Source organism: Gordonia jacobaea, from assembly GCF_965344965.1.
Taxonomy (GTDB): Bacteria; Actinomycetota; Actinomycetes; order Mycobacteriales; family Mycobacteriaceae; genus Gordonia; species Gordonia jacobaea.
This window is the reverse complement of sequence record NZ_CBDRLS010000003.1, coordinates 228717-286387: the sequence shown is the minus strand read 5'-3', so window position 1 is coordinate 286387 and position 57671 is coordinate 228717. Positions and strand designations below refer to the sequence as shown.

At 66.8% G+C, this 57671-nt stretch carries 51 protein-coding genes (2 of these 51 cut by a window edge); 10 read left to right on the top strand and 41 right to left on the bottom strand.

The annotated features are described in order from the left end of the window. The 5 genes from pyrR to ACRVY7_RS12125 form a co-directional block, all read right to left on the bottom strand. Positions 1-92 carry the start of a bifunctional pyr operon transcriptional regulator/uracil phosphoribosyltransferase PyrR gene (gene pyrR / locus ACRVY7_RS12145; RefSeq protein ID WP_431817231.1) on the bottom strand. Its footprint begins 481 nt before the window's first position, so the window shows 92 of its 573 coding nt (coding positions 1-92); the start codon lies at positions 90-92; its stop codon lies off the left edge, out of view. 88 nt (positions 93-180) lie between these two features. After that, positions 181-645, bottom strand: a complete 465-nt coding sequence (gene nusB / locus ACRVY7_RS12140) for a transcription antitermination factor NusB (protein WP_049697273.1) — start codon at positions 643-645, stop codon at positions 181-183. A 30-nt stretch (positions 646-675) separates the two neighbouring features. Then, complete coding sequence (gene efp / locus ACRVY7_RS12135) at positions 676-1239, bottom strand: elongation factor P (protein WP_049697272.1); 564 nt, start codon at positions 1237-1239, stop codon at positions 676-678. Between the two features lie 66 nt (positions 1240-1305). Continuing rightward, positions 1306-2421, bottom strand: a complete 1116-nt coding sequence (locus ACRVY7_RS12130) for a M24 family metallopeptidase (RefSeq protein ID WP_431817230.1) — start codon at positions 2419-2421, stop codon at positions 1306-1308. A gap of 30 nt (positions 2422-2451) precedes the next feature. Then, positions 2452-4224 carry a bifunctional sugar phosphate isomerase/epimerase/4-hydroxyphenylpyruvate dioxygenase family protein gene (locus tag ACRVY7_RS12125; protein WP_431817229.1) on the bottom strand — a complete coding sequence of 591 codons (1773 nt, stop codon included), beginning with the start codon at positions 4222-4224 and terminating at the stop codon, positions 2452-2454. A 77-nt stretch (positions 4225-4301) separates the two neighbouring features. Between ACRVY7_RS12125 and ACRVY7_RS12120 the strand changes: the two genes are divergently transcribed. The 4 genes from ACRVY7_RS12120 to ACRVY7_RS12105 all read left to right on the top strand — a co-directional run bounded on the left by ACRVY7_RS12120 (position 4302) and on the right by ACRVY7_RS12105 (position 8002). Then, positions 4302-4946 (top strand): TetR/AcrR family transcriptional regulator, encoded by a 645-nt coding sequence (locus tag ACRVY7_RS12120; protein ID WP_049697269.1) that lies wholly within the window; start codon positions 4302-4304, stop codon positions 4944-4946. A 141-nt stretch (positions 4947-5087) separates the two neighbouring features. Next, positions 5088-5960, top strand: a complete 873-nt coding sequence (locus ACRVY7_RS12115; RefSeq protein ID WP_431817228.1) for a shikimate dehydrogenase — start codon at positions 5088-5090, stop codon at positions 5958-5960. Positions 5961-6003: 43 nt separating this feature from the next. After that, positions 6004-7356 (top strand): MFS transporter, encoded by a 1353-nt coding sequence (locus ACRVY7_RS12110; protein WP_064870788.1) that lies wholly within the window; start codon positions 6004-6006, stop codon positions 7354-7356. Positions 7357-7453: 97 nt separating this feature from the next. Continuing rightward, positions 7454-8002 carry a B-4DMT family transporter gene (locus ACRVY7_RS12105; protein ID WP_331436666.1) on the top strand — a complete coding sequence of 183 codons (549 nt, stop codon included), beginning with the start codon at positions 7454-7456 and terminating at the stop codon, positions 8000-8002. Between the two features lie 15 nt (positions 8003-8017). On the opposite strand, the gene aroB is transcribed toward ACRVY7_RS12105, so the two are convergent. The 8 genes from aroB to alaS form a co-directional block, all read right to left on the bottom strand. Beyond that, positions 8018-9124, bottom strand: a complete 1107-nt coding sequence (aroB, locus tag ACRVY7_RS12100; RefSeq protein ID WP_431817227.1) for a 3-dehydroquinate synthase — start codon at positions 9122-9124, stop codon at positions 8018-8020. Next, positions 9121-9615 carry a shikimate kinase gene (locus ACRVY7_RS12095; RefSeq protein ID WP_197494645.1) on the bottom strand — a complete coding sequence of 165 codons (495 nt, stop codon included), beginning with the start codon at positions 9613-9615 and terminating at the stop codon, positions 9121-9123. The genes aroB and ACRVY7_RS12095 overlap by 4 nt, the downstream gene beginning before the upstream one ends. A 62-nt stretch (positions 9616-9677) precedes the next feature. Beyond that, on the bottom strand, positions 9678-10886 hold the full coding sequence (gene aroC / locus ACRVY7_RS12090; RefSeq protein ID WP_049697263.1) for a chorismate synthase: 1209 nt from the start codon (positions 10884-10886) through the stop codon (positions 9678-9680). 31 nt (positions 10887-10917) lie between these two features. Further along, positions 10918-11304: a prepilin peptidase gene (locus ACRVY7_RS12085; protein ID WP_431817226.1), complete on the bottom strand. Its 387-nt coding sequence runs from the start codon at positions 11302-11304 to the stop codon at positions 10918-10920. Positions 11305-11411: 107 nt separating this feature from the next. Further along, positions 11412-12269, bottom strand: coding sequence for a shikimate dehydrogenase (locus tag ACRVY7_RS12080; protein WP_431817225.1), 858 nt, complete (start codon positions 12267-12269; stop codon positions 11412-11414). A 4-nt stretch (positions 12270-12273) separates the two neighbouring features. After that, the gene (gene mltG / locus ACRVY7_RS12075) at positions 12274-14070 is read right to left on the bottom strand and encodes an endolytic transglycosylase MltG (RefSeq protein ID WP_431817224.1); all 1797 of its coding nucleotides are present in this window, start codon (positions 14068-14070) and stop codon (positions 12274-12276) included. Between the two features lie 67 nt (positions 14071-14137). Then, positions 14138-14566 carry a Holliday junction resolvase RuvX gene (gene ruvX, locus ACRVY7_RS12070; RefSeq protein WP_049697259.1) on the bottom strand — a complete coding sequence of 143 codons (429 nt, stop codon included), beginning with the start codon at positions 14564-14566 and terminating at the stop codon, positions 14138-14140. Further along, on the bottom strand, positions 14563-17235 hold the full coding sequence (alaS, locus tag ACRVY7_RS12065; RefSeq protein ID WP_431817223.1) for an alanine--tRNA ligase: 2673 nt from the start codon (positions 17233-17235) through the stop codon (positions 14563-14565). The genes ruvX and alaS overlap by 4 nt, the downstream gene beginning before the upstream one ends. Before the next feature lie 236 nt (positions 17236-17471). Here alaS and ACRVY7_RS12060 point away from each other — a divergent pair, with 236 nt between their 5' ends. Beyond that, on the top strand, positions 17472-18353 hold the full coding sequence (locus tag ACRVY7_RS12060; RefSeq protein WP_064870795.1) for a helix-turn-helix transcriptional regulator: 882 nt from the start codon (positions 17472-17474) through the stop codon (positions 18351-18353). A gap of 75 nt (positions 18354-18428) precedes the next feature. Beyond that, positions 18429-19637 (top strand): MFS transporter, encoded by a 1209-nt coding sequence (locus tag ACRVY7_RS12055; RefSeq protein ID WP_431817222.1) that lies wholly within the window; start codon positions 18429-18431, stop codon positions 19635-19637. Positions 19638-19643: 6 nt separating this feature from the next. Here ACRVY7_RS12055 and ACRVY7_RS12050 read toward each other — a convergent pair whose 3' ends face one another. The 6 genes from ACRVY7_RS12050 to aspS form a co-directional block, all read right to left on the bottom strand. Continuing rightward, positions 19644-21056 (bottom strand): replication-associated recombination protein A, encoded by a 1413-nt coding sequence (locus ACRVY7_RS12050; protein ID WP_431817511.1) that lies wholly within the window; start codon positions 21054-21056, stop codon positions 19644-19646. 5 nt (positions 21057-21061) lie between these two features. Further along, positions 21062-22201 carry a protein kinase family protein gene (locus tag ACRVY7_RS12045; RefSeq protein WP_049697256.1) on the bottom strand — a complete coding sequence of 380 codons (1140 nt, stop codon included), beginning with the start codon at positions 22199-22201 and terminating at the stop codon, positions 21062-21064. Between the two features lie 195 nt (positions 22202-22396). Then, positions 22397-23311, bottom strand: a complete 915-nt coding sequence (locus tag ACRVY7_RS12040) for a transglutaminase family protein (RefSeq protein ID WP_064870796.1) — start codon at positions 23309-23311, stop codon at positions 22397-22399. After that, a complete protein-coding gene (locus ACRVY7_RS12035) occupies positions 23308-26049 on the bottom strand; it encodes a circularly permuted type 2 ATP-grasp protein (RefSeq protein ID WP_431817221.1) in 2742 nt (913 codons plus the stop codon). Before ACRVY7_RS12035 ends, ACRVY7_RS12040 begins: the two co-directional genes overlap by 4 nt. Then, a complete protein-coding gene (locus ACRVY7_RS12030) occupies positions 26046-29513 on the bottom strand; it encodes a transglutaminase family protein (RefSeq protein WP_431817220.1) in 3468 nt (1155 codons plus the stop codon). Before ACRVY7_RS12030 ends, ACRVY7_RS12035 begins: the two co-directional genes overlap by 4 nt. Positions 29514-29651: 138 nt before the next feature. Then, positions 29652-31484, bottom strand: coding sequence for an aspartate--tRNA ligase (gene aspS, locus ACRVY7_RS12025; protein WP_431817219.1), 1833 nt, complete (start codon positions 31482-31484; stop codon positions 29652-29654). A 184-nt stretch (positions 31485-31668) separates the two neighbouring features. On the opposite strand from aspS, the gene ypfJ reads away from it, so the two are divergent. Both ypfJ and ACRVY7_RS12015 read left to right on the top strand, forming a co-directional pair. Further along, entirely contained in the window at positions 31669-32547 is an 879-nt protein-coding gene (ypfJ, locus tag ACRVY7_RS12020) for a KPN_02809 family neutral zinc metallopeptidase (RefSeq protein WP_064870861.1), read from the top strand. After that, complete coding sequence (locus ACRVY7_RS12015; protein WP_431817218.1) at positions 32537-34207, top strand: DUF885 domain-containing protein; 1671 nt, start codon at positions 32537-32539, stop codon at positions 34205-34207. The genes ypfJ and ACRVY7_RS12015 overlap by 11 nt, the downstream gene beginning before the upstream one ends. Here ACRVY7_RS12015 and hisS read toward each other — a convergent pair. Further along, entirely contained in the window at positions 34188-35453 is a 1266-nt protein-coding gene (gene hisS / locus ACRVY7_RS12010; RefSeq protein ID WP_431817217.1) for a histidine--tRNA ligase, read from the bottom strand. The genes ACRVY7_RS12015 and hisS overlap by 20 nt on opposite strands. After that, on the bottom strand, positions 35450-36169 hold the full coding sequence (locus ACRVY7_RS12005) for an MBL fold metallo-hydrolase (protein WP_431817216.1): 720 nt from the start codon (positions 36167-36169) through the stop codon (positions 35450-35452). Before ACRVY7_RS12005 ends, hisS begins: the two co-directional genes overlap by 4 nt. Before the next feature lie 231 nt (positions 36170-36400). Between ACRVY7_RS12005 and ACRVY7_RS12000 the strand changes: the two genes are divergently transcribed. Then, positions 36401-37345 (top strand): peptidylprolyl isomerase, encoded by a 945-nt coding sequence (locus ACRVY7_RS12000; RefSeq protein ID WP_049697248.1) that lies wholly within the window; start codon positions 36401-36403, stop codon positions 37343-37345. Between the two features lie 122 nt (positions 37346-37467). On the opposite strand, the gene ACRVY7_RS11995 is transcribed toward ACRVY7_RS12000, so the two are convergent. The 9 genes from ACRVY7_RS11995 to ruvC all read right to left on the bottom strand — a co-directional run bounded on the left by ACRVY7_RS11995 (position 37468) and on the right by ruvC (position 48257). After that, on the bottom strand, positions 37468-39897 hold the full coding sequence (locus tag ACRVY7_RS11995) for a RelA/SpoT family protein (protein ID WP_431817215.1): 2430 nt from the start codon (positions 39895-39897) through the stop codon (positions 37468-37470). A gap of 174 nt (positions 39898-40071) precedes the next feature. Then, positions 40072-40677: an adenine phosphoribosyltransferase gene (locus ACRVY7_RS11990; protein WP_082938160.1), complete on the bottom strand. Its 606-nt coding sequence runs from the start codon at positions 40675-40677 to the stop codon at positions 40072-40074. Continuing rightward, the gene (locus tag ACRVY7_RS11985; protein ID WP_431817214.1) at positions 40670-42349 is read right to left on the bottom strand and encodes an ABC transporter substrate-binding protein; all 1680 of its coding nucleotides are present in this window, start codon (positions 42347-42349) and stop codon (positions 40670-40672) included. The genes ACRVY7_RS11990 and ACRVY7_RS11985 overlap by 8 nt, the downstream gene beginning before the upstream one ends. 7 nt (positions 42350-42356) lie before the next feature. Then, positions 42357-43559 (bottom strand): protein translocase subunit SecF, encoded by a 1203-nt coding sequence (secF, locus tag ACRVY7_RS11980; protein WP_431817213.1) that lies wholly within the window; start codon positions 43557-43559, stop codon positions 42357-42359. Continuing rightward, positions 43556-45259: a protein translocase subunit SecD gene (gene secD, locus ACRVY7_RS11975; protein ID WP_049697246.1), complete on the bottom strand. Its 1704-nt coding sequence runs from the start codon at positions 45257-45259 to the stop codon at positions 43556-43558. Before secD ends, secF begins: the two co-directional genes overlap by 4 nt. A gap of 157 nt (positions 45260-45416) precedes the next feature. After that, on the bottom strand, positions 45417-45872 hold the full coding sequence (yajC, locus tag ACRVY7_RS11970) for a preprotein translocase subunit YajC (RefSeq protein WP_049697245.1): 456 nt from the start codon (positions 45870-45872) through the stop codon (positions 45417-45419). Between the two features lie 110 nt (positions 45873-45982). Next, entirely contained in the window at positions 45983-47065 is a 1083-nt protein-coding gene (ruvB, locus tag ACRVY7_RS11965) for a Holliday junction branch migration DNA helicase RuvB (RefSeq protein ID WP_049697244.1), read from the bottom strand. Beyond that, entirely contained in the window at positions 47065-47658 is a 594-nt protein-coding gene (gene ruvA / locus ACRVY7_RS11960; protein WP_049697243.1) for a Holliday junction branch migration protein RuvA, read from the bottom strand. The genes ruvB and ruvA overlap by 1 nt, the downstream gene beginning before the upstream one ends. Beyond that, positions 47655-48257: a crossover junction endodeoxyribonuclease RuvC gene (gene ruvC, locus ACRVY7_RS11955; protein ID WP_431817212.1), complete on the bottom strand. Its 603-nt coding sequence runs from the start codon at positions 48255-48257 to the stop codon at positions 47655-47657. Before ruvC ends, ruvA begins: the two co-directional genes overlap by 4 nt. 93 nt (positions 48258-48350) lie before the next feature. Here ruvC and ACRVY7_RS11950 point away from each other — a divergent pair, with 93 nt between their 5' ends. Beyond that, positions 48351-48962, top strand: a complete 612-nt coding sequence (locus tag ACRVY7_RS11950) for a nucleoside/nucleotide kinase family protein (protein WP_431817211.1) — start codon at positions 48351-48353, stop codon at positions 48960-48962. A gap of 3 nt (positions 48963-48965) precedes the next feature. Here ACRVY7_RS11950 and ACRVY7_RS11945 read toward each other — a convergent pair whose 3' ends face one another. The 11 genes from ACRVY7_RS11945 to pgsA all read right to left on the bottom strand — a co-directional run. Next, positions 48966-49718: a YebC/PmpR family DNA-binding transcriptional regulator gene (locus ACRVY7_RS11945; protein ID WP_064866316.1), complete on the bottom strand. Its 753-nt coding sequence runs from the start codon at positions 49716-49718 to the stop codon at positions 48966-48968. 58 nt (positions 49719-49776) lie between these two features. Then, positions 49777-50400 (bottom strand): pyridoxal 5'-phosphate synthase glutaminase subunit PdxT, encoded by a 624-nt coding sequence (gene pdxT, locus ACRVY7_RS11940; RefSeq protein WP_431817210.1) that lies wholly within the window; start codon positions 50398-50400, stop codon positions 49777-49779. Then, on the bottom strand, positions 50397-51251 hold the full coding sequence (locus ACRVY7_RS11935; protein WP_431817209.1) for an acyl-CoA thioesterase: 855 nt from the start codon (positions 51249-51251) through the stop codon (positions 50397-50399). Before ACRVY7_RS11935 ends, pdxT begins: the two co-directional genes overlap by 4 nt. Positions 51252-51298: 47 nt before the next feature. After that, entirely contained in the window at positions 51299-51817 is a 519-nt protein-coding gene (locus ACRVY7_RS11930) for a helix-turn-helix transcriptional regulator (protein ID WP_431817208.1), read from the bottom strand. 192 nt (positions 51818-52009) lie between these two features. Then, complete coding sequence (locus ACRVY7_RS11925; RefSeq protein WP_049697238.1) at positions 52010-52747, bottom strand: hypothetical protein; 738 nt, start codon at positions 52745-52747, stop codon at positions 52010-52012. Between the two features lie 22 nt (positions 52748-52769). Beyond that, positions 52770-53612 (bottom strand): PP2C family protein-serine/threonine phosphatase, encoded by an 843-nt coding sequence (locus tag ACRVY7_RS11920; protein WP_049697237.1) that lies wholly within the window; start codon positions 53610-53612, stop codon positions 52770-52772. 85 nt (positions 53613-53697) lie between these two features. Then, on the bottom strand, positions 53698-54615 hold the full coding sequence (pdxS, locus tag ACRVY7_RS11915) for a pyridoxal 5'-phosphate synthase lyase subunit PdxS (RefSeq protein ID WP_049697499.1): 918 nt from the start codon (positions 54613-54615) through the stop codon (positions 53698-53700). Positions 54616-54767: 152 nt separating this feature from the next. Further along, on the bottom strand, positions 54768-55286 hold the full coding sequence (locus ACRVY7_RS11910) for a LemA family protein (protein ID WP_270483015.1): 519 nt from the start codon (positions 55284-55286) through the stop codon (positions 54768-54770). 89 nt (positions 55287-55375) lie between these two features. Continuing rightward, entirely contained in the window at positions 55376-56500 is a 1125-nt protein-coding gene (locus ACRVY7_RS11905; protein WP_431817207.1) for a glycosyltransferase family 4 protein, read from the bottom strand. Beyond that, positions 56497-57414, bottom strand: a complete 918-nt coding sequence (locus ACRVY7_RS11900; protein ID WP_431817206.1) for a phosphatidylinositol mannoside acyltransferase — start codon at positions 57412-57414, stop codon at positions 56497-56499. The genes ACRVY7_RS11905 and ACRVY7_RS11900 overlap by 4 nt, the downstream gene beginning before the upstream one ends. After that, on the bottom strand, positions 57411-57671 hold the final stretch of the coding sequence (gene pgsA, locus ACRVY7_RS11895; protein ID WP_431817205.1) for a phosphatidylinositol phosphate synthase. It continues 468 nt past the right edge of the window; only the last 261 of its 729 coding nucleotides appear in the window; its start codon lies off the right edge, out of view; its stop codon occupies positions 57411-57413. The genes ACRVY7_RS11900 and pgsA overlap by 4 nt, the downstream gene beginning before the upstream one ends.

Here is a 57671-nt window from a genome sequence, read left to right as displayed (position 1 = left end):
GAGTCCAGAGCCGTCTTCTCGATGACCTGGTGCGCGACGCGCGCGATGGTGCGGGACACATCCGCGGCGTCGAGCAGAACACGTTCGCCCATGTATGGACCTCCTTCTCCGCCTCACGGGACGGATCGTTAAAGGATGTCTGTCGCCGAATACTCTACACGCCGGTAGGCATCGGGCTGTTCAGCCCTGCCCGTCGGACCCGGCCGCCTGCGCCGCCCGTACCTGCGGGGCGAGCTCGGCGATCTTTGCCAACACACCGTTGACGAACGCGGGTGAGTCGTCGGTGGACAGTTCCTTGGCCAATTCGACGGCCTCGTCGACGATCACGATCGGATCGACGTCGGTCGAGTTGAACAGCTCCCACGTCGCGAGACGGAGAATCGCACGGTCGACGGCGGGAAGCCGCTCCAGGGTCCAGCCCTTCAGATGCGACGCCACGACGGAGTCGATCTGCGTCTGGTCGTCGGCCAGTCCCTCGATCACCGTCGCGGTGTAGTCGTGGATCTCGCCGACGCTCTCGTCGTCGCGTACGAACTCGCGCCGTTCCGCCACGAGCTGTGCGGGGCTGACCTGCTTGGCCTCAGCCTCGAACAGCAGGTCCACTGCGCGCCGGCGAGCCTTGTGCCGGGTTCCGGGTTGCTTCACTGATCTACCTTCGTTGACCGAGATTGGTGATCAGCTGTTGACGCGGCCGAGGTAGTTGCCGTCGCGCGAGTCGATCTTCAGCTTGTCGCCGGTGTTGATGAACAGCGGCACCTGGATCTCGGTGCCGGTCTCGACCGTGGCCGGCTTGGTGCCGCCGGTCGACCGGTCGCCCTGCAGGCCCGGGTCGGTGTGCGTGACGGTGAGTTCGACGGTGACCGGGAGCTCGACGAAGAGCGGCTGACCCTCGTTCAGGGAGACCTGGACTGTCATGTTCTCGAGCAGGAAGCGAGCGCCGTCGCCGACGGTCTCCGGCGCGATCGGGTACTGCTCGTAGTCCTGGGCGTCCATGAAGACGTAGTCGGTGCCGTCGTTGTACAGGAACTGCATGTCGCGACGGTCGACGGTCGCGGTCTCGACCTTGACGCCCGCGTTGAACGTCTTGTCGACGGTCTTACCGCTGAGCACGTTCTTGATCTTCGTACGCACGAACGCAGGCCCCTTGCCGGGCTTGACGTGCTGGAACTCCAGGATCTGCCAAAGCTGGTTGTCCATGCGGAGTACGAGACCGTTCTTGAAATCGGCGGTGGTCGCCATGAATCAGTTCCTCAATCTTCTACGTCGGTATGTGTGCATCTCCTGCGCATCGGGGTGCGCGGGCCGTCAGATGACGGTAAAGGTCTTGTCGGTGGTGGTCAGCAGGTCGGGCTCGCCATCTGTGACGATGAGCGTGTCCTCGATCCGGACGCCACCTCTTCCGGGGAGGTAGACACCGGGCTCCACAGTCACCGCTGCGCCGGAAGGTAGTGTACCCGTCGCCAGTTTTCCGATGCCGGGCGCTTCGTGGATCTCGAGTCCGACGCCGTGGCCGAGTCCGTGGACGTACTGGTCCCCGTAGCCCGCGTCGTCGATGACCGACCTCGCAGCGGCGTCGATCGACCTCAGGTCGGCGCCCGCTTTCAGCGCCTCACGGCCCGCGGTCTGTGCCGTCAGGACCAGGTCGTAGATCTCTCGCTGCCAGTCCGCGGCGCGCGCGAGCACATAGGTGCGGGTCATGTCCGAGTGATAGCCGCCTGCGACCGCCCCGAAGTCGATCTTCACGAAATCACCGTCGGCGAGCACCGCCGACGTCGGGCGATGGTGTGGGATCGCGGAGTTGGCACCCGCTGCGACGATGGTCTCGAACGAGATCTTGTCGGCGCCGTGGCGGAACATCGCGTTCTCGAGTGCGCGTGCCACCTCGCGTTCGGTGGCCCCGGCGCGGATCACGCCGTCGGAGATGATCTCGGCGAGGGCGACGTCGCCGATGGCACAGGCCCGCCGCAGCAGCTCGACCTCTGCGTCGTCTTTGACCTCACGCAACTCGGCAACGAGTCCGGTCCGTCCGACGAGTTCGCTCCCCTGCGCGAGACCACCTGTGAGATTCGCGTGAGTCGCGACGGTGAGGATGTCCGACTCGAAGCCGACCCGCGACGCCCCCGACGCGAGCGCGGCTCCGACGAGCTCTTCGGTGCAGTTGCGCGCGATGACGGCGACGAGGTCGCCCGATTGCTCCGCGACCTGCGTGATGTAGCGCCCATCCGTGCAGATCCGGTCGCCGTCACTGCCCGAGGCGGAGATCGACAGCGCGGCGTTCGAGCCCGTGAACCCGCTCAGGTAGCGGATGTTGGTGAGATCGGAGACCACGAAGACGTCGACGGGTTCGGGGCCGGTCGAGATCAGTGCACGAAAACGCTCGCGACGACGCGCGAATTCATCGGGCAACGGAGCTGTGAGCATGCCACTCACGCTACTCGGAGGGCTGCGGCGTCACTTCTGCGCGGCGAGCCGCACGGGTGCGTTGTCGATGCCGTATCCGTCGTAGGCGTCGAACCGTTGGACGAATTCGAAGAAGACCCGGCCCACCGTGCGGGTATAGAAGTGCAGCAGGTAGCCGCCGGCCGGATCGGAGCTGCGGTCGTAGAGCACGCCGAGCTCGCGCAGGTGCGCCAGCAGATCCTCGGCGACACCGAAGCGCCCGCGAACGTAGTCGTAGTAGTTGTCCGGGACACGCAGGAACTGCAGGCCGGCGTCGTGTGCGCGACGCGCGAGTCCGAGCACGTCATCACAGGCGAACGCGACGTGCTGCGCGATCGCCTCGGAGTCGAGGACGTGCGGTGCGACGTTGAGCGGAATCCGGACGGCACCGTCCGCAGAGCGCAACACCTGGCTGCGGATCAGCCCGCGCGGTCCTGGCACTTCGACGGGGTCGTCGGCGTCGAGACCGAACACGCTCATCAGGAAGAGCCGTGCGTCGTCGGCGGTCTCCCACTGCTGGGTGAGGTTGACGTGGTCGATCGCGCGAATCGTCGTGCTTGTCGTCGGCAGTCCGTCGTCGAACTCGTCGACCCAGCAGGGCGAGTCGGCGGTCGCGCCCGTCCAGAAGATCTCGGTGCCGCCGGGCACGATCGTCGTGCCGAACGCGTGCTCCGACGCGTGTGTGCGCCGATTGACCGCAGGCGCACCGAGGATCGAGGCGCGTCTGCTCACCGCGTCCGGGTCGGATACCTGGAGTCCGATGGCCGCGATGTGCGGCGACTCGTCGCGCGCCTGTTGCTCGTTGAGAACCACCCGCGCCTGACCCGCCGTCCACAACGTGACCGGCTTGCTCCGATGTCGGCCGCGACTGACGAAGCCCAGCTGGTGCATCATGGCCTCGACCTCGCGGGTGTCCTCGGATTTGATCTCGACGAAGTCGAATCCTGTCGGGGGCTTGGGATCCGGGATGTCGATCAGGTCGAGCCGATCCTGCAACCACAGCAGCGACCGATGCGCGTGCGCCGCCGTCGGTACGGGGTCGGTCTGTCGGAACGTGTCGTTGAAGACCTCCAACGACAGCGGGCCGGTGTATCCGGCTGCCAGGACATGACCGACGAAGTCCTCGAGATCGAACGCGCCTTCGCCGGGGAACAGGCGATGGTGCCGACTCCACGACAACACGTCCATGGACAGGGCCGGGGCGTCGGCGAGTTGGAGAAAGAAGATCTTCTCCCCCGGGATCGCTCGGATCGCCGACGGATCGTGCCCGCGCGAGAGCACGTGAAAACTGTCGAGGCACAGGCCGACCGCCGGATGGTCGGCGAGTTCGACGATGCGCCATGAACGCCGGTAGTCGTCGACGAACCGTCCCCAGGCGAGGGCTTCGAATGCGATGCGAAGGCCGTGTCCGGCCGCGAGATCGCCGACGCGTCGGAGCTGATCGGCGGACACCGCGTCGTCGTCGATGGTCGCGGTGGCGACATTGCTGCACACGAGGACCGTGTCGATACCCAGTCGCGCAGCGGTGGCGAATGTCGCGTCCGCGCGTCGCAGATTGTCGGCGAATCTCGCCTCGCTGACACCTTCGATGTCGCGTAGCGGCTGATACAGGTACAGCGCCAGCCCGAGCCTGTGTGCGAGAGCTCGAATCTCCTCCGGGGACTGGTCGGCGGCGATCAGATCGGGCTCGAAGATCTCCACGCCGTCGAACCCCGCGTCGGCGCACGCGTGCAGTTTCTCGACGAGTGAGCCAGACACCGAGACGGTCGCAATCGAGGTCTTCATCACATCAATGTACCAATTGGTACATTGTGGTGGCAATGGTTCGTCATGGACAGACGCCTCGCAAGTAAGCTCCCACCGTGGCCGCCAAGCCGAAATCCGAACTCCAGCGCGATCCCGAGCGCACGCGTGCAGAACTGCTCGACGTTGCCACCGAGGTCTTCGCCGAGTCCGGATACTCGGGCGCCCGTGTGGACGAGATCGCCGAACGCACGCGCACCACCAAACGGATGATCTACTACTACTTCGGCGGCAAAGAGGGCCTCTACCTGGCGGTTCTGGACCGGGCGTACCGAGGAATCCGTCAGGCGGAACAGAAGTTGCGCGTCGACCACGCCGATCCGATCGAGGCGATCCGACGACTCGCCGAGGTCACCTTCGACCATCACATCGACAACGACGACTTCATCCGCCTGGTCTCGATCGAGAACATCCATCGCGGTGACTTCATCCGGCGACTCACCGATCTCCCGCAGTTGAGCGCACCCGCGACGTCGCTCCTCGACGAGATACTCGCCGACGGTCGTGCAGCCGGCCTGTTCCGGACCGACGTCAGCGCACTCGATGTCCACTTGGTGATCAGCTCGTACTGCGTGTTCCAGGTGGCCAATCGCTACACGTTCGGCTACCTCTTCGACGTCGATCTGACAGAGACGTCGCACCGCGCTCACCTGCGCAGAATGATCGGCGACGTCGTCGTCGGATGGCTCACGACCACCGCCTGAACCCACTTCCTCGAGCGAGGCCCGTCGGGGTCCTCTGCGTCTTCTTGTGCGATTCCAATCACACGAAACTGTTGACGAGACGCAGCGCACAGTGCTCTACTCGATTGCGAACGTACTAGTTCGTACATTACGGAGCAGCTCATGGAACCTTCCGAGACCAGCTATCTGGTCGGACTCATCGGCACCGGCGTCGGACCGTCGTTGACCCCGGCGATGCACATGGCCGAGGGCCGCGCGTTCGGCCTCGAGTACAGCTACCGGCCGATCGACCTCGCCGCGGCGGGCATCTCCCCCGAACGCATCGGCGAGGTGCTGTCCTGGGCGCGCGCGCTCGGATTCGACGCGGTCAACGTCACCCATCCGTGCAAGCAGTTGGTCATGGCGTATCTCGACCATGTCGATCCCGTCGCGGCCACGCTCGGCGCGGTGAACACCGTCCTGTTCACCGACGACGGCGACGTCGGATACAACACCGACACAACGGGATTCGCGCACGGCTTCACCGAGGGGCTGCCCGACGCCGACCTCGCCGACGTCGTACTTGTCGGCGCGGGCGGCGCGGGAACGGCGGTCGCGGACGCGCTACTGCGGCTCGGTGCCGCCCATCTCACCGTCGTCGACCTCGACGTCGACCGTGCCGGAGCCCTCGCACACGACCTCGCCACCCGCCACCCACTGCCGAGTGTCGACGCCGCGGCGTTCGACAAGCTCCCCGCACTGCTTCCGGAGAGTTCCGGCGTCGTCCACGCGACGCCGACCGGAATGGCCGAGCATCCCGGCATCGCGTTCGACGCCGGGCTGCTGCGGCCCGACCTCTGGGTCGCCGACATCGTGTACCGCCCCCTCGACACCGCGCTGCTGCAGGCCGCGCGTGCGGTGGGCGCACCAACCCTCGACGGAGGCCACATGGCCGTCTACCAGGCCGTCGACGCATTCGCGCTGATCACCGGGCTGAACCCGGATGCCGATCGAATGACCCGTCACTTCCGCCAACTCGTCGCAAACGCGTCCTGACCGCCCTGCCACCAGGCACAATCGCACCAGAGGAGTACCCAACATGACCACCACCGAATCCGACGGCACCGGAGCCGTCGGGAAACGCACACCACGACACGCCGCACTCGCGGGTTTCATGGGCAGTGCGGTCGAGTACTACGACTTCTTCCTCTTCGGCTCCGCCGCAGCGCTGATCTTCCCGCACGTGTTCTTCCCGTCCGACGACAACGCGGCGCTCGTGATGTCGTTCGCCACGTTCGGTGTCGCCTACATCGCGCGCCCGATCGGAGCGCTGATCCTCGGCCATTTCGGTGATCGCATCGGTCGCCAGCGCGTACTGATGTTCACACTCTTGCTGATGGGCGTGTCGACGTTCGTCATCGGGTGTCTGCCGACCTTCGATCAGATCGGCTGGCTCGCGCCAACCCTGCTCGTGATCTGTCGTCTGCTCCAGGGGTTCTCCGCAGCAGGTGAACAGGCAGGCGCCAGCTCGTTGGCACTCGAGCACGCGCCCGACCACCGTCGTGCGTTCTTCACGTCGTGGACGCTGACCGGAACCCAGGGCGGACTCATCCTGGCTTCGCTCGTGCTGATCCCCTTCATGGCACTTCCCGACGACGCGAAGTATTCGTGGGGCTGGCGTGTTCCGTTCTGGCTGTCGGCCGTCGTGGTTCTCGTCGCCTTCTTCATCCGACGTCGACTGCACGAGACACCGCAATTCACCGAGGCCCGCGAATCCGGCGACATCGCACGCATGCCACTGGTACCCCTGATGCGCGACCACTGGCGTGATGTAGCGCGAGTCGTGTTGTGCGCCTTCATCGCAGCGGTCTCGACGGTTTTCGCCAATCTCGCTCTCGCCTACGGCAAGCACGTCGGACTCGACGCCGGGCTCACCCTGTGGCTCGTGGTCGTCGCCAATATCGGCGCGTTGATCACCCAGCCGCTCTTCGGAGCCCTCGCCGACCGCATCGGACGCAAGCCCGTCTTCATCTACGGCGCGCTCTCGTCGGCCATCCTGATGCCCTTCTACATGCTCTCGATGAGTCAGGGCAATCATCTGCTGACCTTCGTGCTCGCCGTGCTCACCTTCTCGTTCGGGTATGCGGCTGCCAACGCCGTGTGGCCGGCCTTCTACGGCGAGATGTTCTCCACCCGGGTCCGTTTCTCCGGCCTCGCCATCGGCACGCAGCTCGGATTCCTCATGGCGGGCTTCGCGCCGTCGATCGTGACCGCGCTGGGAGGCGTCGGAGACGGCGGCTGGGTGGTGATCAGCATCTTCACCGCGGCCATCTGCCTGATCGCGGCTGCGGCCGCGCTCACCGCCCGCGAGACCAAGGATGTCGCGACCGACGACCTCGGAGCCGCGCCGGTGACGGCGACACCCCGCAGCGCCACGGCGCTCGCGGCCTGACATCGCAACGATTTCCCACGCGGGAGTGGGGTGGCGAACCACGCCACTCCACTCCCGCGTGTTCGAGATCACGCTACCCATGAGTATGCTGTCGGCCATGGTGTCCTGGTTGCTGCGCGGTGTCGTCATGACCGCGGTCCACGTCGTCGCTCGTATTCTCCTCGGTATCGCAGTCGTTCAATCACCACTTCACTCGACGGCATGGAAGACCATCGCGGTCGCGGCGGTTGTATTCATTGCGCTGGTCTGGGGCGGTTTCGACGGCATCCGCGACGCCCGGGCACACCCCGACCCCGACGACTACGACGACCTCACGATCCGTTGGCTCAAGGCCGGCGTGTTCGCGGGCCTGTTGTCGTGCCTGATCTGCTGGATTCTCGGCACCATCGGTGTTCAGGGAATCAGCGAGTCGAGCTTCTTCATCGAGATCATCGCCGGCGGCTCGTTCATCGCGCTTCTCATCTTCTTCCCGGCGTTCTTCGGCGCGTCCATCGGCCGCTGGCTCACCCGGCGTGATCAGCGCAAAGAGCAACGACGTCTCGACGACGAATCCAACCGCGAGACTTCCGACCGCGACGACGACACCGCCGTCATCGAGCGCACCGACGACCGCAGAGTCGCGAACTCGGGCGCCGATCCGGCCTGATCGGTATCCGCGAGATCAGAGCAGTGTGGTACCCGCGGTCGGACGCTCCGACGCGATAGCCGAGTAGGCCGCGACCAGCAGGCTCGGATCGGGACCCTCGAGCCTGCCCGGCTTGGCCAGCCCGTCGAGAACGACGAACCGCAGGACACCCGACCGGTTCTTCTTGTCGCCCGACATCCCGTCCAGCAGATCGGGAAATGCGTCGGCGTCGTAGGTGGTCGGCAATCCGACGAGTTCGAGGATGCTCCGATGGCGATCGGCCGTCTCGTCGTCGAGTCGTCCTGCGAGCCGCGCCAATTCGGCGACATAGACCAATCCGACGGCCACGGCGGCGCCGTGACGCCACCGGTAGCGTTCGCGACGCTCGATCGCGTGCCCCATCGTGTGTCCGTAGTTCAAGATCTCGCGCAGTGACGACTCTTTGAGGTCGGCCGAGACGACGTCTGCCTTCACCTGGACCGAACGTCGGATCAGCTCCGGTAGCACCGGACCGGTCGGGTCGGTGGCAGCGGCGGGATCGGCCTCGATGATGTCGAGGATGGTGGGATCAGCGATGAATCCGGTCTTGATGACCTCGGCGAGGCCCGCGATGATCTCGTTGCGCGGCACCGTCTCCAACGTGGCGATGTCGATGAGCACGGCGTCGGGTTCGTGGAACGAGCCGACGAGATTCTTGCCCGCGTCGGTGTTGATGCCGGTTTTGCCACCGACCGCGGCGTCGACCATGGCGAGCAGCGTCGTCGGAATGTGGATCACACCGATTCCGCGCATCCAGGTGGCGGCAACGAAACCGGCGAGATCGGTTGCCGCTCCCCCGCCGAGCGCGATGACCTTGTCGTTGCGCTTGAGGCCGATTCGCCCGAAGACGTCCCAGCAGAATGCGGCCACCGACAGGTCCTTACCTGCCTCGGCATCGGGGATCTCCACGCGATGCGCATCGACACCCTTGTCCGCCAAGAACTCTCGTACCTGCTCCGCCGTCTGCGCGAGCGTCGGCTGATACAACACGGCGATCCGGTCGGCGCCTGCGGCGGCCTGCGCGACCTCGTCGAGCAGTCCGCGCCCGATGACGACGTCGTAGGGCGACGCCCCGTCGACTCTGATCGAGATCGGCTCGGTCATGAGGTTCTCCCTGCTGTCAGTTCGTCGGCCAACGCCAGAATGATCAGATCGGCGACGGCGTCGGGGTCGCCGTGCGCGTCGACCTCGACGCCCGCCACCGCCGAGTACGTGTCCTCGCGTTCTGCGAGCAGAGAGCGGTAGCGCTCTGCCGGATCGTCTGAGGCCAGGAGCGGGCGATCCGACTCGCGGACCCTGGCGAATCCCGACTCCGCGCTGACCCGCAGGTAGAAGACACGATGCGTATCGAGTGCCGCACGCACGTCAGCGGTGGTGACCGCACCCCCGCCGAGGGCGACGATGCCGCCGTGCGTCGCGAGTACATCGGCGACGACGTCGGCTTCGAGTTCCCTGAACTTCTCGGGACCATCGGCGACGAAGATGTCCGGGATGGAGCGGCCGGTTCGTCGCACGATCTCGTGGTCGGTGTCGATGAAGTCGACTCCGAGCCTGTCGGCGAGCAACCGGCCGACGGTCGATTTACCCGCCCCCATGAACCCGACGAGTACGGCCGCGGGCTTGTTCGTCGATGTCACGCCCGCTGCCGCAGGAGTGTTCACGACCGCGCTCCGCGCTGCGCGACGCGCTTGAGGTATCCGGCCAGGTTGTCGGAGGTCTCGGTCGCCGAATCGCCACCGAACTTCTCGAGAGCAGCCTGCGCGACGACGAGCGCGACCATCGACTCGGCGACGACACCCGCCGCGGGCACAGCGACGACGTCGGAACGCTGGTGGATTGCCTGCGCCTGCTCACCGGTCGCCATGTCGATGGTCGAGAGTGCGCGCGGCACCGTCGAAATAGGCTTCATGGCGACGCGAACGCGGATGTCCTCGCCGTTCGTCATGCCGCCCTCGAGGCCGCCTGCGCGGTTGGTCGATCGGAGTACGCCATCGGGCCCGGGCACCATTTCGTCGTGCGCGGCGCTACCACGACGACGTGCGGTCTCGAAGCCGTCGCCGACCTCGACACCCTTGATCGCCTGGATACCCATCAGCGCGCCCGCCAGCCGCGAATCGAGACGGGTCTCGCCGCTGACATGGGAGCCGAGCCCGACAGGGACACCGGTCGCGACGATCTCGACGACGCCGCCGAGCGTGTCGCCCTCTTTCTTCGCGGTCTCGATCTCGGCGATCATCGATTCCTCGGCGGCCTTGTCGAAAGCACGCACCGGGCTCTCGTCGATCGCCGTGAGGTCCGAAATCGTCGGCGGCGGACCGACATACGGGGTGCTGCCACCGATCGAGATCACGTGCGAGATCACCTCGATCCCGAAAACCTGGCGCAGGAAGTTGCGCGCGACGGTACCTGCCGCGACGCGCGCAGCGGTCTCGCGGGCGCTCGCGCGCTCCAGCACCGGACGAGCGTCGTCGAATCCGTACTTGAGCATGCCGGAGTAGTCGGCATGACCCGGCCGGGGTCGGGTCAGCGCGGCGTTGCGCGCGCTGCCCTCGAGCTCTGCGGGGTCGACGGGATCGGCGGCCATCACGGTCTCCCACTTGGGCCACTCGCTGTTGGCGATCTCGATCGCCACCGGCCCTCCGAGCGTCAGCCCGTGCCGCACACCCCCGAGCACACTCACCTTGTCGGCCTCGAACTTCATGCGCGCACCACGCCCGTAGCCGAGCCTGCGGCGTGCGAGTTGTTCGGCGATGTCGGTCGAGGTGATCTCCACCCCGGCGACCATGCCTTCGACAATGGCAACAAGGGCCGGGCCATGAGACTCTCCGGCGGTTATCCAGCGCAACACAAGGATCAATTGTTCCATGTGACGGCGGCGACACCCCAACCACGTCTTCTCATCCCGAGCCGGCCACGAACAGCGTCGCACCCGAGGCGATCATCGGCGGCCCGTGCGGCCAGCGCTGCCGCCCTCGTCGCGTCAGCAGCCCGAGTACCTGAGCGGCGAGCACCATCAGCAACGCCGACGCCGGGTCGGCGAGCATGCCGCCGAGCACGAGCGCCAACTTCACGTCGCCACCACCGCAGAAACCGGCCAGCCACCCCACCAGGTAGGGACCTGCGGCAGCGACCGCTGCGAGCGCGATGGACGGCCGCACGCAGCACGAAACCCCGACTGCGACGAGACCTGGCCACAGCAGCACGGTCGGCAGCCGCGAGGTGCGACGGTCGATGTCGGCGAGCGCGACCAGCCACAGCGCAACCACGCAGCCGACGAGTTCCATGCACGACAGTCTCGGCGACGCGGCGCGATCCGACGCCCCGCGGCCGACATGTGCGGCGAACCTGTGGACAGGGCTGTGACTGGGGACAGAACAGGGCTGGGAAGGGATCAGTCGAGCGCCGCGGCCATCGCCTCACGCGGTGCGACACGTCCCGTGAACTGCTCCACCTGGCTGTAGGCCTGGTTCAGCAACATCACCAGACCCCCGACAACGCGCCCCCCGCTCGCCGACACGGCGTCGGCCAGCGGCGTCGGCCACGGGTTGTAGATCACGTCGACGAGCGCGCGCGTGTGCGTGAGCGAGTCGATGATCGGCTCGACCGCCGCGGCGGGGACCGTCGATACGACGACGCCCGCGTCCGCGCTCGCTTCGAGGAGTTCTCGGGACGGGCGAAACGGGAGGAAGCGCACGTCGAGATCGAGTCGCTGCGCGAGGTCGACCACGTCGGACGCGCGTGTCTCGTCGCGCGCGACCACCGTCAGTGCACCGAACCCGGCCTCTGCGAGGGCGGCGACGCTCGGTAGCGCGGTTCCGCCTGCCCCGACGAGGACCGCGTGCGGGTGCTGCGACGCCGCGACGTCGACCTCCCGCAGGGCACCGATCATGCCGTCGATGTCGGTACAGTCGGCGCGCCAACCGGTGTCGGTGCGCACCAGGGTGTTCGCCGAACCCACGAGGACCGCCCGCTCGGTGCGTTCGTCTGCGACCTCGAGTGCGACACGCTTGCCGGGCATGGTGACCGACAAACCCACCCATTCAGGCGAGAGCTCGCCCACCAGGTCGGGAAGCCGACGCTCGTCGCACTCGATCCGCTCGTAGGTCCAGTCGTCGAGGCCCAGCGACCGGTAGGCCGCGAGATGCAGGTCGGGTGAGCGCGAATGCGAGACAGGCGAGCCGAGGACCGCGGCGCGGCGTCCAACCGCGCCACCGACGGGAGCGCGCCGCGGTGGAGGTGTCAGATCCATCGACTCAACTACACCCGGTGGTCAGCAGCTTGTTGTTGCACGCCTGCTCACGATTGCGTTTGTGCTGATCGAAGGTGTCGGCGAACAGCGTCGTACCCTCGCGGTCGACGGTGACGAAGTAGAGCCAGTTGCCGTCCTCCGGATGCTCGGTCGCCTCGAGCGCACGCTCGCCGACCGCTCCGATCGGCGTCGCCGGGAGCCCCTTCATCTGATAGGTGTTCCACGCGTTGTCCGACTTGTACGCCTCACCGTCGAGGTCGATGTTGGTCACCGTCGCGGTGTAGTTGGCGGTCGAGTCCATCTCGAGACGCTGGTCTTTGTCGAGGCGATTGAGGATCACCCGCGCGACCTTGGCGTAGTCGTCGGGCTTGGCGACCTCACGCTCGACAACAGACGCCGACACCAAGGTCTGGTACGGCGTCAGACCCGAGTCGTTGGAACCCTGATCGCTCAGGCCCCACTGCGCGAAACGCTGCGCACTCTGCGAGATCAACTGCTGCAGGATCTGTGTTGCCGACATGTGCGGGTCGATCGTCTCCCACGTTCCGGGAGCGATCAGCCCCTCGATCCGCCGGTGATCACCATTGAGTTTCTCGACGTCGGCCACCGCCCAATCGGGAACACCGAGTTCCTGCGCGGAGGTGCCTGCTGCCGCCTTCTGCAGGTCGTCGACCGATACCCCGACCTTCTGTCCGTTGACGGTGACGGATGTGGCGTCGGAGATCATCTGGAAGATGCCTGGCGTCGTCTTGCCGTCGGCACCCTTCTTCGTGTCGAGCTGCAGACCCTCCGGAACCACGACCCGACCGACCCGGTGCGTCGTCCCATCGGTCAGCATCTGCACTGCTGTCGACGCGGGGATCTCGGTGCGCAGCTTGTAGTAGCCGCCCGAAATCGCCTGTCCATCAGCGGCATTGATGAACGCGCGCTGACTGCCGACGACGTTGTCGTCTGCGAGGATTCGCCCGAAATCCTTCAGCGTGGAGTTCTGCGGAATGTCGACGATCACGTCGCCGGTACCCGCGGCGTTGGTGTAGTCCTTGCGCGAGTCGAGCATGCCCGCCGCACGCAATCCGTAGTAGCCGACCCCGACCACGGCGACCAGCATGATGGCGATGACCGCTGCGAGCACGGTTCGTCGCTTACGTCGCCTGCGTCGCGATTCGGGAGTGTGGGCGCGAACCCGCCCCCTGCGCGTCGGCGAGATCGGCTGGTCGTGGTCTATCGAGTCGTACGACTCGTCGGTCTCGATCGATTCGAGTGCGACGCCTGCGCTCTGGTAGTCGCGCGCATCGTATGAGTCCTGTGAAACCGACGCCCTCGACGCCACCGGGGCTTCGACCGGAGTCGGCTCGACCGGTGCGGTGTCGAGTTGCTTGTCGACGGGAGGCGTCGGCGCGATCCGTTGCGGGCGGGCGCGACGCGGTGCGGCCATGTGGAAGGTGTCCACCGGCTCGACGTCGGAGACCGGTTCCGGACGGCGCACGGGCCGATCAGTAGGCCGCGGCGTCGTGGCGGGGGCCTGTGGCGCACGCGGCACCGGACGCGGAGCACGACCCTCTGCGACGTTCCGGGTCGGCTGTGGCGCCTGCGCGCCGTCGGGTCGCGGTCGTTCGGATCTCGGGGTGTCGGTTCGGACTACCGGGATCTGTCCCGTGGTGCCGGTGCGCCGACGCCGATGTCGGTTGTGCGGCTTGCCATCGGCCGGTTGGGTGAAGTACCGGAGTCGCTCGAGATCGAGACCTTCGGTAGGGTGATCAGAGGCTTCACGATGACGATTCCGATGCCGTTCGTCGGTCACCGAACGTCCCCTCCCTCACATCGAACGGCTCGCACGGCGAGATGGTCCGTGGACAGCGTTGAACCACTCATCGTCGCGAATCCAGCCACCCCTGAAGAATAGCGACCGCCGCCGCCTGATCAATCACCCCACGCGACGCCTTGACGCTGCGTCCACTGGCGTGCAGCGCCTGCTGCGCAGCTACGGTGGTGAGTCGTTCGTCAGAAAACACGACTGAAATCCCCTCAAGTTCTTCGGCGAGTCGGGCCCCGAAGGCGCGCGCCTTCTCGGCTGCCGGACCGTCCGTGTTGCGCAGCGTCTTGGGTAACCCGACGATCACCTCGACGGCTTCGTACTCTTCGACCAGTGCGCGCAGTCGCGCCACCGCGGCGTCGACATCGGCTCCGGCGACCGTCTCGACGGGTGTCGCGAGGATGCCGTCGGGATCGCTCACAGCGACCCCGATCCGCACACTCCCCACGTCGACGCCGAGACGACGCCCCCGAGTCAGACTCATCGGCCGACGATCTCCCGAATGCGGGTCCGCGCCGCGTCGATCCCCGCGGCGTCGGTCCCCGATCCCTGCGCGAGGTCGGGTTTGCCGCCGCCGCGTCCGCCCACGAGTGGCGCGATCTCCTTGACCAGATCGCCCGCTTTGATGCCTGCGCCTCGTGCGGCATCGGTGGTGGCGATGACGAACGGAACCTTGGTCTCGTCACCCTCACCCGTCGTCGAGAACAACGCGATCACGGCCTGCCGGTCACCGACACGGCCTCGCAGATCGGTCGCGATGCCGCGCAGGTCGTTCGCCCCGACTCCCGGGACCACCCCACCGACCACGAGTGTCGAACCGACGGTGTCGGCGGAATCGAGCAGACCTCCGGCCGCAGAGCGAGCGGCATCGGCGCGAACCTTCTCGAGCTGCTTCTCCGCGTCACGCAGGCGGGTGACAAGTTGCTCGACGCGACCGGGGACCTCAGCGGACGGGACCTTGAGCGACGAGGCCAGTCCCGCGAGCAACGCACGCTCCTTGGACAGGTAGCGGAACGAGTCCATTCCGACGTATGCCTCGACGCGTCGCACGCCCGATCCGACGGAGGATTCGCCGATCAGCGTGACCGGTCCGATCTGCGCCGACGACGCCACATGCGTTCCGCCGCAGAGCTCCATCGAGAAGGGCCCGCCGATCTCGACGACGCGGACGACGTCGCCGTAGTTCTCGCCGAAGAGCGCCATCGCGCCCATCGCCTTCGCCTCACTCAGGCCGGTCTCGAAGGTGTGCACCGGGTAATTGGACTCGACGGCGGCGTTCGAGATCTCCTCGATCTGCTGTCGCTGATCCTCGCTCAGCGCCGAGCCGGAGTGGAAGTCGAATCGGAGGTAGCCGGGCCGGTTGAGCGATCCGGCCTGTGTCGCACTGGGGCCGAGCACCTCGCGCAGCGCGGCATGCACCATGTGCGTACCCGAATGCCCTTGTGTCGCACCGTGTCTCCACGACTGATCGACGGAAGCGATGACCTCGTCGCCGTCGTGGATCTCACCGGCGTCGACAGTGGCCTTGTGTAGCCACACCGACTTGCCGACCTTCTGCACGTCACTGACGGTGAGGCGGGTGCCGTCGCTGGTGGTGATGGTGCCGACGTCGGCCATCTGGCCGCCCGACTCCGCGTACAGCGGGGTGCGGTCGAGGACCACCGTGGTCTGCTCCCCCGGCCCCGCCGACCGCACACGCGTGCCGTCAGTGATGAGGCCGAGCACTCGCGCCTCGGACACCAGCTCGTCGAAGCCGGTGAACTCCGTGGGGCCACGGTCGAGGAACTCGCGGTACACCGCGGCGTCGGTATGCCCGGTCTTGCGGGCGACGGCGTCGTCCTTGGCGCGCTGCTTCTGCTCCGCCATCAGTTCGGTGAATCCCTGCTGGTCGACGTCGAGGCCCGCTTCCGCGGCCATCTCGAGCGTCAGATCGATCGGGAATCCGTAGGTGTCGTGCAGGGTGAAGGCGTCGTTGCCGCTGATCGTCTTCTTGTGTGCGGCCTTGGTGGCCTGCGCGGCGTCGGCGAACAGCTTGGAGCCTGCCTCGAGCGTCTTGGCGAAGGACGTCTCCTCCCCGACGGCGACCGAGACGATGTGGGCGCGCTGCTCGGCGAGTTCGGGATAGGACGGCGACATGACGTCGATCACCGTGTTCACGATGATCTCCATCGTCGGCTTGGCATCGCCGAGTAACCGCATCGAGCGCACCACACGGCGCAACAGGCGCCGCAGCACGTAGCCGCGTCCGTCGTTGCCGGGGAGCACGCCGTCGCCGATGAGCATCACCGCGGTGCGGGCGTGGTCGGCGATGACGCGGAACCTCACGTCGTCGTCGTGATTGCCCGCCCCGTAGCCCCGACCGGTCAGCTCCGACGCAAGGTCGATCAGCGGCTTGAGCAGGTCGGTCTCGTAGACGTTGTCGACGCCCTGCAGCAGGCAGGCCACGCGCTCGACACCCATACCGGTGTCGATGTTCTTCTTCGGCAGCGGGCCGAGGATCTCGTAATTCTCCTTGGCTCCGCCGGGGCCTCGCTCGTTCTGCATGAACACGAGATTCCAGATCTCGATGTAGCGATCCTCGTCGGCTTCAGGTCCGCCTTCGACGCCGTAGTCGGGGCCACGGTCGTAGAAGATCTCCGAGCACGGACCGCACGGGCCGGGCACGCCCATCGACCAGTAGTTGTCCTTCATCCCGCGCCGCTGGATGCGCTCTGCGGGAACACCGATCTCGTCACGCCAGATCGCGAATGCCTCGTCGTCGTCGAGGTAGACGGTCGGCCACAGCTTCTGCGGGTCGATGCCGTATCCGCCGTCGTCCACCGACGAGGTGAGCAGATCCCACGCGAAGCGGATGGCCTCGCGCTTGAAGTAGTCGCCGAACGAGAAGTTGCCCGCCATCTGGAAGAAGGTGTTGTGGCGGGTGGTGATGCCGACCTCTTCGATGTCGAGTGTGCGGACACACTTCTGCACGCTGGTGGCGCGGTCGTACGGCGGGGTCTGCTCACCGAGGAAGTAGGGCTTGAACGGCACCATGCCGGCGTTGACGAACAGCAGGTTGGGATCGTCGAGGATCAGTGAGGCACTGGGCACCTCGGTGTGTCCGGCCTTGATGAAGTGATCCAGGAATCGCTGCCGGATCTCATGCGTCTGCACTGGGTTCTCGTCCTCGGTCGTCGTGGTGCGTCTGGAAGGTCTGCGTCGGACTGACTCGGGGCGTGCGCGAATCCGACGATCTGCGACATACCAGCCTACCGCCGCGCGACAAGGACACCTGAATTGCGTCGTCAGCAGCACGAGAAGGCCGTGCTGGACAGCGGTGTTGTGGCCGTCTGGTCGACTGTCACCGACAGGGACAGGCACGCCGCGGCCGATCGCGCGACCATGGATCGGTGACCAACGGATCCACCGCCGCCGAGCAACTCGCCGACTTCCTGCGCAGCCGCCGCGCCGCGCTCGTACCCGCCGACCTCGGCGTCGTCACCACGGGTCTTCGGCGGGTACCGGGGCTACGTCGCGAAGAACTCGCAGAACTCGCAGGTGTCTCGCTCACCTATTACACCCGCCTCGAACAGGGCGCGGCGTCGAATCCATCGACGCAGGTGATCGACGCGTTGGCACGTGCGCTGCGCCTCGACGAGGTCGAGCGCGCACATCTCTATCACCTCGCGGGCTCGGCGACACCCCGGCCCGTCCGGTCGCGGATGCGTCCCGGTCTTGCGACGTTGCTCGACGCGATGCCCGACGTCGCGGCGATCGCACTGTCGCCCGTGCAGGACATCGTCGGGTGGAACCGCCTTGGCCACGCGGTGCTGGCAAGTCACCTCGACCCTGCGGCCCCGACGTCCGACACACCACCGAACAAGGTGTCGATGCTGTTCACCGACCCGGCCACGCGTGCGCTGCACCGTGACTGGGAGTTCGAGGCACGCCTGGCAGTCGCCTCGCTGAGATACGTCACGGGGCCGCTGGTCACCGGACACGTGAACGCCAACGGCGCAAACGGTGCCAACGACGACATCGCCGATCTCGTCTCGGACCTCGCCTCCAGCAGCGCCGATTTCGCGCGCATCTGGGCGCAGCACCCCGTCGAATCCTGTTCGAGCGGCACCAAACGCTTCCGACATCCCATCGTCGGCGAGCTCGACCTCACCTACGACATGCTGCATCTCCCCCAGGAGGACGGGCATCGATTGATGCTCATGCACGCCACGCCCGGTTCGTCGCACGACGACGCGCTACGTCTGCTCGCGAGCACAACTCTCTCGGGCTGAGCCCCCGCCACCCCGTTCTCCCTTTTCCCACGCCGGTCACCCGACCGTGCGTCACTTCGTCGTGAAGGAAACACCATGAGCGAGACGACAACGCCCGCAACAGATCCCACCGCGAACGAGGACCCCGCGGACGAGAAAACCGCCGCACCACACGCCCGAGCGGCTCTAACCGCACTGGCTGTCGGCGGATTCGGCATCGGCCTGACCGAGTTCATCATCTCCGGACTGCTGTCCGACGTCGCCGAGTCGCTGCGCGTATCGGTGCCCACCGCGGGCGCGTTGATCTGGGGATATGCGCTCGCCGTCGCCGTCGGAGCCTTCACCGTCACCGCATTCCTCAGCAGGCGACCACCGAAACGCGCTCTGGTGGTGCTGCTCTGCCTGTTCATCGTCGGCAACGTGCTCACCGCCCTCGCGCCGACGTTCGACGTGGCGTTGCTCGGCCGCGTGGTCACAGCGATGTGCCACGGCGGCTACTTCGGTATCGGCGCCGTGCTGGCGGCCGACCTCGTGGCGCCGCACCGCAGAGCCAGCGCCATAGCGGTCATGTTCACCGGCCTGACTGCGGCGAACGTGATCGGGGTTCCCTTCGGAACCGTTGTGGGCCAACACTTCGGCTGGCGGGCGGCGTTCTGGATGGTGAGCGTCGTCGGGGTTGTCGCACTGGTCGGGATCGTGGCACTCGTCCCGTCACGACCCGCGCCGACGTCGAGCAGCGGATCGGCCTATCGCGTCCTGCTCCGACCGCAGGTACTGATCTCGATCGTCCTGACAATGGTGCTCTTCGGCGGAGTCTTCGGCGCGTTCATCTACGTCGAGCCCCTCGTCACGCATGTGACGGGCTATCCGGAGTCCGCGGTGGCCTGGCTGCTGATCATCTTCGGACTCGGACTGTGCGTCGGCAACGTCGTGGGCGGCTGGGCAGCCGATCGCAACCTCTCACTCACGCTGCGGACCCTGCCCGTGCTGCTGACCCTCACCCTCGTCGCCTACGCACTGCTTGCACACGTGCCGGTCGCCGTCGCGATCCTGCTCTTCGTCATGGGACTCGTGGGCTTCGCGACGAGCCCGCCACTGCAACTGCGCGTCATGCACTTCGCGGGCGATGCTCCGACCATGGCGTCGGCGGCCAACATCGCGGCGTTCAACGTGGGCAATGCGATCGGCACGTTCCTCGGTGGACTGACGATCGGTGCAGGGCTCGGTTGGGTGTCGCCGGTGTGGGTCGGTGTCGGAATGGCCGCGGCAGCAACTGTTCTGGCATTCGCAACACGTCACCGCTGAGTCGCGTCACGCCTTCTTGGTCCGGCGCGTCGCCCTTCGCACGATCGACCGCAGTTTGGCCACCCGCGGCCCGATCTCGCGCTCGAAACCGTGATCGGTCGGCACGTAGTAGTCGACACCGACGAGTTCGTCGGGTGGATACTGTTGCGGCACAACACCGTCGGGATCGTTGTGCGGGTATTGATATCCGACGCCGCTACCCAGCTTCTTGGCGCCGCTGTAGTGGGCATCGCGCAATCCCGGCGGCACCGCTCCGGCCTTGCCCGCTTCGACGTCGGCGAGTGCAGCGCCGATGGCGCTGACGACCCCCGCGGACTTCGGGGCGGTCGCGAGGTGGATCGTCGCCTGCGTGAGCGCCAGCTTGGCCTCCGGCATCCCCACGAGAGCCACCACCTGCGCCGCGGCGACCGCGGTCTGCAACGCCATCGGGTCGGCCATCCCGATGTCTTCGCTCGCGTGGATCATCAGACGTCGTGCGATGAATCTGGGATCTTCGCCCGCGGCGATCATCCGGGCGAGGTAGTGCACCGCGGCGTCGACGTCAGACCCGCGGATCGACTTGATGAACGCGCTGGTCACGTCGTAGTGCTGGTCGCCGTCGCGGTCGTACCGCACAGCCGCACGGTCGATGGCCGCCTCGACGTCGGACACACCGATCTCGGGGATGTCGCCCACCCCCTCCTCACCGATCTCCTCGGCACCGGGTGTCGGTTCGCGCAGCGCTGCGTCGGCGCTGGCTTCGAGTGCGGTCAGTGCTCTGCGCGCGTCGCCGCCCGCGACGGCCACGAGGTGGGCGTATGCGTCGTCGGTGACGGTGACGGTGCCGCCGAGTCCGCGTTCGTCGGCGACCGCACGGCGCAGCACCGTGCGAATGTCGTCGTCGGTGAGCGAACGCAGCTGCAGCACAAGCGATCTGGACAACAGCGGCGACACCACGGAGAACGAGGGATTCTCGGTGGTCGCGGCGACGAGGAGGACGATGCGGTTCTCGACGGCGTCGAGCAGTGCATCCTGCTGGGTCTTGGAGAACCTGTGGACCTCGTCGATGAACAAGACGGTCTGCTCACCCGCCGCCAGTCGGCGCCGCGCGACCTCGATGACCGCGCGCACCTCCTTCACGCCCGCGGACAACGCGGAGAGCGCTTCGAAGCGACCTCCCGCAGCGCTCGAGATGAGCGACGCCATCGTCGTCTTCCCGGTGCCCGGTGGGCCGTAGAGCATCACCGACGCCGCGCCCGATCCGCTGATCAGACGACGCAGTGGTGACCCCTCGCCGAGGAGATGTTGCTGGCCGACGATGTCGTCGAGACTCTGCGGACGCATCCGCACCGCCAGCGGTGCGGACGGTGACGGCGGTGATGTCAGCGATGTGGCGCCGCTCGTCGAACTCTGAGGCGGCGGGTCGAACAATCCCCCCACTGCGGTCAGTCCAGCCACGCACGCTGCAGCGCGAGGCCCACTTCGGTTGCGAACTCAGAGATCTCGGCGTTGCTCGTCGCCGCGGCGGCGAGATCGGACCAGCGTGCCACGAGGACGCGGGGATCGTTGGTGTGCAGCGCCCAGTCGTGGGCGTAGTGCGTCATCGGAACGGTGTCGGTCGACGAATCGGGCAGCATCCACACCGTCGACAACCACACCCACAGCAGCCGAGCCGTGAGCAATTGCCGTGCCATGTAGCGATCGCGCTCGAGTGCGGGCCAGATCGGCACCACTTCTGAGCGCCAGGCGTCGACCATCGACACCTCGAGGTCGAGGCGGTGGGCGACGCCCGCCGGCCCGAGTTGCGGGGCAAAGGTGACCAACCCGTAGGCGATGTCGAGTGTGGCGTCGCGGAATCCGCCCCACTCGTAATCCATGAACTGCACGCCGTCGTCGTTGAGGAGGATGTTCTCGGGGCCGACGTCGGAGGGACTGAACGCGCGGTGATCACCCTCGTCGAAGAGTGCGCAGGCCGACGTCAGCGCCTCCGCGACGGCGTCGGGAAGCGTCAGCCCGAGATCGGCAACCCGCGCCGACGCTGCGGACACCGCACGGATCGCTTCGTCGCGGAGGATGTCCCTGCCCGCGGTGCCTGCCGCACCGTGGCGCACGAGGGCGTCGAAGTCGCCTTCTCCGCCGACTGTTGCCGCATGCATCCGGCCGAGTGCCTGGCCCCACGCGCTCACCGCGCGGCTCATCTCGACCACATCGGCATCGGCGAGCAGCACCGTCAACGGGTGCCCGCGGCCGAGGTCTGAGAGCACCATCAACCGGTTGTCGGGGTCGGAGGCAATGAGTTGCGGACCGGGCCGTGACTCCGTCGGCAGTGCCGTCGCGTATTTGTACGATGCGATCTCGCGGTGAAACGCCTGCGGGTCCTCGTGACTCGGGAGCGCCTTGATGACGAGGGTGCGGTCCATCGACAGTGGGTTCTGCGCCACGCGTACCCGTACGACTGTGGTTCGGCCGCTCCCTCCGAGATCCTCGGGATCGGCGAGAACCACCGGCGACCCCGCTCTGCGGGACAACATGTTTTCTGCGGCACGCACCACGCTGGTGACGCGGCTTTCTGTGATGACCGTCATGGCACCAACCAACCTACTCGTCGGCGCCGACACGCGTCACCGGGTTATGCGACTGACTTGAAGAGCGAACTGCACGGCACGGCTTCGACCTGCAGTTTTCGTTCGCGAGATCCTTTTGCGTCGCAAAAGACAACAATTCGTTGCGACGACGGCTTTTCGACCGACCCGGCCCCACTCGGCTGCCTCGCGCAGCACTCACGTGATCACCTCTGACAAGGGACTGACATCGACCGAGACCTCGATCTCACTCTTGGACGCGTCGGTGTAGATCACGCCACGCAGCGGCGGGACGTCGTCGTAGTCACGACCCCACGCCACGGTGACGTGACGTTCGTCGACGAGTTTGTTGTTCGTCGGATCGAAGGCCAGCCACCGATCACCGGGCAGCCAGACCGCGGCCCACGCATGGCTGGCATCGGCGCCGAAGATGCGCTCGGTACCCGGCGGCGGGTCGGTCGCGAGGTAGCCGGACTCGTAGCGCGCCGCGAGTCCCACCGACCGTAGGCAGGCGATGGCTACGCGGGCGAAGTCCTGACAGACGCCCATCCGACGTTCGAGCACCGTATCGACCCGCGTGCTGATCGCCGTCGATCCGGAGCGGTAGGTGAAGTCGGAGAAGATGCGCGACGTCAGGTCGATGATCGCGTCGACGAGCGGACGACCCGGCGTGAAGACCGCTGCGGCGTAGTCGCGCACGGCAGGCGTGATCTCCGGTGGGTCGAGATCGAGCACGAACTCGTCGACGAGGACAGCGCCCGTGACGGCCGGTCGAGCGTCCTCCCACGGCGCCCGTGCGGCGACGCTGTGCACGAGCCCCTGGTCGATGGGGTCGACCTCGACGATCGACGTCGTGGTCACCTCCAGCGCCCGGTGCGCGGTGCGGACATGGAAGTACGCGTCGATGTTGCCGTAGACGTCCACACCGACAGACCGGTCAGCGGGCTCGGGCGAGATCACCGTCTCGGTTTCACGGACGCGCTGATACGGGAGGTCGCGCGGGGTCAGATAGCACCGGCCGTACGACGACGACACCTCGTCGTCGTAGGTGTAGCAGGTGCGGTGGAAGACGCGGTACTTGCGCGTTGCGGGCGTCTCGGCGGGTGTCGTCACAGCTGACCTCCCCAGATCGGTTGCGCGGTACGAGGCGGAGCGAACCGCGTGCGGTTGAGCAGGTCGGACAGCGCCCGTGCGCGGTCGCGCAGAGTGCTTGTCAGTTCGACGAGGTCGGCGCGCTTGCCGTATCCGTCGACGCTACTCAGATCGGCCGGGTCGCAGCGACGCAATTCTGCTGTCATCTCCTCGACCGCGCGCTCGGCAGCGGCCGAACGCAACTCCTCGGGCAGCGACGTCAGATCGTCGTGCATCTTGGCGAGCTGGTAGATCATCGCGCGCGGGTTGGTCTCGTCGAACATCAGCAGCTCGGCGACGGCCTCGGCCCGGTAGAGACCGCGGTTGCGTCGGCGGTAGATGACCGACGACTCGGTGGCGCTCAGGTACGACTCCAACAGGGTCTGTTCCATGTCCAGCGGGTGCTCGTACTCGAACAGCGCGCGGGTGAGGTCGGCGAGCGTGATCACCCGCTCGATACGCCTACCGAGATCCATGAGCAGCCAGGCGGCGTCGTGCACCATCGATTCGGCCTGCAGACCGGACAGTGCGAGAGCGCCGTGCAGGATGTGCTCGTGCGTGCGGGCAAGATCGGGTCCGAGGTCGAGTGCGGCGTCGCCGAACACCCCGGTGCCCGCCCCGACGTCGTCGCGGGCGCGCTCGATCTGGCGTGTCATCGCCTCGAGCGCGCGCTCCATCGGGGTCAACACCATCCACGTACTCGTCGACATCTGGTCGCGGACGGCCCTGGCTGTGGCGACGAGGCGTTCGGTCGAGTGCGCAATCGTGCCCTGCGTGTACCGATTGACGGTCAGTTCGGCGATCTTCACGATCGCGGTGTTGACCTGCTCGATCGACGAGAGTGACGAGTCGTCGTCGAGCAAGGTCTCCCCCGTGCCGAGAAGGCCGGTGGTTCCGGTCACCTCGGCGACCGCGTGCAAGAACAGCGGAACCGCAGCGGTGCCCGACATCCACGGCCGGTACTGGAAGTCCTGGTAGCGCTCACGCGCGACCTTGGCCAGCCGCGTGACCGACTCGGTGCGCTCGCCGTATCGGCCGAACCAGAACATGTCGGCGAGGACGCGCGGACTCGCGGCGGCCGCGATGTCGGAGTAGCCGGTCGACGCCGGTCGCGCGATGATGGCGACCTCGTCGTCGGGTTCGCCGCGCAGCTCCGTGCGCCGCGAAACATGTCCTCCCACATCGGGATTGGTCACCCAGATGTCCTTGGCGGCGACCGATGCCAGCGACGCGCCGACAACTCCGTCGGCAAGGACCGAACCGAGACCGCCCGGCATCACCGCGTAGGTGGGACCCTGTGCGACCGAGAACGCGCGCACGGAGACGGGTGCGGCACGCAGAGTGCCGCGTCCCTGCGCGGGCAACGCCGCCTCGGTCAGGCTCGGCGCCACCGAGTACGCCTCGACCTCGCGGCCGACCCACTGCCAGGCGTCGGCATCGATCCGCGAGCGCAATACGTCGCGGGTCGCGGAATTCGTTGCGGGCCCGACGAATTCCTCGCCGGTGCGGAAGTTCGTGAGGACGAGTGAGTCGAGCGACGACACGATCTTCGACCGTGCCGAATCGTCGCCGGCCCAATAGGTCGGCACCGATCCGAGTGCGAGTTCCTCGTCGATGAGCATCGGCGCGACCTTGTGGAGGACGGCATTCAGTGCCGGGTTCTCCAGCACGCCACTGCCGAGGGTGTTGACGACGGTGATGTTTCCACGCGAGATGGCCTCGACGAGTCCCGCGACGCCCAGGCGGGAGTTGGTCCGCAGGTCGAGCGGGTCACAGAAGGAGGCGTCGACGCGGCGCAGCAGCACGTCGACGCGCTTGTACTTGCCGAGCGAACGCATGTAGACCGCGCCGTCGCGCACCGTGAGGTCGGCACCCTCGACCAGCGGGAAGCCCAGCACGGACGCCAGGTACGCCTGGTCAAAGAAGGTCTCCGACATGCTGCCGGGGCTGAACACCGCGACTGTCGGGTCGTCGACTCCCGGCGGCGCGTAGTCGGTCAACGCCAGTCGGAGAGTGCCCGCGAACGTCGCCATCGGGCGTGGCGCGCAGCGCTGGAACAGTTGCGGGAACGTCCGGGAGATCAGTCGCCGGTCGGCGATGGCGAACCCGACACCAGACGGCGCCTGCGTCCGGTCGCCGTACACGGCGAACGAGCCGTCGGATAGGCGTCCGAGGTCGAGTGCGTGTAGGAACAGCGCGTGCGGTCCCGCGACCTCGAGCCGAGCGGCCTTGCGCACGTAGCCGGGATGTCCGAAGACCATCTCCGGAGGTATCAGCCCCGCATTGATGGTCTTCTGGTCGCGGTAGATGTCACGCAGGATGAGATCGAGCAGCATCGACCGCTGGGTGATCGCCTTCTCCAGCTCGGCCCATTCGACGCCGTCGACGATCAGCGGGACGGCGTCGAGCAGCCAGGGCCGCGGGATCGTCGTGGTGCCGTCGACCTGGTTGTAGACGACACCTTCGTCGGATACCGCCGATGCCAGGCGCGCGGCCGACGCCTGCAGTCGGTCGTCGCCGCGCAGCGCATAGCCTGCGACGAGCTCGTCCCAGGCAGGACGAACAGCGCCCGCGGAATCGAGCACTTCGTCGTAATGGTTGCGTGCGGCAGCAGGTGCGGCACCGCCCGAATTGAGCTGCCCGAGATCGAACAGCGTGTAACCGTCGGATCGGTACCTGTCGAACACCGCGGGCACACCGCCGCCCGCTGAAACAGTCACCGAAGAACTGTACGTGCCCGACGCAGATCGAGGATCGCCGGGACCCCACTGTCCGTGGCCATGCGGGCGACGCGCTCCCGGAGCAGTCCGACGTCGACGGAGCCACTGGTGTGCCCTGCCGCCTCGAACCGACCGTTTCGGCGCGACTCCGCCTCGACCGCGTTGACCGGTGGGCGATCGTAGGCACGGCCGCCCGGATGCACGATGTGGTAGGTCGCGCCGCCGACGGATCGGCCCGCGAGCGTGTCGACGAGGTCGAAGGTCAGCGGGGTGTCGATGCTGATGGTCGGGTGCAGCGCGCTCGGCGGCTGCCACGCCCTGAACCGGATGCCTGCCACGCGTTCACCGGGCCTGCCGGTGCCCGTCAGCGGGATCGGATACCCGTTGCAGGTCAACACGAATCGGTCGTCGTCGGCACCCTGCACACGCACCTGCACCCGCTCGATCGACGAGTCGACGTAGCGCGCGGTTCCCGTCCCCGTCGACTCCTCGCCGAGGGTGTTCCACGGTTCGATCGCCCCGCGCAGTTCGACCTCGTATTCGCGGATCGCGACGGTTCCCAGCCGTGGGAAGCGGAACTCCGTGAACGGGTCGAGCCATGCGGTGTCGAACGGATACCCCGCCTCGCGCAGTTCCTCTGCCACCTGCGCGATATCGGCGATGACGTAGTACGGCAGAAGGTGTTTGCCGTGCAGGTCGGCGCCGTGGTGGATGAGCCTGCTGCGGTAGGGCTTTTCCCAGAACCACGACACCAGCGAGCGGACGAGCAACGACTGCACCATCGCCATCCGGTGATGCGGCGGCATCTCGAAGCCGCGCAGTTCCAGCAGTCCGAGTCTGCCGCGCGCGGAGTCGGGGCTGTAGAGCTTGTCGATGCAGAACTCGGCTCGGTGGGTATTGCCGGTGATGTCGGTGAGTAGGTGCCGCAGCGCCCGGTCGGTGACCCAGGGATTCGGTGGGGCGTCGGCACCGCGCGCCGGTTCGCCCTTCACCGCGAGCCTGTCGATCTCGGCGAACGCGATCTCCATCTCGTAGAGCGCGGAGTCGCGACCCTCGTCGGCGCGGGGTGCCTGCGATGTCGTTCCGATGAACTTGCCGCTGAACAGGTACGACAACGACGGATGGCGCTGCCAGTAGGTCAGCATCGACACCAGCAGATCCGGTCGACGCAACAGCGGTGAATCCGCGGGCGTCGATCCGCCGAGGGTGATGTGGTTGCCGCCGCCGGTGCCTCCGTGGCTGCCGTCGAGATCGAACGTCTCCGTGCCAAGCCTGGCGTGGCGTGCGTGCTCGTAGAGCGAGTCGAGCAGCTCGGTCTGCTCGGCGAAGCTGCTCGTCGGCTGAACGTTGACCTCGATGACACCCGGGTCCGGTGTGACGGTCAACGTGACGAGGCGGGCGTCCGCCGGGGCCCCGTAGCCCTCGATCACCACCGGTGTGTCGATCTCGGCGGCCGCGTTCTCGATCATCTCGACGATCGCCAGATACTCCTCGAGCTCTGCCGTCGGCGGTAGGAACACGTACAGGGTGTCGCCACGCTTCTCCGCGACCAGTGCGGTGCGTGGCACGAAGGCGGTCGGGTCGACGTCGGTCACGGTACGGCCCAACGAGTCCGCGACGTCGTCGGGCAACGGGTCGGCGCGGACAGACGGGTCGGCCTCGTACAGGACCGGCGCGGGTCCCCACGAGAGCGAGTTCAGCGGAAGACGCAGTCCCGCGGGAGACGTGCCGGGCGTCAGCACCAGACGCCCACGTCGCGTCGTCCACCGCGCGCTCTGCCACGCCGTCTTGTCCTCGGAGCGGCTCAGGGGCAGGACGAACGCCGTCGGATCGGTGATCGATGCGTCGAGCGATTCGAGCAGTTCACGCCGCGCCTTCGTCGAATCGTCGGCGGGCTCGATGTCGGCGTCGGCGTCGACGACTTCGGCGGCAGCAGCTGCCCATGCCGCCGCTCGCGCGGCAGGCAGCGTCGGGTCGGATCCCGGATCGCCGGGCGGGAGCGCAGACAATTCGCGCATCCGCACCAGCGGGTCCTCGAAGGCGGGCATCACCTGTGAGCCGGGCAGACCCAACGCGGATGCGAACGCGGACAACAACTTTTCGGCAGCGGGATCGCCGCCCGAGCCCGGTTTCGGTCCCGACGCCTCGAGTGCCATCGCCCCGGCGGCCTGTGCGCGCGTCGCCCAGGGGTCGGCCAAGAGGTCTCGCCGACGCCAGATCGGTTGGCCGTCTGCCCGCCACATGACGGCGATCTGCCAGCGCGGCAGCGGCTCTCCCGGGTACCACTTACCCTGGCTGCGCTGCACGAGGCCGGTCGGCGCGTAGTCGTCGGCGAGGCGAGCGGCGAGCTTCGACGCCAACTCCCGCTTGTGCGGGCCGTCGGCGTCGGTCGTCCATTCCGGATCGGTCTGGTTGTCCAGGGAGACGAACGTCGGCTCACCGCCCATCGTGAGTCGGACGTCGTTGTCTGCCATCTTCTTGTCGACCGCCGCACCGAGTTCGACGACCCGCTCCCACTGCGACTCCGTGTACGGCAGGGTGACCCGCGGATCCTCGTGGAAGCGGGTGACAGTGTTGGAGAAGTCGAGCGTCGCGTGGCACGGACCGGTTGCGCCGGTGATCGGGGCAGCACCGCCGGGGGTCGGCGTCGCGGCCAGCGGGATGTGGCCCTCTCCGGCGAACAGGCCCGACGTCGGGTCCATGCCCACCCAGCCCGCTCCCGGCAGGTAGACCTCTGTCCATGCGTGCAGGTCGGTGAAATCGGCGGTGGGCCCGGACGGACCGTCGAGCGACTTGATATCCGAGGTGAGCTGCACCAGGTAGCCGGAGACGAAGCGCGCCGCCAATCCCAGCTCGCGCAGGAGCGCCACCAGGAGCCACGCGGAGTCACGGCATGACCCGATGGCACTGGCGAGTGTGTACTCCGGCGTCTGCACGCCCTGTTCGAGCCGGACGGTGTACCCGACGGCGTCGCGGACGGCCTGATTGAGCGCGACGAGGAAGTCGATGATGCGTGTCGGCGATGTCGGCTTGTGTTCGGCCGCGAACTCGGCGATGGCGGGGTGTACCGGCGCCCCGGCGAACTCCCCCTCGGTGACCCCGACCGGTCGGAGGTAGATCTCGAGGTCTTCGCGCAGTTCGTCGGGGTAGTCGAAGCCGTAGTCCTCGGCCCAGTCCTCGATGAAGAAATCGAAGGGATTGATGGCGGTGAGGTCGGCGACGAGGCTCACCGTGATCGACAGAGTCGTCGAGGGTTCCGGAAACACAAGGCGCGCTTGGTAATTGCTGAACGCGTCCTGCTGCCAGTTCAAGAAGTGTCCCGCGGGTTCCACCGCGAGCGAATACGCCTCGATGGGGGTGCGTGAGTGCGGTGCAGGGCGCAGCCGCACCACGTGCGGATAGATCTTGACAGGCCGATCGAACGCATACGCAGTGCGGTGTTCGAGCGCCACCTTGATTGTCACCGGTCATCCTCCCGGAGGTCGTCGAGCAGATACGTCCCCATGGGTAGAAATCTCAGCACAGATAGCGCCCGTGCGCCCGACGTGCGGTCCCCCACGCACCCGTGTGCGACATGTGTCACGCGGACAATCGCCGGCCGTTCAGCTCGCCGGTTTCGCAGCACCCTGGTCGGACTCGCCGCCCTTGGGCTTCGGCTTGGCGTCGATGCCCGACTCCTTGCGCTGCGCAGCGGTGATCGGTGCGGGCGCGTCGGTGAGCGGATCCACGCCACCACCCGATTTCGGGAAGGCGATGACCTCACGGATCGAACTCTCACCCGCGAGCAGTGCGGTGATGCGATCCCATCCGAATGCGATCCCGCCGTGCGGCGGCGCACCGTAGGCGAAGGCGTCGAGCAGGAAGCCGAACTTCTCCTGCGCCTCGTCGTGGTCGATACCCATGATCGCGAACACGCGTTCCTGGATGTCGCGACGGTGGATACGGATCGACCCGCCGCCGATCTCGTTGCCGTTGCACACGATGTCGTAGGCATAGGCCAGTGCGTTGCCCGGATCGGATTCGAGGCCGTCGAGCGACTCCGGTTTGGGCGAGGTGAACGCGTGGTGCACCGCGGTCCATGCGCCGGAGCCGACGGCGACATCGCCCGACGCCGTCGCGTCGTCTGCCGGCTCGAACAGTGGAGCGTCGACGATCCAGGTGAACGCCCATGCGGCGGTCGACGGGTCGACGGGTTCGCCGGGTGCCGGGATCAGTCCGAGGCGGACGGCGATCTCGCTGCGTGCGGCACCGAGTAGTGCGCGCTGCGCCTTGGCCGGGCCCGCCGCGAAGAAGACGCAGTCGCCGGGCTTGGCGCCGACATGTGCGGCGAGACCTTCCCGCTCGGCGTCGGAGAGGTTCTTGGCGACCGGACCACCGAGGGTGCCGTCCTCGCCGACGAGCACATATGCCAGGCCCTTGGCGCCACGCTGCTTGGCCCACTCCTGCCAGGCGTCGAGGGTACGACGCGGCTGCGACGCCCCGCCCTCCATGACGACCGCGCCGACGTAGGGCGCCTGGAACACGCGGAAGGGCGTGTTGGCGAAGTACTCGGTGCACTCGACGAGCTCGATCCCGAAACGCAGATCCGGCTTGTCCGAACCGAACCGACGCATCGCGTCGGCGTACGTCATCCGCGGGATCGGTGTGGTGACCTCGACGCCGATGAGCCGCCACAGCGCCACGAGGACCTCCTCGGCGAGCGCGATGACGTCGTCCTCGTCGACAAAGCTCATCTCGATGTCGAGCTGGGTGAACTCCGGCTGGCGATCGGCGCGGAAATCCTCATCCCGGTAGGCACGAGCGATCTGGTAGTAGCGCTCCATACCGGCGACCATGAGGAGCTGCTTGAACAGCTGTGGGCTCTGCGGCAGGGCGTAGAACGTTCCCGGCTGCAGACGCGCGGGCACGAGGAAGTCGCGTGCACCCTCGGGCGTCGAGCGGGTCAGCGTCGGCGTCTCGATCTCGACGAAATCGTGAGCGGCGAGCACTCCGCGAGCCGCAGCATTCGCCTTCGAGCGCAAACGGATTGCCGCAGCGGGTCCTTCGCGACGCAGATCGATGTAGCGGTAGCGCAGCCGCGCTTCCTCGCCGGGGCTCTCGTCGAGCTGGAACGGGAGCGGCGCCGACTCGTTGAGCACCTCGAGTTCGGTCGCGTTGATCTCGATCTCGCCCGACGGCAGGTTCGGGTTCTCGCTTCCGGCGGGACGTTCCTCGACGAGACCGGTGACCTTCACGACGTATTCCGCGCGGAGCCGGTGTGCCTTCTCGGCGACAGCCTCTTCACGGAAGACGACCTGCACCAGCCCGGAGCTGTCACGCAGATCGATGAACACGACGCCGCCGTGGTCGCGGCGACGCGCAACCCACCCGGCGACGGTGACGGTCTGCGACGCGTCGGCGCGGCGCAGCGAACCGGCGAAATGCGTGCGAAGCACTGGAGTCCTTCCTGGTGGACGTACGAGCTCGGAAATCTCGCGCTCAATCCTACGGAGGGCGCGCCCGCCGTCGCCGAGTGGTATCCCGCCCGCGCCGAACCCGCCGCCCGCGCACCATTCCGAGACGTGATTGTTGGGCGTGGTTCACCCGTATCGGGACGTCCTCGCCGGTAGCCTGACCTGCATGACGTTCCAAGGCAGCGGGGGGCTGGACAACAGCAACGTGTCCGGCGGCGGGGGTGGCGGTGGTTTCGGCGGCGGCGGCGGTGGCCGTATCGCGCTCGGCGGTGGTGCCGGGCTGATCGTCACGCTGATCGCGCTCTTCCTCGGCATCAATCCCGGCCAGATCCTCGGCACCTCGTCGACAACAGGAGGTTCGTCGAGCACCTCGGCGAGCGAGATCGACGAACACCTCGCCCAGTGCACCATCGAGAAGGCCAACACCGACGACATCTGCCGCATCAAGGCCACGACGATCAGCATCAACAGGGTGTGGTCGGACCTCATGAAGGGCTACACCCCGCCGAAGACCGTCATCTTCAGCAATTCCGTCGACACCGGTTGCGGCGCCGCAACGTCGGCGACCGGACCGTTCTACTGCCCCGTCGACAAGACCGCCTACTTCGACCCGACGTTCTTCAACCAGCTCAAACAAATGGGTGGCAGCGATGGTCCGCTGGCCCAGGAGTACGTCGTCGCACACGAGTACGGCCACCACGTGCAGAACCTGACCGGGGCACTGCAGAAGGGGCAGCAACTCGGTTCCAGCGGACCCAAGTCGGGTTCTGTCCGCGTCGAATTGCAGGCAGACTGCTACGCGGGTGTGTGGGCGTATCACGCAGACAAGGGCAGCGACGCGATGCTGGAACCGCTCACCTCCGATCAGATCAACTCGGTCATCCAGACCGCGAAGGCGATCGGCGACGACACCATCCAGGGCGCGAACTCCAATCCCGAGGGCTGGACGCACGGCTCGGCCGATCAGCGGGTCCGTTGGTTCTCCATCGGATACAAGAACGGCGACCCACGTCAGTGCGACACGTTCTCCACCAATGACCTCTGAGACCATCAGGCGCACACCGACACCCGTCGACGCGATCGCCGACGACCATCTGGCGCGTAGTGCCGCACTCGACCCGATCCTCGCCAGCGAGTACGGCCTTGCAGGCCACGACCGGCTGCTGACCGACTTCTCCCCGGACGCCGTCGACGAACGGGCCGCTCTGGTGCGTTCGACGCTCGCACAGCTCGACGCCGCGTCGCCCACCGACCACGTCGACAGGGTCACCATCGCCACCATGCGAGCCGGGCTCAATCGCGAACTCGCACTCGCCGACGCAGGCGAACTGACCGGCGAGTGCAACGTGATTGCCTCACCGCTGCAGGCGATTCGCGACATCTTCGACCTCATGCCCACCGACACCGCCGAACAGCGCGCCGACATGGTTGCGCGGATCAGCGCGATCCCGGCGGCGATCGACAGCGTCATCGTCGGACTCGAACACCGCCGCGACGTCGGACCCGCGCTCGCACGACGACAGGTCGAACTGGTTGCCGCACAAGCCGACGGGGCGCGCGCTGCGATCGCACAGAACACCACGCCGATCGCCTCCGACGACGCGCTCGCCGTCGACCTGGCCGGCGCCCTCGACGGCGCGGGTGCCGCGTTCGACGCCCTGGCCGCACTCCTGAGGTCGACGGTCCTCGACTCCGCCGACCCCGACGACGCCATCGGGCGCGACAGGTATCTGCTCCGGTTGCCGTATTACCTCGGCACCGATGCCGATCCCGACGAGGCCTACGACTGGGCGCTCGGTCACCTCGACGCCATCACCGCCGAACAGCAGGCCATCGCCGCGGACCTCGTGCCCGGCGCGAGCGTCGCCGAGGCACTCGAATTCCTCGACGCCGCACCGCAATACCAGATCCACGACCGCGCGTCGTTTCTCGCGTGGATGCAGCAGACCTCCGACGCGGCGGTCGACGGCCTGGCCGGCACGCACTTCGACATTCCCGACCGTCTCACCCGACTCGAATGTCGGCTGGCGCCGTCGTCGACCGGCATCATCTACTACACGCAGCCAAGTGCCGACCTCTCCCGCCCCGGACGGATGTGGTGGGCGGTACCGCCGGAACAGACCGTCTTCCACACCTGGCAGGAGAAGACGACCGTCTACCACGAGGGCGTGCCGGGGCATCATCTGCAGCTCGGCGCCGCGATCGTCGATCCCGACCTCAACACCTGGCGCAAGCTCGCGTCGTTCACCTCGGGACACGGCGAGGGCTGGGCGCTCTACGCCGAGCGGTTGATGAGCGAGCTCGGTTGGCTCGACGACCCCGGCGACCGGATGGGCATGCTCGACTCGCAGCGCCTACGCGCGGCGCGCGTCGTCGTCGACATCGGAGTCCACTGCCGCAAGGCCGCACCCGCATCTGTCGGCGGCGGCACGTGGGATGCCGAGAAGGCGTGGCAGTTTCTCACGGCGTCGGTGGCGATGGATCGGGCGGTGCTGCGCTTCGAGCTCGATCGCTACCTCGGGTGGGCAGGACAGGCGCCGAGTTACGCGCTGGGACAACGGGTCTGGGAACAGTGCCGTACACAGGCTCTGACCCGCCATCCCGAGTGGACTCTCAAGGACTTCCACACCAACGCCCTCGCACTCGGCGGGGTCAGCCTCGACGTCCTGCGCGAGGAGATGACCCTCAGGCCAGCAGCTGGCTGACCTCTGCGACGACGCCCTCCAGCGATGTCTTGTGCTGCTCGCCGTTGGTCAGGTTCTTGATCTCGATGGTGCCCTCGGCGAGTTCGCGGTCGCCGAGTACCAGCGCCAGCTTCGCGCCGGACCGATCCGCGGCCTTCATCGCGCCCTTGAGTCCGCGGTCGCCGTAGGCGAGGTCGACGCTGACACCCGCGGCACGCAGTTGTCCTGCGATACTGACCAATTCGGCTTTGGCGTCGGTGCCCAGCGGTACCCCGAACACCTGGCACCGCGCGGCGTCGACGTGGGCGATGCCCTCGGCCTCGAGAGCCAGCATCGTCCGGTCGACGCCGAGTCCGTAGCCGATTCCCGAGAGATCCTGCTTGCTGCCGAGCTGACGCATCAGGCCGTCGTACCGACCGCCGCCACCGATGCCCGACTGCGCGCCGAGACCGTCGTGGACGAATTCGAACGTCGTCTTGGTGTAGTAGTCCAGGCCGCGGACCAGGCGCGGGTTGATCACATACGGGACGCCGAGCTGGCGCAGATGCGACAGCACGCTCTCGAAGTGGCCGCGCGCGTCGTCGGACAGATAGTCGAGCATGAGCGGTGCATCGGCGGTGGCCTCGCGGATATCGGGGCGCTTGTCGTCGAGCACGCGTAGCGGATTGATCTGTGCGCGTTGGCGTGTCGCCTCGTCTAGGTCGAGTCCGCTCAGGAACTCCTGCAGTGCCTCGCGGTATGCTGGGCGGCAGGAGTCGTCGCCGAGCGAGGTGATCTCCAGACGGAACCCCGACAGTCCGAGCCGTCGATATCCCTCGTCGGCGATCGCGATGACCTCGGCGTCGAGCGCGGGGTCGTCGACGCCGATCGCCTCCACCCCGACCTGCTGCAGTTGGCGGTAGCGGCCGGCCTGCGGGCGCTCGTAGCGGAAGAACGGACCCGCGTAGCAGAGCTTGACGGGGAGTTGTCCGCGGTCGAGACCGTGTTCGATGACCGCGCGAACAACTCCGGCGGTGCCCTCGGGACGCAGCGTGACCGAACGGCCGCCGCGATCTTCGAAGGTGTACATCTCCTTGCTGACCACATCGGTCGACTCGCCGACGCCTCTGGCGAACAGGCCGGTGTCCTCGAAGATCGGCAGTTCGATGTGTCCGTATCCGGCCCGCCGAGCGGCGTCGGTGAATGTGTCGCGGACGCGTCGGAAATCGGCCGACGCGGGCGGGTAGTAGTCGGGGATGCCCTTCGGTGCGACGAAGTCGGCGCTCACAGTCTCCTGCTTCCCTTCTGTCGGCTCGACTCCCCCAGCTCCGTCAGGAACGGGTTCGTCGCGCGTTCCTGCCCGATCGAGGTCTGTGGCCCGTGGCCGGGCAACACCTGGGTCTGGTCGGGCAACACGAGGAGCTTCGACTCGATCGATTCGAGCAGTTGCCGGTGGTTGCCGCCGGGCAGATCGGTGCGTCCGATGGACCCCGCAAAGAGTACGTCACCGGAGAAGCACACTTTGATGCTGGTCTCCTGACCTGCATCGTCGACGACCGGTACGTCGATGGTGAGTAGGACCGATCCCTGGGTGTGGCCGGGTGCGAGATCGACGTCGAATCTGATCCCCGCCACCTCGATCGGCTCACCGTCGACGAACTCGATGACCTTCTCCGGCTCACGGAAGGTCAACGGCCCGATCATCGCGCCGAGTGCACTGCCGAGGCCGACCGCCGGGTCGGCGAGCATCGGACGGTCCGCCGGGTGGATGTAGGCGGGAATCCCGTATGCGTCGCAGACATCCGCGGCGTTCCAGGTGTGATCGAGGTGTCCGTGGGTCAGCAACACCGCAACCGGGGTCAGGTCATGCTCGGCGAGAATCTCGGCGACCTTGTCGGCCGCTTCCTGGCCCGGGTCGATGACGACCGCCTCGCCACCCGGCTCGGGTGCCACGATGTAGCAGTTGGTCTGGAACATCCCGGCGGGGAATCCGGTGATCAGCATGTGCTCTCCTCGGCTTCGACATGACGCGGGCGCCGATGACGCGTCGCTCCTGACACTCCATTCTGGCGCACGCGAGAACAGCACTCGACGACACTCCGGTACACCTGCCTGGGGAACTCTCAGGGTGTCCTGGCACACTTGCGTGTCGATACAGCCGTGTTTCGAGCGCACCGTGTTTCGAACGCACCGTGTTCATCCGCACCGACAGACGTCTCAGGAGGGTTCACCAGCGTGACCACCAACGAGGAACGCCGCGAAGCCGCCAAGCGGAAGCTTGAGGACAGACTCGAACGCGAGCGTCAGGATCGCAAGCGTCGGCGCATCCTCATCGCATCGATCTCGACGGTCGTGGTGGTTGCGGTCGTGGCCACCGCGACCACGCTCATCGTGAAGAAGGTCCTCGACGACCGCGAGGCCGCCCGGTGGACGTCGTGTGAGTACCAGGATCAGCCCGACCGCCTCAAGCCGATCCCCACCGACCCGCCACAGGGCGTGCCTGCGGAGCAGCACGAGGAATACCGCAAGTACGCGGCTGAGATGAACAAGATGATCAACGAGGGCATCCCCAAGAAGCGGACTGCCCCCAAACCCGGTGACCGGCAACTGAAGTCCGGCGACGTCTCGGCGGTGTTCGACACGTCCCAGGGCGCGATTCCGATCACGCTGACCCGAGCCTCGGCACCGTGCAACACGGGCGCGATCGTTTCGCTCATCGGCGACAAGTACTACGACGACACCCCGTGCCACCGCATGACCACGAGCGAGGCGCTCAAGGTGCTGCAGTGCGGTGATCCCACCGGAACAGGTGCCGGCGGCCCGGGTTGGAGCAGTCCCGACGAGCCGCCGACCAACCTCAAGCCGGCGGGACAGGCCAACCAGATGACCGGCCAGCAGTCGGTGGTCTACCCCCGCGGCACCATCGCGATCGCCAACAGCAACCAGGGCGGCCAGAGCAGCAACACCGGCTCGAGCCAGTTCTTCCTCGTCATCTCCGACAGTCAGCTCCCGGCCGACTACTCGGTGGTCGGCAAGGTCGACCCCGAGGGCCTCAAGGTGCTCGACAAGGTCGCCGCGGGCGGCGTGACCCCCGGACCGTCGGGCGAGACCAACGACGGCAAGCCCAAGCTGCCGGTGGAGATCACCACGGCCAAGATCACCGGCGGAGACCTGGACTAAACGCACACTCGACGCGAGGAAGCGCCCAGTCGGCGGGACAACCCGTCGACTGGGCGCTCCAGAACGCCGAGTGGGCGCCCCAGAACGCCGAGTGGGCGCTTTAGAACGCCGACTGTGCGCAGCTACGCCGCGGAGGTCACGCGGTAGACGTCGTACACGCCCTCGACGTTGCGCACGACGTTCAGTACGTGACCGAGATGCTTGGGGTCGCCCATCTCGAACGTGAACTTGCTGACCGCGACACGGTCGCGGCTGGTGGTCACCGACGCCGAGAGGATGTTCACCTTCTCGTCGGCGAGCACCTTGGTCACGTCCGACAGCAGCCGATGGCGGTCGAGGGCCTCCACCTGGATGGCGACCAGGAACACCGACTCGGGCGACGGCGCCCAGGTCACGGGGATGATCCGTTCGTCCTGGCGGCGCAGTTCACCCGCGTTCGTGCAGTCGGTGCGGTGCACGCTGACGCCCCCGCCGCGTGTGATGAAGCCGAGGATGTCGTCTCCGGGAACCGGTGTGCAACACTTCGCGAGCTTGATGAGGACGTTGTCGACACCCTCGATGACGACCCCGGCATCGCCACCGGCCCTGGTCCGCGACGGCATCGTCGACAGTGTCGAACGCTCGGCGATCTCCTCCGCGGCGTCGTCGATGCCACCGAGGGACGAGACCAGCCGATTCACGACGTGGCGCGCGGACACATGGTTCTCGCCGACAGCCGTGTACAGCGCGCTGACGTCGGCGTAGCGCAGTTCCTTGGCGATCGCGGCCATCGACTCGGCGCTCATCAGGCGCTGCAACGGCAGCCCGCCTCGTCGAACCTCCTTGGCGATGGCGTCCTTGCCGGTTTCCAGCGCCTCTTCACGACGTTCCTTGGCGAACCACTGACGGATCTTGGCCTTCGCGCGCGGCGAGACGACGAAGTTCTGCCAGTCCTTGCTCGGTCCGGCGTTGGGAGCCTTCGACGTGAACACCTCGACGACTTCGCCGTTCTCGAGTTCGCGTTCGAGCGCGACGAGTCGGCCGTTGACCCGAGCACCGATACATCGATGCCCAACCTCGGTGTGCACCGCGTAGGCGAAGTCGACGGGCGTCGAGCCCGCGGGCAGTGTGATGACGTCGCCCTTGGGCGTGAAGACGAAGATCTCCTTGACGGCGAGGTCGTAACGCAGCGACTCGAGGAACTCGCCGGGGTCGGCGGCTTCTCGTTGCCAATCGAGAAGCTGACGCATCCACGCCATGTCGTCGATCTCGGTCGTATCGGACTTGCGCCCCTTGCGATCCCGGTAGCCGCCCTCCTTGTATCGCCAATGCGCGGCGATACCGAATTCGGCGGTGCGGTGCATGTCGTTGGTGCGGATCTGGATTTCGAGGGGCTTGCCCTCCGGTCCGATGACCGTGGTGTGCAGCGACTGGTACACGCCGAACCTCGGCTGAGCGATGTAGTCCTTGAAACGCCCGGCCATCGGCTGCCACAGCGAATGCACGACGCCGACTGCGGCGTAGCAGTCGCGCACGTCGTCGCACAGGATGCGCATGCCGACGAGATCGTGGATGTCGTCGAAGTCGCGACCCTTGACGATCATCTTCTGATAGATCGACCAGTAGTGCTTGGGCCTGCCCTCGACCGTCGCGGTGATCTTGGCCGACGACAGCGCGTTGTTGATGTCGGCGCGTACCCGGGCGAGATAGGTGTCACGCGAGGGCGCGCGGTCGGCGACGAGCCGCACGATCTCCTCGTAGCGCTTGGGGTGCAGAATCGCGAATGAGAGGTCTTCGAGCTCCCACTTCACCGTCGCCATGCCGAGCCGATGAGCAAGTGGCGCAATCACTTCCAGCGTCTCGCGTGCCTTGCGCGCCTGCTTCTCCGGCGGCAGGAAACGCATCGTGCGCATGTTGTGGAGGCGGTCGGCGACCTTGATCACGAGCACCCGCGGATCGCGGGCCATCGCGATGATCATCTTGCGGATCGTCTCGGCTTCGGCGGCGCTACCGAGCGCGACCTTGTCGAGCTTGGTCACGCCGTCGACGAGGTGTGCGACCTCGGCGCCGAACTCACTCTCGAGCGCGTCGAGGGTGTAACCGGTGTCCTCGACGGTGTCGTGCAACAAGGCGGCGACGAGCGTGGTGGTGTCCATCCCGAGATCGGCGAGAATCGTCGCGACCGCGAGCGGATGGGTGATGTACGGATCGCCCGACTTCCGGTTCTGACCACGATGACGTTCGTCGGCGACGTCGTAGGCACGTTGCAGAAGCGCGATGTCGGCCTTGGGGTAGATCTCCCGATGCAGCGTAACCAGTGGTTCGAGCACCGGACGGACCGAGCTGCGGGTCGCGGTCATCCGCCGTGCAAGGCGGGCGCGAACCCGCCGCGAGGCTGAGGCGTGGGTGGTGTCGGCGGGCGACGCGGGCTCGGCGGCCCGATTGCCATCGGGCGCACTCACCGGGGCGGGAGCAGCGGCACGGGCGTCTTCTGCGGTACGGACCTCTTCCGCTGCGGGGGCGGTCGGCGTGACCCGCTCACGAGCGACGGCCGCCTCGGTCTCATTCGCCATGCTGCCTCCTTCTCCCGGTGCGTCTTCTCCCGGTGTGTCCGTTCGACGAGCCACACCGTGCCGACACGCTGATTCACCGATGTGAACAAAATTCCGAAGACTTCAACACCGTATGCGACGAGTCTAATCCGGCCACGACGCCCGGCGCGGCGCGCGCTGCGAGACCGATGCAGCTCAGCGGTCGTCGGTGATCGCGTGCAGGCTCACATCCGGACCGAGTTCGGCAGCGATCCGCGCACGCCCGCCGAGATCGGCGAGCTCCATGATCACCGCGACCCCGACAACGGAGGCACCCGCCAGACCCATGAGTTTCGACGCCGCGACAGCGGTCCCGCCCGTCGCGAGGACGTCGTCGACGATCAGTACCCGTCGCCCGGTGATGTCGATGCCGCTCGCCGGGATCTCCAGCCGACCCGTGCCGTATTCGAGGTCGTAGTCGACGCCGTAGACCGGTGGGGGCAGCTTGCCGCCCTTACGGACAGCCAGGATGCCGACCTCCAACTCTTGTGCGACGGCACCACCGACGAGGAAACCGCGGGCGTCGATGCCTGCGACGAGGTCGACGCCGGAACAGCCATGCGTCAGCGCGGTCACGATCGACGAGAAACCCTCCGTGTCGGCGAGGACCGGGGTCAGGTCGCGAAAGAGGATGCCCGGCTTGGGAAAGTCGGGAACCGTGCGTTCGTGCTCGGCGATCGCAGCTCGTGCCCGTAGGACCGCCTCACGCGTGACCTCGTCGGAACCACTGCTCGCGTGCCCGCTGCTCACGCGCTCACTCACCACTAACCCACCGATCCATGTTCCATCCCGTTCCATTGCGGCCGAGTCCGGCCACCACGTTGTCGACTCGATCATTCCATCGTCGAACCCGCGGAGCAGCGAACAACGGAATCGACGGCACATCCGCCCACGCCGCGCCCTCGATCGTCCGGACAAGGCCCAGGTGTTCGCTTCCGAGTGCCCCTACGCTGCGGGCGGCGATGGCGTCGGAGACCGCCTGATCATCGAAGTCGTTGATGTCCAACGGATCTCCGTCGAACAACTGGTACGCATCTCGACTCGGATCGGCCGCGCCTGCCGCGGAGAACGACGTTCCATTGACCACCAACACCGCGTCGGCAGTCTTTCCGAGATCGCTGATATCGAACTGCGGCGACGACACGTCGGTGACCGCGATTCCTGCCGCGCGGCAGGAATCGGCAATCGCTGCGACCATCTGTCGTTGGCGATCGCCCGGCGCGAGGTAGCCGATGCGCACCCGGACGCCGGACTCCTGACCCGCTCCGGCGAGAAGTTCTCGTGCCTTGGCGGTGTTCGCGCGCAGGTATCCCTGACCGAACTCGCCGTTGATCGCTGCCGCGAGGCGGTCCGCAGGCGCGAGTGTCCGGAGGTTCCAGAGCTGCGCGCCCTGCCCGAATGTGCGCGTCAGCGCATCACGGGGCACGCAACTGGCGAACGCCCGTCGAACGCCGACATCGGAGAAGACGCCGCGCCGTGAGAGCACCACTTCCTCGACGCCCAGTGCGCGTCCGGGCGCATCCGGGGCTTGCACCTGCCCTGTGGCGTTCTGGTCGCTACGTTTGGCGTCGCCGTCGGTCAGGCCTGCGGTGACGTCGGCGACGCTGTACGAGCTGCCCGTGATGAGGCGGGCCGAGTCGGACCTGCCGTGCACGAGGATCCTCGACACCTTCGGTGCGTCTCCCCACCACTTCGGGTTGGGGACGAGCAGGACGCCCGCCTCGGTGACCTCGGAGATCTCGTAAGGTCCCGACGACGGTACGTTGTCGGCACCGCCGCCCGCTCGCAGCTCGAACGCCGATGTCCACGCCCTCGCGAGCTTCCTGATCGCGGCCCGATCGGCCGATCTGATCGACGTCAGCGCATCGGCGACGCCCGCGACGCGGCCAACCACCTGCGCGGGCATGAGCGTGCCCGCGCCGAACAACGAGAGCCAGTCACGGTAGTCGCGACCGCGCTTGAAGGTCACCGTCGCCGCCTTGGCACCCGCCTCGCAGTCGACCGCCTCGATGTCGCGGTAGCCGGCGGTGGTCGCGGCCCCGAACTCTGGGTACCGTCCGCTCATCGCTGTCCACGCCAGGACCAGATCGTCGCAGTCGAGGGGCGTGCCGTCGGAGAACGCGGCGTCGGGGGTGAACTGATAGGTCAACGTCTGTACCGGCCCGGCCTGCACACTGACCGTGCCGATGTCACGGTCGGGCGTCACCTGACCCGACGCCCCGAGGTAACTGAAACCAGGGAGCACTCGGCCGGTCAGCATCAACGCGCCGTCGGCGTTGCCCGTAGCGGTGTTCGCGTTGGCGGTGCTCAACCGCGCGTCGGTGAGGTAGTCGAGCGTCGGCGGCGGGTCGTCGCCGCATGCGGCAACGACCCCGACCATGACGAGGCCCGCCAACACCATGGCGAGCACTTTCGTGCTGCGCGCTGAGGTCACGGGGCGCCTATCGGGAACGTCGACGCTTGCCGGTCGGAGCCTGTGGCTCCTCCCCCGCATCCTTTGCAGCGCGAGCACTCCGTGTGCTCGACGCCGCACTCGAACGTCCGCGAACCGGACGGTCCGCCGCGCTGACGTCTTCACCCGCCTCGACGGCGCCGCGCCGCGCCAGCACACGCGCGGTGTGCTTCTTGATGTCGGAACGACGTTCCTTGAGCGTGACCAGTAGCGGGGCCGCGAGGAAGATCGACGAGTAGGTACCGACGACCACGCCGACCAACTGAATCAGTCCGAGGTCCTTGAGCGTGCCGACGCCGAGCAACCACACGGCGATCACCATCAGCGCGATGATCGGCAGCACGGAGATGACCGTCGTGTTGATCGACCGCATGAGGGTCTGGTTGATGGCGAGGTTGGCCTGCTCGGCGTACGTCCGACGTGTCGTCTGCAAGACCGACCGGGTGTTCTCACCGACCTTGTCGAACACGACGACGGTGTCGTAGAGCGAGAAGCCGAGAATGGTGAGTAGACCGATCACCGTTGCCGGAGTGACCTCGAACCCGACGAGTGAGTAGATACCCGCCGTCACGACGATGTCGAACAGCAGAGATGCGAGTGCTGCCACCGACATCTCCCTGTCGAAGCGGATGGCGATGTAGACGAAGACGATCACGAGGAACACCGCGAGCGCGATGAGCATCTTCTCCGTGATCTCTTTACCCCAGGTCGAACTCACTTCGGAGATGCTCACATCACCGTTGGTGAGATCGGGACCGAAGCGGTCCGTGAGCGCTTGGGTCAGTGTCGATGCCTGCTGCACCGTCAGCGTGTCGGTGCGCACCTGAACGGTCTGGGCCGCGCCAGAACCCGCGGTCTGGACCGAATCGGGGGCGCTGCCGAGAGCCTTGGTGGTGACGTCTTCGACAGACTGGCTCGTCACACCCTGCGTGACGGGGATGGAGACCTGCGTTCCACCTTCGAAGTCGATACCAAAGGAGAAACCCCGGATCGCGATGGATGCGACGCAGATGACCACGATCGCCAGGCTCACCAGGTACCACATGCGCCTGCGTCCGACGATCTCGAATGCACCGGTACCGGTGTAGAGCCGAGACAGGAACGACCTGTTGGTGTCGGCGACGAAATCGGCGTCGCTTCCGGCAGACGGAGCCGACGTCGAGCCGTCGCGCGTGTCGTTGGTGGTTGTCATTTCGACGTTCCTTCTGCGACGGTCTGCTCGTTGTCGGTGCGCTCTGCGGCTGCCCGATCTGCTTTGCTCGTGCCCTGACGACGTTGCCGCGCCACCTCGCTCACCGCGCCGAGTCCGTTGATATTCGGCCGCGAGAGGAAGTCGTTTCTGCTGGCGAGCACGACGAGCGGATGGGTGACGAGGAAGACCACGACGACGTCGAGGATGGTCGTGAGACCCAGCGTGAACGCGAATCCTCGGACCTCACCGATCGCGAGCGTGTAGATCACGGCAGCGGCGATGAAGCTGACCGCGTTGCCCGACCAGATGGTCCGGCGGGCGCTGGCCCAGCCACGCGGCACAGCCGACCGGAAACTTCGTCCCTCACGCATCTCGTCCTTGATGCGTTCGAAGTAGACGACGAACGAGTCGGCGGTCATACCGATACCGATGATCAGACCCGCGATGCCCGCGAGGTCGAGCGTGAACCCGATCCATCGTCCGAGCAGCACGATGATTCCGTAGACCGCGGCACCGGCGAGGATCAGCGACAAGATGGTCAGGAAGCCGAGCGCGCGGTAGTAGGCGAGGGCGTAGATGAAGACTGCGATCAGACCGATCAGGCCTGCGATCAGACCCGCACGCAACGACTGCAGACCCAGCGTTGCCGAGACCGTCTCGGCGTCGGACGTCTTGAACGAGAGCGGCAGCGAGCCGTACTTCAGCACGTTGGCGAGGTCGCTGGCCTCGGCTTCGCTGAACGATCCGGTGATCTCGGTCTTGCCGCCGGAGATCTGCGAGTTGATCGTCGCGGCCGACACGACGCGGCTGTCGAGCACGAACGCCGTGGTGTTGCCGATGTTCTTGGCGGTGAACTCGCTCCAGGTCTGCGCCGCGTCGGGCTTGAAGTCGAGGTAGACCGTCCACGCACCGGTCTGCTGATTGGATCCCGAACTCGCAGAACTGATGTCGCGACCGTCGATGATCTGGGGTGCGAGCAGGTAGACCTGCTTGCCGTCCTCCGCACACGCCACGAGGTACTGATCGGAGAGGTCGTTACCGAGAAGTGGATCATTGGCGCCGGTCGAGCAGTCCATCTTGGACATGTAGGCCTTGAGCCCGTCGGTGTTCGCACCAGCGGGAACCTGACGCAGCTTGCGCTGCTCCTCGATCGCCTTGGCGGCCTGGTCGGCGGGCTGCTGGTCGGTCGGCTGCGCCGCCTGGTCCTTCTTCGGCTGCGGCGTGGCCGCCTGCACCTCGACCACGGGACGCACGAACAGACGCGCGGTCTGGCCGAGGGTCTTGGCCTGTGCGCCATCCTGACCGGGCACCGTGATGATCAGGTTGTTGCCGTTGACGACGACCTCGGATCCCGAGACACCGAGGCCATTGACGCGCTGCTCGATGATCTGCTTGGCCTGGTCGAGTTGTTCACGCGTCGGCGGGGTACCCGACTCGGTGCGCGCCGTCAGGGTCACGCGGGTGCCGCCCTGGAGATCGATACCGAGCTTCGGCTCCGGCGAGCCGCCGCCGGTGAAGAAGATGAGCGCGTAGATCACCGCAAGCAGCGCGAAGAAGACCGTCAGCGGACGCCACGGCGGGATCTCGCGCGCTGGCGACCGCCGCTTCTTCGCTGGCTTTGTGGTCGACGACCCTCGTGTCTTGGTCGACGATCCTCGTGTGTTGGTCGACGCCTCTGTCGCCCGGCGAGGGGTGGTCACGTTGTACTCGATCTCCTTCAGCGCGCGTCAGATGGCCGCAGGCCACTGTACTGATAGGCCATACGGCCGCACGCCACTCTACTGATCAGCCCTGACGCGTTCACACGACCCCACCGGGCCGTGTGACGCGCCAGCAGTGCTGCTCAGACCAGATGCGTTACTTGTCCGAGTCGGGGCTGCTTCCGCCCTGATCCTTACGCAGGTCGACGTCTACGTCGTCAGCGTCACGGACATCATCATGGCTGGAGATGCCGTCGTAGTTCACACTGCCGTCGATGGTCGAGAACTCGTCACCATCTGCGGTGAGCGGCGCGCTCGGCGGGACGTAACCGGCGTAGGTTGCCGCGGCATCCTCGGTGGGTACGACCTTCATGATCGCCAGGCGGTTCCAGCGTGTGACAACTCCGGTAGCGATCTCGACATCGACATAGTCCGACGACGAGGCGTCGATGATGGTGCCGAACAGGCCCGAGGTGAGCTGGATGCGCGTGCCGGTCTGAATCGAGTTCTGCATGTCCTGCTGCTCGGCAGCGCGCTTCTTCTGCTTACGCATGGAGAAGAACATGAAGCCGGCGAGGAGCACGAGCAGAAGCGGGAAAAGCAGAGATTCCATGAGAGAGCGATCAGTCCTTCGTTGAATGTGGAGGTTGCACGCCGTAGCTGTGCACTCCCTCTAGTGTGCCATGCCGCTAATTCGGACATTTTCGGCTCACTACCTGGGTGTCAGAGGTCGTCGAACAGCGATTCGCCGTCGACATCGCGCGGACGCACACCGAACGTGGCGTTCAGCGCACCCGCCGGCGGCGTCAAGCCGAGGTGGTGCCACGCCGCAGCCGTCGCCACCCGACCGCGCGGAGTCCGCGCGATCATCCCCGCACGCACGAGGAAGGGTTCGCAGACCTCCTCGACGGTTGCGGGCTCCTCGCCGACAGCAACGGCCAAGGTCGACACACCGACAGGCCCGCCGCCGAACGCCCTGATCAGCGCATTGAGCACCGCACGGTCGAGCCGGTCGAAACCGAGTTCGTCGACGTCGTAGACGGCCAGCGCAGCGCGCGCGGTGTCGACGGTGACGGTTCCGTCGCCGCGTACCTCCGCGTAGTCGCGCACACGACGTAGGAGCCGGTTGGCGATACGTGGTGTCCCGCGCGACCGACTCGCGATCTCCGACGCCGCGTCGCCGCCGAGATCAATGCCGAGAATGCCCGCAGAACGGCGGAGTACTCGCACCAACTCGTCGGTCTCGTAGAACTCCATGTGGGCGGTGAACCCGAATCTGTCGCGCAGCGGGCCGGTCAACGACCCCGACCTCGTGGTCGCGCCGACCAGAGTGAATGGTGCAACATCGAGCGGGATCGACGTCGCGCCCGGCCCCTTGCCCACGACGACGTCGACTCGGAAGTCCTCCATCGCGAGGTAGAGCATCTCTTCGGCGGGGCGGGCGATGCGGTGAATCTCGTCGATGAAGAGCACATCTCCCTCGACCAGATTCGACAGCATCGCCGCGAGATCGCCTGCGCGCTCGAGCGCCGGACCCGACGTCACCCTGATCGCGGCACCCATCTCGGCCGCGATGATCATCGCCAACGAGGTCTTGCCCAGCCCTGGAGGTCCGGACAGCAGGATGTGGTCGGGCGTCCCTCCCCGACCACGAGCTCCGTGCAGAACGAGTTCGAGCTGTTCGCACACGCGCGGTTGCCCGATGAAGTCGGCCAGTGACCGCGGGCGCAGACCAGCGTCGAGGTCGCCGTCGGACCGGACCGGCGTCGCGTTCACCTCGCGCTCGAGTTGCTCGTCGGAACTCATTACGACTTCCCTAGCAGCGCAAGGGATTTCCGCAGGGCAGCCGATGCGTCGGCATCGGGAGTCTCCGCGAGAATCGCGACGACCGCCTTCTCCGCGGGCGCCGCGGTGAAGCCGAGCCCGACGAGCGCCTCGATGACCTGATCACGTACTCCGCCGCTCACGACGCTCACGCCGGACGGTCCGTCTGCCGCGGGACGGTCGACCTTGTCGCGAAGCTCGACGACGAGTCGCTCCGCAACACGCTTGCCGATCCCGGGTACCGAGGTGAGCGCCTTGACGTCGGAGTCGGCCAGTGCCCTGCGCAGCGCCTCGGGTTCGAGAACCGCCAACGTCGCCATCGCGAGGCGCGGCCCGACACCGGTCACGGTCTGCAGCAGCGCGAACAATGCTCTGGCGTCGGGCTCGGTGAACCCGTAGAGGGTCATCGAGTCCTCACGCACGATCATCGAGGTCAGCAGGGTCGACTCCTCACCCCGATGCATCCGCGACAACGTCGACGGCGTGGCGAGAACCCGGTATCCGACACCGGCGCAATCGATCACCACATGGTCGAGCGCGACGTCGACAACCGGCCCACGGACAGATGCGATCATGCTCCGCTCCTCCCCCGTGCTGCGCCGGCAGTGCTGTTGTTGCGCTCGCGCGCAGCGGCGATCTTCTCACGGTGCCGGGCGGCCGCGGCTTCGGCCTGCTTCTGCGCGGCCATCATCCGCTCGGCCATCGGACCTCGCCAACAGTGGCAGATCGCGAGAGCCAGTGCGTCGGCGGCATCGGCTGGGCGTGGCTTGGTCTGCATGCCGAGAATGCGGGTGACCATTGCGGTGACCTGCGCTTTGTCGGCGCGGCCGCTGCCGGTCACCGCGGCTTTGACCTCGGATGGGGTGTGGAAGCGTACGGGAATCTCGCGCTGACCGGCGGCGAGCGCGATGACACCACCGGCCTGCGCGGTGCCCATCGCCGTGGAGACCTGGTTCTGGGCGAATACCCGCTCGATCGCGACGACGTCGGGATGGTGCGTGTCGAGCCAGTGCGAGGCCGCGGTGTATACGGCGAGCAGTCGTCGTTCGAGGTCCATGTCGGTCGGTGTGCGGACAACGTCGACGTCGAGCGCGGTCACCTGCCGACCGGCACCCGACTCGACAAGGGCGATACCGCATCGCGTCAGCCCCGGGTCGACGCCCATCACTCGCACACGTACTCCTCGGATTGCAGCGAACAGTTGTTCGAGATGTTACCGAGGGGTCCCGACAATGCGGGTGATCGACACGGCGTAAGAGTGGACTCGATGACGCGATTCGAACCGATCACTCCGCAGGGCCTGGTGCAGCTGTGCACCGAACGCTGCGCCGACCTCGACGGCATCGCGGTCGTCGGGGTCGACGGCGCGCCCGCAGCCGGCCCGGACCTACTTGCCTCGGAGATCGTCGACGGCCTGCGGGCACGCGGCCGGGCGGCGGCCGTGGTCCGCACGTCGGACTATCTGCGTCCGGCATCACTACGACTGGAGTACGGCAGATCGGATCCCGAGTCGTACCGGGAGAGCTGGTTCGACTTCGCCGCTATCGACCGGGAGGTGGTCGACGCCGTCCGGACGCACCGACGGTGGCTGCCCCGATTATGGAACCCGGTGCGCGACAGATCATTTCGCGACGAACACGAGCAAGCCACCGACTCCCAGATCATCGTCCTCGCCGGCCCGATGCTGCGCACGCAGGCACTCGAACTCGACTTGGTGATCCATCTGGCGATGTCGGAGGGCGCGCTGCGACGGCGGACACCCGACGCCGAGCAGTGGACCATCGAACCGCTGCTCGACGACGACGCGTACGCTCCGACCGCCGATCTCGAGGTGCGTTACGACCACCCGGACCGACCGGCGCTGGCGCGAACGAACTGAAACTCAGGCGTCGAGTTCCGCGAGTACCTCGTCGCTGACGTCAACGTTGCTGTACACGTCCTGGACGTCGTCGCAGTCTTCGAGCGCGTCGATCAGCTTGAAGACCTTTCGTGCGCCTTCGGCGTCGACCGGCACCTCGACAGAGGCGCGAAAATCGGCCTCGGCCGAGTCGTAGTCGATGCCTGCGTCGACCAGCGCGGTGCGCACAGCGACCAGATCCGTCGGCTCGCTGACGACCTCGAACGATTCGCCGAGATCGTTGACTTCCTCAGCACCGGCATCGAGAACCGCCATCAGGATGTCGTCCTCGGACTGTCCGTTCTTCTCCAGCGTCACCACACCACGTCGGGTGAACAGGTAGGCAACCGACCCCGGGTCGGCCATGTTGCCGCCGTTGCGGGTCATCGCGGTGCGAACCTCGCCCGCAGCCCGGTTGCGGTTGTCGGTGAGGCACTCGATCAGGATCGCGACGCCGTTCGGGCCGTAACCCTCGTAGGTGATGGTCTGCCAGTCGGCGCCACCGGCTTCTTCACCACCGCCACGCTTGCGTGCGCGCTCGATGTTGTCGTTGGGCACCGAGCTCTTCTTGGCCTTCTGGATCGCGTCGTACAGCGTCGGGTTACCGGCGGGGTCGCTACCCCCGGTACGTGCCGCGACCTCGATGTTCTTGATCAACTTGGCGAACATCTTGCCGCGCTTGGCATCGATGACCGCCTTCTTGTGCTTGGTGGTCGCCCATTTGGAATGGCCGCTCATACGCTGTTCCGATCCTTTCGCGTGCCCGCGGCGTCGTTGCCGCGCACGGTGTCGTTCGTCATTCGATCTTAGCGGCGACCATCCCGACGAAGTATTCGTGCACTCGTCGATCGCCGGTCACCTCCGGGTGAAACGACGTCGCGAGGACGTCACCCTGACGCACCGCGACGATCCGACCCTCCGCGGGACCCTCGGTGACCCGGGCCAGAACCTCAACAGTGTCGCCTGCCCGCTCGACCCAGGGTGCGCGGATGAAGACCGCACGCATCGGGTGTCCGTCGGTGATGCCGTCGACCTCCAGATCGGTCTCGAACGATTCCACCTGCCGTCCGAACGCGTTGCGTCGCACCGTGATGTCGAGCGCATCGAGATGCCGGGCATCGGGCCGCGTATCGAGGATCTCCGAGGCGAGCATGATCATTCCCGCACACGAGCCGTACGCGGGCATGCCGTCGCGAAGTCGCGCATGCAACGGATCGTAGAGATCGAACACCCCGAGGAGTCTGCTCATCGTCGTCGACTCCCCACCCGGGATGATCAGTCCGTCGACGGCGTCGAGTTCTTCGCGGCGACGCACACTGATCGGCGTGGCACCCGCAGCAGCGACGGCGGCGAGATGTTCGCGCACGTCACCCTGCAGCGCGAGGACTCCGACCTGTGGCGATCCGCTGTCCGCGGTCACCTGTCGTGCCGTGCGTGCTGGTCGGCGGGCATCTGACGACCGGTGCGGCTCAGGCCCTCCTGCGTGACCGCGGCGACGAGCCGACCGTCGCGATCGAAGATACGGCCCTGAGTCAGCGCGCGGCCACCCCCTGCCGACGGCGAATTCTGGTCATACAGAAGCCATTCGTCGGCACGGAACGGTCGCATGAACCACATGGCATGGTCGAGCGAGGCCGCTTGCGGTTCGATGCCGGGGTGCGGCACCTTCGACGACCCGAGCAACGTCATGTCGCTCATGTAGGCCAGCGTGCACACGTGGATGGTCTGATCGTCGGGCAGTCGATGTCGGTACCGAAACCAAACACGTTGCTGCGCAGCGAGATAGGGATTCGTCACCATCTCGTCGCGAGGCACCACCCGAAGGTCGAAGTTCTGCCATTCCTTGAGCACCGACGACTCGTCGTCGGACTCACTGTCGGCCCTGTCCGGCAACGACTCGGGGTCCGGCGCGGGAGGCATGCGGTCCTGGTGCTCGATCCCCTCGTCACCGCCCACGTGGAACGACGCCGACATCGTGAAGATCGCCTCGCCGTTCTGGATTCCGGTCACTCTCCGGGTGCAGAACGACCGTCCGTCGCGGATACGGTCGACGAGGAAGACCGCCGGAATATCGGGATTGCCGGGACGCAGGAAGTACCCGTGCAGCGAATGCACCGTGTAACTGTCGTCGACCGTGCGGGTGGCGGAGACCAGCGCCTGACCCGCGACCTGGCCGCCGAATGTGCGCTGCAGAAAGCTCTCGAACGCGCCGCCGCGGTAGATGTCCTTCTCGATCCGCTCGACCTGGAGGATCTCTTCGATGTCTGCCACTCGGACAGTATCTCGTATGGAGACGCCGCGGCAGACACACGGCCTTCTCAGAGCTCGTCGAGTTCGACGATCCCGTCCTGGACCGCTCGCGCGACGAGGCCGGCCTTGGTCGGTGCCGGACGGCCGATCTCGGCGTACTTGGCTCGAATCCGCGTGAGGTGGGTGTTCACGGTACCCAGCGAAATGTACAGCGCCGCAGCGGTTGCGGGCTTGGTATCGACCATCAGCCACGTCCGCAGCACCTCGATCTCCCGCGGCGTCAACTGCGGCTTGGGCAGTGCTTCCCGGCCGCGCCGGGGCTCGTCGGTCGTCGACGCCTCCCCCACGTTCGCATCGATCTGCGGCAACAGGTGCATGTGTCGTTCGCCCCGGCCGCCGGCCACGGTCACGCCCTGCCGAGGGCTTTCGCCGACAGCGACGGCCGCGGAGGGTCCGGGCAACGGCATCCGACGCGCCGCGAGTCGGGCCAATGCCTCCTGACGACGCGCTACCGACTCGGCACGACGTCGTGCGGCGTAGGCGTCGAGTTGCACAGCGGGAATACGGGGTGCGGTAGGTGCGGTCATGTCAGCATCTCCTCGGTCATCGCTTGTGCCGCATCGGTCTACGCCGTGTCGGCTCGGTCATTCGCGGTACTACGCACCGCGTGCAGATGACGTTATGAGTGCTCGGGCCGCCCGTCGATGGGGAGAACTCCCCTACGCATGGGGAGAACTCCCCATGCCGCATCGTCGCAGGTCAGAGCCGGCGTATCGGACTCAGCCGGCAGCGTTGCGCGCGGCCTCTTCGTCGATGAGGGGTAGGTCGCCGCGCGTCACGATGCGTGAGGCAACCGCGTACTCGACGAGCTTTGCCCGGCGATTGCTCGCGAGCTTTCCGCCGCCCGCTCGCATTCCGCTCACGCCGAGCTGATCGAGCTTGTCGCAGACGTTGTCGAGCTTGCGGTTGAACTTCGTGAGCGACCAGCCGAGCCGCCCCGCGGCCTGCGCCGACGAGGGGATCGCGCTGGCACCCGTGCCGTCACGACGCAGAATCTCCTCCGCCAGGACCACGATCAGCAGCTTCTGACTCTCGGTCAGCATCGGTACACCCTGCGTGATCATTCCGCCGACGACCTCGGGCGCGGTCACTGCGTCGACCTGCGGGCTCACGGTGTGGACGTCGACCTCGTAGGTGGTCGGCCCTGCCGTGAACACGATCGTGGTGTGTCCGAAGACCAGCGGCATCCGCGCGCCCGGTCCGAGTACCGCCGAGAATCCGACGTCGCCCGCAGAGACACTCGCCGAGAGATGCGCACCTCGGTTGCTCAACCACCACAACCCATTCACGTTGTGCAGCAACAAGAATCGACGATGCAGATACGGATTGTCGTCGACGGACAGATCCGCCTCACGCCCGATCCAGAACCGACGGCCCGCCAGGATTCCGAACCGCTCGCCGCAATAGTCGACGAATGCGCGCTCGGACTGCGTCTGCGGACCCTGTCCGGACGTCATCGGCGAGCGCACCTCGACGCGGTCATGTGGGCGTCTCGCCCGATGTCTCGGTGTTCTCCCCGTCGGCCTCGTCCGACTCCTCGTCGCTGCGGACCGCCACGACGACGACGGTGACGTTGTCGTGCGCGCCGACGAACAGCGCGGCGTCGACGAGGCTTGCCGCGGCGTCTTCCACGGAGTCGGAGCCCGCGAGGATCTCGGCGATCTCGGCGTCGGGAAGTTCTCCGGTCAGACCGTCGGAGCAGATGAGCAGTACGTCCCCGGGCAGGGCCGGCGTGGAGAAGTAGTCGGCGTCGGGCTCGGCCATGCCGGCTCCGAGCGCCCTGGTGATCACGTTGCGGCGCGGGTCGATTCGTGCCTGCTCGGCGGTGATCACACCGGCGTCGACGAACTCCTGAACCTGCGAGTGGTCGCGTGTGAGCAGTTGGAGCGTGCCGTTCTGGAACCGGTACGTCCGCGAATCGCCGATGTTGAGTATCAGCCAGTGGAGGACGTCATCGTCGGTGACGAGCACCGCGCCGGTGACCGTCGTGCCCGCTCGTCGGTCGGAGAATCCGTCGATGCCACCGATACGTTGCTGCGCGTCGACGAGCAGTTGGTCGAGTGCGTCTCGGGTGCCTGCGAGTTCAGCTCCCGGCTCGACCTCGGCCAGCGTCAGAAGTGCTGCTTCGCTGGCCAACTCGCCGCTTTCGTGCCCACCCATGCCATCGGCCAGCAGGTAGCGTCCGGGCAGCACGAGAGCGGCGTCTTCGTTGGCGTCGCGGACACGTCCGACGTCGCTGTACACCGACCAGTCGAGTCGCAGATCTCCGACGATGTCGCTGCCGGTCAGCGACGAATCACGGACGATGCTCACCGAGTCCATGGTCAGCAGATCCTACCGGCGGGCTCGACCTGCGCGGGTGACGAACTCACCGTCGGAGCGAACGTGTCCATGTCGTCGATGTCGACTACCAGCCACGCTCGGCAAGACGATGCGGTGCCGGGATGTCGTCGACGTTGATGCCGACCATCGCCTCGCCGAGTCCGCGCGAAACCTTCGCGAGCACGTCCGGGTCGTCGTAGAACGTCGTCGCCTGCACGATCGCCGCCGCCCGCTGCGCGGGGTTACCGGACTTGAAGATGCCCGAGCCGACGAACACGCCCTCGGCACCGAGTTGCATCATCATCGCGGCATCGGCGGGAGTGGCGATTCCACCCGCCGTGAACAGGGTCACCGGCAGTTTGCCCGCGTTGGCGACCTCGACGACGAGATCGTACGGCGCCTGCAATTCCTTTGCCGCGACGTACAATTCGTCCTTCGGCAGCGAGGTGAGGCGTCGGATCTCGTCACGGATCTTGCGCATGTGGGTCGTCGCGTTCGAGACGTCGCCGGTGCCTGCCTCGCCCTTGGAGCGGATCATCGCAGCACCTTCGGTGATGCGTCGGAGCGCTTCGCCGAGGTTGGTGGCACCGCACACGAACGGCACGGTGAACGCGAACTTGTCGATGTGGTTGGCGTAATCGGCGGGCGTGAGCACCTCGGACTCGTCGATGTAGTCGACGCCGAGACTCTGCAGGATCTGCGCCTCGACGAAGTGTCCGATACGCGCCTTGGCCATCACCGGGATGCTGACCGTGTTGATGATCCCGTCGATCATGTCGGGGTCGCTCATACGCGACACGCCACCCTGTGCGCGGATGTCGGCGGGTACCCGCTCGAGCGCCATGACAGCGACAGCACCCGCGTCCTCGGCGATTTTCGCCTGCTCGGGCGTGACGACGTCCATGATCACGCCGCCCTTGAGCATCTCGGCCATTCCGCGCTTGACGCGGGCGGTGCCGTGTCCTGCCTGCGAGTCAGCAGCGGCGTGTCCGTTGACCGACAGGGTTGCGTCCGTCGCGGGCTGCTCCCCTGATTGGAATTGACTCACTGATGTCTCCTGGTTTCGCGTTCACGGCCCATCGGCGATCCACTGGGCTCCTGGCCTTACAGGATAGGCGACCCCGAATTGTGTCCTAGCCGCAGGTTCGTCGCCTGTCAGGACGATTCGTCCGGTGCCACCCGCTCGGAGATCTCGAAGTACGCAGGCGGCGCAGCCGTGCCTCCGAGCTTGAGCCAGCGGACGGGTCTGCGGGTGGCAAGCGCCCGCGTGTCGCGAACGGCGTCGTTGTAGAAGCGCCGTGCCATCATCACGCGGGTCTCGGCGTCGGCGAGTTCGATCGACAACGACGCCGGGCGGGCGCCGTTGTCGGTACGGGCAAGCGCTGCGGATACGTCGTTCTCCGCGTCCTCGCGCTGCTCGGGTGTCGCGCGTTCGGCACGGTCGGCGACCGCGGTCAGCTTGGCTGCGGCCGTTCTGTCACGGTCGTCGGTCGATGTCTCCATCCACGCCGCGATGGCACGCGCAACGACGCTGCGTCGCTCGAGCGCGGATTCCAGCGACCGACGTGCCAGGTCGACGCGAACGTTCAGCCGGTCGAGGCGGTTGGCGGTTTTGTAGGCCCACGCCGCCGCCACGAGGACCAGTACCACCACGACGAACACGATCGACGCCACGGTTCCAGAGATCGTGATCCCGGAGAAGCGCACGGCGTCGGCAAGGCTCGATGCCACGTGTGGCCCAGCAACATTCATGTCGGGCCCACTCAGTCCGACACCACGACGGGTCCGGCGTCGACGGTGACCGTCTCGTACACGCGCAGGATCTGATCGGCCACCCGCGACCAGTCGTACTTCGCGGCCCTCGCCCGACCGGCCTCGACAAGGTCGGCGCGGGCGTCGTCGTCGGACAGGAGCTCGATCACGGACTCGGCGAGTTCATCCGCAGACCCGACGGCAACCAGCTTTCCCGCGCGGCCGTCGTCGAGGACCCGTCGGAAGGCGTCGAGTTTGCTCGCGACCACCGCTGCGCCTGCCGCCATGGCCTCGACCAGCACGATGCCGAAGCTCTCGCCACCGAGGTTGGGCGCCACGTACACGTCTGCCGATGCCAGCGCTCGCGCCTTGGTCTCGTCGTCGGCCTGACCGAGCAGGACCAGGTGGTCGGCGAGATCCCCTGCTCGACGCCTCAACGCACGCTCGTTGCCACCGCCGACCACGAGGATTCGGACGTCGGGAAAACTCTCGACGATCGTCGGCAGCGCACGCATCAGAATGTCGATGCCCTTGCGTGGTTCGTCGAAGCGACCGAGGAACAGCACTGATCGGCCGGGGTGCGGGTACCCGGGCAGGGGCGGAGAGTCGGCGAAACCCGCGCAGTTGATTCCGTTCGGGATCTCGACCGCGTCGGAACCCAGCGACTCCATCTGCCAGCGTCGGGCCAGCTCCGACACGGCGATCTTGCCCGCGATCCGCTCGTGATACGGGCGCAAGATTCCCTGAAATGTCTTCAACCACAACGACTTCGACGTCGAGGTGTGAAACGTCGTGACGATCGGCCCCAGGGCGACCATCAAGGCCAGCATCGACAGACTCGGCGAATTGGGTTCGTGGACGTGCAAGACGTCGAACTCGTTCTCGGCGATCCAGCGTCGAAGCGTCAGGTAGCCGTGCGGGCTGAAGCAGACGCGAGACACCGACCCGTTGTAGGGCAGCGCCACCGCGGGACCCGCCGACACGACGTAGTCGGGCAGCACCGTGTCGTCGGCGGCAGGCGCGAGGACGCTCACGGTGTGGCCGCGGTCGATGAACACCTCGGCGAGCTCGACCACATGTGCCTGCACGCCGCCCGGAACATCGAACGAGTACGGACAGACCATTCCGATCTTCATCCGGTGCTCTCGATTCGCGCACGACGCTCCGCCGACCAGTCGGATTCCCAGAGCGGCTGCAACATGTGCCAATCCGCGGGATGCGCCGCGATGTTCGTGGCAAAGGCGTCGGCCATGGCCTGGGTGGCCTGCTCGACGCCGCCTGAGACGTCGACCGACTCTCCGACCAGGATTTGCGACCTTCCGTCCGGGAGGAAGAAGTGGTGTACGGGCATGAGCGCTGCGCCGGTCTCGATCGCCAGGCGCGCGGGTCCGGCGGGCATGCGGGTCGGCTCACCGAAAAACTGAACAGGAACGCCGTGGCGGGTCAGGTCGCGTTCTGCGAGCAGGCACACCACCGACCCGTCACGAAGACGGTCGGCCAGACGCGCGAACGGGGGCTGTTCCCCGCCGGTAAGCGGAAAGATCTCGAACCCGAGGCTCTCGCGATAGGCGACGAACTGGTCGAACAGCGACTCCGGTTCGAGTCGTTCGGCCACTGTCGAGAATCGATGACCTCGGTTGATCAGCCACACGCCGGCCATGTCCCAGTTGCCGCTGTGCGGCAACGCGAAGATGAGCCCCTTGCCCTTCGCGATCTCGGCTTCGAAGCGGGCGACATCGTCGTCGGCGATGTGCACCGATGCCGCGGCGTTCGCCAATCCCATGGCTGGCAGCCGAAACGCTTCGTACCAGTACCTCGCATACGAGCGCATCGCGTCGGCGACGAGTTCGTCCGGCACATCCTGCGGCCGTTCGGCTCCGATCACGCGAGCGAGGTTGCGTCGCAACTGCTGCGGGCCGCCGTTACGGCGACCGACCATCGCGCCGGCGCCCTCGAAAGCAGTTCTGCCCCATCGGTCCGGCAGCAGACGCACACCCGCCCACCCGGCCCGGTAGCCCAGGTCGGAGACGTACCCGCCGAGGCGGCTCACCGGGTTCCGGTGCCTGCGTCGGGCCCAGCCTGGGTCTCGGTGTCGGTATCGGTCCCGGCGGCAGCGTCGGTCTCGGCATCGGTGTCGACGTCAGGGGCGCTCGGTGCAAGCGGGATCAGGTCGCGAGCACCAGGCGATCGGGAAATCGACCACATGCGCTGTCCGACGGTGATCACACTCCCCACCGCGAGGAGCCACATGGCGACGTGAATCGCCCACCACAGGCCCAGACCGGTGAACCCCGCTCCGACCAGCAC

What these genes read in the sequence shown, in the direction of transcription:
- ACRVY7_RS12015 (WP_431817218.1), top strand. Translation starts at nt 32,537, where the DNA reads ATGACCTCTGAGACCATCAGGCGCACACCGACACCCGTCGACGCGATC.
- ACRVY7_RS12055 (WP_431817222.1), top strand. Translation starts at nt 18,429, where the DNA reads ATGAGCGAGACGACAACGCCCGCAACAGATCCCACCGCGAACGAGGAC.
- ACRVY7_RS12080 (WP_431817225.1), bottom strand. Translation starts at nt 12,269, where the DNA reads ATGGATCTGACACCTCCACCGCGGCGCGCTCCCGTCGGTGGCGCGGTT.
- ACRVY7_RS12125 (WP_431817229.1), bottom strand. Translation starts at nt 4,224, where the DNA reads ATGAAGACCTCGATTGCGACCGTCTCGGTGTCTGGCTCACTCGTCGAG.
- ACRVY7_RS11995 (WP_431817215.1), bottom strand. Translation starts at nt 39,897, where the DNA reads ATGGCGAATGAGACCGAGGCGGCCGTCGCTCGTGAGCGGGTCACGCCG.
- yajC (WP_049697245.1), bottom strand. Translation starts at nt 45,872, where the DNA reads ATGGAATCTCTGCTTTTCCCGCTTCTGCTCGTGCTCCTCGCCGGCTTC.
- ACRVY7_RS11950 (WP_431817211.1), top strand. Translation starts at nt 48,351, where the DNA reads ATGACGCGATTCGAACCGATCACTCCGCAGGGCCTGGTGCAGCTGTGC.
- ACRVY7_RS12085 (WP_431817226.1), bottom strand. Translation starts at nt 11,304, where the DNA reads ATGGAACTCGTCGGCTGCGTGGTTGCGCTGTGGCTGGTCGCGCTCGCC.
- ACRVY7_RS11930 (WP_431817208.1), bottom strand. Translation starts at nt 51,817, where the DNA reads ATGACCGCACCTACCGCACCCCGTATTCCCGCTGTGCAACTCGACGCC.
- ACRVY7_RS11920 (WP_049697237.1), bottom strand. Translation starts at nt 53,612, where the DNA reads ATGGACTCGGTGAGCATCGTCCGTGATTCGTCGCTGACCGGCAGCGAC.
- ypfJ (WP_064870861.1), top strand. Translation starts at nt 31,669, where the DNA reads ATGACGTTCCAAGGCAGCGGGGGGCTGGACAACAGCAACGTGTCCGGC.
- ruvX (WP_049697259.1), bottom strand. Translation starts at nt 14,566, where the DNA reads ATGAGTCTGACTCGGGGGCGTCGTCTCGGCGTCGACGTGGGGAGTGTG.
- ACRVY7_RS11945 (WP_064866316.1), bottom strand. Translation starts at nt 49,718, where the DNA reads ATGAGCGGCCATTCCAAATGGGCGACCACCAAGCACAAGAAGGCGGTC.
- ACRVY7_RS12045 (WP_049697256.1), bottom strand. Translation starts at nt 22,201, where the DNA reads ATGACGGTCATCACAGAAAGCCGCGTCACCAGCGTGGTGCGTGCCGCA.
- ACRVY7_RS12110 (WP_064870788.1), top strand. Translation starts at nt 6,004, where the DNA reads ATGACCACCACCGAATCCGACGGCACCGGAGCCGTCGGGAAACGCACA.
- aroC (WP_049697263.1), bottom strand. Translation starts at nt 10,886, where the DNA reads ATGGAACAATTGATCCTTGTGTTGCGCTGGATAACCGCCGGAGAGTCT.
- ACRVY7_RS12105 (WP_331436666.1), top strand. Translation starts at nt 7,454, where the DNA reads ATGGTGTCCTGGTTGCTGCGCGGTGTCGTCATGACCGCGGTCCACGTC.
- ACRVY7_RS12005 (WP_431817216.1), bottom strand. Translation starts at nt 36,169, where the DNA reads ATGCTGATCACCGGATTCCCCGCCGGGATGTTCCAGACCAACTGCTAC.
- ruvB (WP_049697244.1), bottom strand. Translation starts at nt 47,065, where the DNA reads ATGAGTTCCGACGAGCAACTCGAGCGCGAGGTGAACGCGACGCCGGTC.
- efp (WP_049697272.1), bottom strand. Translation starts at nt 1,239, where the DNA reads ATGGCGACCACCGCCGATTTCAAGAACGGTCTCGTACTCCGCATGGAC.
- secF (WP_431817213.1), bottom strand. Translation starts at nt 43,559, where the DNA reads ATGACAACCACCAACGACACGCGCGACGGCTCGACGTCGGCTCCGTCT.
- ACRVY7_RS12115 (WP_431817228.1), top strand. Translation starts at nt 5,088, where the DNA reads ATGGAACCTTCCGAGACCAGCTATCTGGTCGGACTCATCGGCACCGGC.
- aroB (WP_431817227.1), bottom strand. Translation starts at nt 9,124, where the DNA reads ATGACCGAGCCGATCTCGATCAGAGTCGACGGGGCGTCGCCCTACGAC.
- ACRVY7_RS11905 (WP_431817207.1), bottom strand. Translation starts at nt 56,500, where the DNA reads ATGAAGATCGGAATGGTCTGTCCGTACTCGTTCGATGTTCCGGGCGGC.
- ACRVY7_RS12130 (WP_431817230.1), bottom strand. Translation starts at nt 2,421, where the DNA reads ATGCTCACAGCTCCGTTGCCCGATGAATTCGCGCGTCGTCGCGAGCGT.
- ACRVY7_RS11925 (WP_049697238.1), bottom strand. Translation starts at nt 52,747, where the DNA reads ATGACGTCCGGACAGGGTCCGCAGACGCAGTCCGAGCGCGCATTCGTC.
- ACRVY7_RS12095 (WP_197494645.1), bottom strand. Translation starts at nt 9,615, where the DNA reads ATGGGGGCGGGTAAATCGACCGTCGGCCGGTTGCTCGCCGACAGGCTC.
- ruvA (WP_049697243.1), bottom strand. Translation starts at nt 47,658, where the DNA reads ATGATCGCATCTGTCCGTGGGCCGGTTGTCGACGTCGCGCTCGACCAT.